Genomic DNA, 56,489 nt, shown 5'->3' on the forward strand with positions numbered 1-56,489 from the left:
GACGGCGTGCCGCGGGTCGTCCTCGAGCACGTCACCCGCACCGACGCCAGCGAGCACGACGACTGGGAGCGTCCGCCGGCCGGCACCGACGGCTGCTACCGGGTGCGGATCACCGGCGAGCCGATGATGCAGGTCGACTTCGTCCACTCCGGCGAGCACGGCGACCACAACGTCAGCGGCATGATCACCACCGCCCAGCGGATCGTGAACGCGCTGCCGGCCGTCGTCGCCGCCGAGCCCGGCATCGTCCGCGCGGTCGACCTCCCGCTGGTCACCGGCCGCGGCCTCGTGACCGGCACCCCCGGGCAGGCCGGCCGATGAGCATCCTCGACCGGTTCACCACCACCGACCAGGTCGCGGTCGTCACCGGCGCCGGCCGCGGGATCGGCGCCGCCACGGCCGTCGCGCTGGCCGAGTCCGGTTCCGACGTGGTCGTCTCCGCGCGCACGGCCGGCCAGCTCGAGCAGGTCGCGGAGCGGATCCGCGCCGTGGGGCGCCGAGCCGTCGTCGTACCGGCCGACCTCAGCGACCTCGACGCGGTCGCCGGCCTCGCGCACGCGGCGTACGACGCCTTCGGCCGGCTCGACACGGTCGTGAACAACGTCGGCGGCACGATCCCCAACGCGTTCCTCGACACGACGCCGGACTACCTGGAGGAGGCGTTCCACTTCAACGTCACCACGGCGCACGCGCTGAGCGTGGCCGCGGTGCCGCTGATGCTGAAGTCGGAACAGTCCGGCGCCGAGGGCCAGAAGTCGATCACCGTGATCAGCTCGATGATGGGGCGCTCCGCGGGCCGGGGCTACCTCGCGTACGGCACCGCCAAGGCCGCCCTCGCGCACTGGGCGCGGCTCGCGGCGACCGACCTCGCGCCGTCGATCCGGGTCAACGGCATCTACGTCGGGTCGGTGATGACGAGCGCGCTGGAGTTCGTGGCCGGCGTGCCGGAGATGATGGGCCAGCTCGAGACCAAGACCCCGCTCGGCCGGGTCGGGGAGGCCGAGGACATCGCGGCGGCGGTGGTCTACCTCAGCTCGCGGGCGGGGCAGTACGTCACCGGCAAGCTGCTCGAGGTCGACGGCGGCATCCAGGCGCCCAACCTGGACCTGGGACTGCCCGACGTGTCGACGTGAGGTTGTCCGTAGGGTCGCCGGCGTGACCACCACGGGACCCGGCACCTCGACCGCGCACGCCGTCTCACCCGACTCCGGCGAGCACTGGACCGCCGAGGGTGCCTGGCAGGTGTCCGACGGGATCTTCCGGATCCCGCTGCCGCTGCCCATGGACGGGCTCAGGGCGATCAACGTCTACGTGCTCGTCGCCGACGACGGGCTGACCCTGGTCGACGGCGGCTGGGCGATCCCGCAGGCGCGCGAGCTGCTCGACCGGTCGCTGCGCGGGATCGGCGCCGGCTTCGGCGACATCCGGCGCTTCCTCGTCACCCACGTGCACCGTGACCACTACACGCTCGCCCGGGTCCTCGGCACCGAGCTCGGCGTCGACGTCGCGCTCGGCCTCGGCGACCGGCCCGCGCTGGCGCTGATGCAGGACGCCGCGTCGATGACGGAGAACCCGTTCGCCGGTGCGCTGCGCACCGCCGGTGCCGCCGAGCTGGCCGAGGAGTGGAACAGCCCCGGCCAGGAAGGTGACGGCGACCAGCTGCCCGACCCCACCCACTGGGCGTTCGCCGACACCTGGCTCGACGGCGACACCTCGCTCACCGTCGGCGCCCGCACCGTCGATGCCGTGCACACCCCGGGCCACACCCCGGGCCACTACGTGTACGCCGAGCGCGACGCCGGCCTGCTGTTCGCCGGCGACCACGTGCTCCCGACGATCACCCCCTCCATCGGCTTCACCATGCCGATGGACGACCAGCCGCTCGGCGACTTCATGGCCTCGCTGACCAAGGTCCGCTCGCTGCCGGACCTCACGATCCTGCCCGCCCACGGCCCGGTGGCCCCGTCCTCCCACGCCCGCGTCGACGAGCTGCTCGCCCACCACGAGACCCGGCTCGCCGACTCGCTCGCCGCACTCGCCTCCGGCCCGCTCACCGCCCACCAGGTCGCCGGCCACCTCGGCTGGACCCGCCACGAGCACCCCTACGACAGCCTCGACGTCTTCAGCCGCGGCATGGCCGCCATGGAGACCAAGGCCCACCTCGAGCTGCTCGTCGCCCGCGGGCAGGCCTCCCGGACCGACTCGTCCGACGGGGTCGTTTTCGCGGCGGTCTGAGGGTGTGGGTGAGCATCCCAAGTTCACTTGGGATGTGCGTGCTCTGCGGCCATTGCAATGGCAGGGAAGCGTCGGCTTCCCAAGATAACCTGGGATGCTGACGACCCCGACAGCCCCAGCAGCCCCAGGAGTCACACCGACAGGCGCATGGGCACGTGCGGGATGCCGTCCTCGACGAACTCCGGGCCGTCGACGACGAAGCCGAAGGTGGCGTACCAGCGGGCAAGGGGCGACTGGGCGTCCAGGACGACGTCACGGCCGCGGCAGACGGACAGCGCGGTGCGCATGACGACGTCGGCGAGGCCCTGCCCGCGGGCGGGGACGTCGAGCAGCACGCGACCGATCCGCCACACGTCGCCGTCGTCGAGGACGCGGGCGTAGCCCAGCAGGGCCGAGCCGGAGGTGTCGTCGAGGAGCAGCACGTGGCGGGTGCCGTCCTCGACGTCGCGGCCGTCGAGGTCGGGGTAGGGGCACTCCTGCTCGACGACGAAGACCTGCTGCCGCAGCCGCGCGACGGCGTACACCGCGTGCGGGTCGAGCCGGTCGAAGGGGACGGCGGTGGCGCGGACGGTCATCGCAGGAACGCCTCGGTACGCCGCCACGCGCGCCGAGCCTCGGGCACGAGCGGCAGCAGCGGGTAGACGTGGAGCAGCCCCGCCTCCTCCACGTAGGTCAGGTCCCACCCGGCCTCGGCGGCCCGCCGGGCCAGCAGCCGGGTGCCAGGTGTCAGCAGGTCACGGGTCCCCTGGAAGACCAGCGCGCGCGGCAGCCCGGTCAGGTCGCCGAGCGCCGGCGAGACCTCGGGGCGGGTGAGGTCGGCCTCCGAGCCGGCCCACCACGCGGCGTACGCCCGGAGCTTCCCGAGGAACAGCCACGGGTCGACCGCGTCGTACTGCTCGGTCTCCGGCGTGCTCGTCGACAGGTCGACCCACGGTGCGTGGAGCAGCAGCCGGTCGGGCTGCGGCAGCCCGCGGTCGCGCAGGGACAGCGCGAGCGCGAGGGCGAGCCCGCCGCCGGCGGAGTCGCCGGCGAGCACGGCGCCACCGGGCGAGCGGGAGACCCAGGAGGCGGTGAGGTCGACGAGGGCGTCGTGGGAGTCGCGCCAGGTGTGCTCGGGCGCCAGCGGGTAGTCCGGCAGCACCACCCGCACGCCGAGCCGGTCGGCCAGCCGCGCGACGTACCGCACGTGGAAGGGGTCGATCCCCGCCGTGTAGCCCCCGCCGTGCAGGTAGACCACGGTCCGCGACGGCGTGGCGCCCCGCGCCGCCAGCACGTACGCCGGGAACGACCCGGCCGCGCCGGCGACCTCCTCGCGGGTCACCACGAAGCGGCGCTCGAACCGCGTCACGGCGTTGGTGGGCAGCGGCTCGCCGGCCGTGGACCGGTGCCAGGCCTCGATCCGCGCGCGCTCGGCTGCCAGCGAGCCAGCACCAGCGGAGTCGAGGTCGCGCGACTTGCGCAGGCGGGGGAGGGCCCAGGCGAGCACCTGGTGGGTCAGCGACGGCACGGGCGCAACTCTCACATGTCACACCCGGGGCCCGGCCGGTGTCTCCAGGGCAGGACCAGCAGACACCCGACCGAAGGAGACCCCCGTGCCCAGCACGTTCCGCATCCCCCGCGCCACCGCCGCCGGCCTCTACGCGAAGGTGATGGAGGCCTATGCCCGCCGCACCTACGGCCAGGTCCCCGACAACGCCTACGTCCTGTGGCACCACCGCAGGGCGCTGCGCGCGGTGCTGTCCTTCGAGTCGAAGGTGGCCCGGTTCGACGCCCTCGACCCGCACCTGAAGTCCTACGCGCTGCTCGCCAGCGCCGGCACGATCGGCTGCAGCTGGTGCCTGGACTTCGGCTACTTCCTCGCCCACGACGAGGGCTTGGACACCGCCAAGGTCCGCGAGGTGCCGCGCTGGCGGGAGTCGGACGTCTTCACCGACCTCGAGCGCGACGTCATGGACTACGCCGAGGCGATGAGCGAGACCCCGCTGCGCGTGACCGACGAGATGGTCGCCGGCCTGGTCGAGCGGCTCGGCGTCCCCGCCATGGTCGAGCTGACGCAGATGGTGGCGCTGGAGAACATGCGCTCCCGGTTCAACTTCGCCGCCGGCCTGGAGAGCCAGGGGTTCTCCGACGTCTGCGAGCTCCCGCTCGCTACGGTCCGCCCGTGACCCACGCCGAGCCCCACGCTGCGGCCTTCGCGGCGTACCGCAACCTCCTCTTCACCGTCGCCTACGAGATGCTCGGATCGGCCGCGGACGCCGAGGACGTCCTGCAGGACGCCTGGCTGCGCTGGGCCGAGGTCGACCTCGCCGAGGTGCGCGACCCGCGCGCCTACCTCGTCCGCGTCGTCACCCGGCAGAGCCTCAACCGGCTGCGCACCCTCGCGCGCCGCAAGGAGTCCTACGTCGGGCCGTGGCTGCCCGAGCCGCTGCTCACCGCACCCGACGTCGCCGACGACGTCGAGCTCGCCGACAGCGTGTCGACCGCGATGCTGCTGGTGCTGGAGACGCTGACGCCGACCGAGCGGGCGGTGTTCGTGCTGCGGGAGGTCTTCGACGTGCCGTACGACGAGATCGCGGCCGCCCTGGACAAGTCGCCGGCCGCGGTGCGCCAGGTCGCGCACCGGGCGCGCGGCCACGTCGCGGCGCGCCGGCCGAGGGTGGGCGTGAGCCGCGCCGAGCAGCGGGTCGTCGTCGACCGGTTCCTCGCCGCGGCGGCGACCGGCGACCTGGCCTCGCTGGTCGAGGCGCTCGCGCCGGACGTCGTGCTCACCAGCGACGGCGGCGGGCTGCGCTCGGCGGCGCTGCGGCCGATCCTCGGGCGCGACAAGGTGCTGCGCTTCCTGCTCGGCGTCATGCCGACCGAGGGCGACCTGCGGATGGACGTGGTCGAGGTCAACGGCGCGCCGGCGCTGCGGTTCGTCGTCGACGGCGTGCTCGACACGGTGGCCACGCTGCTCGTGGAGGAGGGGGTCGTGCGCGGCATCTACCTCGTGCGCAACCCGGAGAAGCTGGCCCGCCTCGGACACCCCGGCGAGCCCGTGGTGCTCGCGCGCTAGGGTCACCAGCACACGACAGGGGAGCACGCGCAGGCGTGCTGAGAGTGCAGAAGAGCTGCAGACCCTCGAACCTGCTCCGGTTAGCACCGGCGAAGGGAGTCACCATGAGATCCGTGCGCGCGCTCGCATCCGTCCTGACGGCGGGGGTCGCCACCACCGCCCTCGCCTCCTGCTCGCTCGTCGGGGGAGGTGAGGAGGAGGACAACGCCAACGGCTCGCCCGGCACGGTCGTGCTGGTCACCCACGAGTCGTTCACGCTGCCCGAGGAGGTGCTGGACACCTTCGAGGAGCGCAGCGGCTTCCGGCTCGAGGTCCGCAGCGCCGGCGACGCGGGTTCCCTGACCAACCGCCTGGTGCTCACGAAGGACCGGCCGATCGGCGACGTCGTGTTCGGCATCGACAACACCTTCGCCTCGCGGGCGCTCGACGAGGGCGTGCTCGCCGACACCGACGTCGAGCGGCCCGCCGGCGCGGCGGCGTACGACCTGGAGGCGAGCGACGACCTGGTGCCGGTCGACACCGGCCACGTGTGCGTGAACGTCGACGACACCTGGTTCGAGCGTGAGGGCGTGGAGCCGCCGCGGACCCTGGCGGACCTGACGAAGCCGGCCTACCGCGACCTCACCGTCGTCCCCGGCGCCACCACGAGCTCGCCGGGCCTGGCGTTCCTGCTCGCGACGATCGCCGAGGAGGGCGACGACTGGCCGGCCTACTGGGAGCGGCTGCTGGGCAACGGCGCGAAGGTCGTCGACGGCTGGTCGGACGCCTACCAGGTGGACTTCACCCAGGGCGGCGGCAAGGGCGACCGGCCGATCGTCGTCTCCTACGACTCCTCGCCCGCCTTCACCCTCGACGGCGAGGGCGGCACGACCACCAGCGCGCTGCTCGACACCTGCGTGCGCCAGGTCGAGTACGCCGGCCTGCTGGAGGGCGCCGCGAACCCCGACGGCGGCACGGCGCTGCTCGAGTTCCTGATGGGCACCGAGGTCCAGGCGGCGCTGCCGGACTCGATGTACGTCTTCCCGGTCCGCGACGACGTCGAGCTCCCCGCCGACTGGGCCCGCTTCGCGCAGCAGCCGGAGACGGCGTACGACGTGGACCCGGCGGAGATCGCCGAGAACCGCGACGACTGGCTCCGCGAGTGGAGCGACGTCACGTCCCGATGAGGCGGACGCTCGCCCTGCTCGGCCTGGCCCTCGGGCCGGTGCTGGTGCTCGGCGTGTTCTTCGTGCTGCCCGTGGCAGGGATGGTCGCGCGCGGCTTCTGGCCCGACGGCGCCTTCGACCCCGGCGGGGTGCTCGAGGTGCTCACCCGCCCGCGGACCGGCCGGGTCGTGTGGTTCACCCTCTGGTCCTCGGCGGTCGCGACCGCGGTCTCGGTGCTGCTGGGACTCCCCGCGGCGTACGCCCTGCACCGGCTGGACCTCCCGCTGCGCCGGGTCGTGCGCGCGGCGCTGCTGGTGCCGTTCGTGCTGCCGACCGTGGTGGTGGGCGTCGCCTTCCGGCAGCTGCTCGGCGAGGCCGGACCGCTGGGCGGCCTCGGCCTCGACGGCACGCCGGTCGCGATCGTCGCCGGCCTGGCGTTCTTCAACGTGGCCGTCGTGATCCGCAGCGTCGGCGCGGCCTGGGAGGGGCTCGACCCCCGCCCCGCCGAGGCGGCCGCCGCGCTCGGGGCGTCGCCGGCGCAGGTGCTGCGCACCGTCACGCTGCCCGCGCTGCGGCCGGCGATCGTGTCGGCCGCGAGCGTGGTGTTCCTCTTCTGCGCCACGTCCTTCGGCGTCGTGCTGACCCTCGGCGGGCTCCGCTACGCCTCGGTCGAGACCGAGATCTACCTGCTCACCACCAACCTGCTCGACCTGCAGGCCGCGGCCGCGCTCTCGGTGGTCCAGCTGGTCGCGATCACGGCGCTGCTCGCGCTCGCCGCCCGGCTGCGGACCGTGCCCGACCCGGCCGTCGACCGGCGGACCGCCCGCCCCCGTGCCGTACGCCGCTCCGACTGGCCGCAGGTCACCGCGACGCTGGCGCTGCTCGCGCTGGTCGCCGCGCCGATCGCCACGCTGGTGGTCGGCTCGCTGCGGGTGGGCGACGAGTGGAGCCTGGGCAACTACCGCGCCCTCCAGACGACGGGCGAGGGGGCGCTGCTCGTGCCGGTGACCGAGGCGCTGGTGACCTCGCTGCGCACGGCCGTCGACGCCACCTGGATGGCGCTGCTGCTCGGCCTGGTCGTCGCCGTCGTCGTCACGCGGCGGTCGCGGACGCCGGGGGAGCGGCGGGTCCGGTCGGTGCTCGACGGGTTCTTCATGCTGCCGCTCGGGGTCTCGGCGGTGACGCTGGGCTTCGGCTTCCTCATCACCCTCGACCGCCCGCCGCTGGACCTGCGCGACTCCGCGCTGCTCGTGCCGGTCGCGCAGGCGCTGGTGGCGCTGCCGCTGGTGGTCCGCACGATCGTGCCGGTCCTCGGCGGCATCGACGACCGGCAGCGGCAGGCCGCCGCGTCGCTGGGTGCCGGGTCGCTGCGCACGCTGGCCACCGTGGACCTGCCAGTGGTCTGGCGGCCGCTGCTCGCCGCGGCCGGCTTCGCGTTCGCCGCCTCGCTCGGGGAGTTCGGCGCGACCGCGTTCCTCGCCCGCGAGGACCGGGCCACCGTCCCGGTCGTCATCTTCCGGCTCATCGGCAGCCCGGGCGCGATGGGCTACGGCATGGCGCTGGCCGCCTCGGTCGTCCTCGCCGCCACCACCGCCGTCGTCATGCTCGCGGTCGAGCGGCTGCGCGTCCCCTCCCTCGGAGCGTTCTAGTTGCTGTCCCTCACCGACGTCTCCGTCGCCTACGACGGCGTCCCCGCCGTCCGCGATGTCACCCTCGACCTGCCCGACGGCCGGGTGCTCGCCGTCCTCGGCCCGTCCGGCTGCGGCAAGTCCACGCTGCTGCGCGCGGTCGCCGGGCTCGAGCCGGCCGGCGGCACGATCGCCTGGGACGGCAACGACGTCGGCCGCACGCCGACCCACAAGCGCGGCTTCGCGCTGATGTTCCAGGACGGGCAGCTCTTCGGGCACCTCACCGTCGCCCGCAACGTCGGCTACGCGTTGAAGCTGCGCCGAGCCCCCGACACAGCCCGCCGCGTCGAGGAGCTGCTCGCGCTCGTCGGCCTCGAGGGTTACGCCGACCGGATGCCCACCACGCTGTCCGGCGGCGAGCGGCAACGGGTCGCGCTCGCCCGCGCGCTCGCGGTGCAGCCGCGGCTGCTGCTGCTCGACGAGCCGCTCTCCGCCCTCGACGCCGGGCTGCGCGAGCGGCTGGCCGTCGACCTGCGGCGGATCCTGCGCGAGGCCGGTACGACCGCGCTGATGGTGACCCACGACCACGAGGAGGCGTTCACCGTGGCCGACCGGCTCGCGGTGATGCGCGGTGGCCGCGTCGTCCAGCAGGGCGCGATCGACGAGGTGTGGCGGGCGCCGGCCGACCGCGATACGGCGCTGTTCCTCGGCTACGCCCGCGTGCTGGAGGGCGCCGCCGCCGAGCTGGTCCTCGGTCGGCCCGCCCCGGCCGTCGCCGTACGCCGCTCGGCGCTCGTGCTCGACGAGGCCGGCCGCCTCGCCGGGACCGTCCGGGCGGCCCGCGCCACCCCGACCCAGGTGCGGCTGGTGGTCGACGTCGCCGGCCTGGGCGAGGTCGACGCCGTGGCGCCGCTGGACCGTCGCCCGGCGCTGGGCGCGGACGTGCGGCTCGCCGTGGACCGCTCCCGGCTGGCCGTCGTGGGGGCGGTCGCGGGCGGCGCGTCCTGAGCCCGTCGCACCCCGGCGCCGCGGCGTACCTAGACTGACCCCCGTGTACCGCCGCGCCTACGCCCTCCTCGTCGCGACGGCGCTCGCGATCGGCGCGTGGGCAGTCATCACCGCCGTCATCATCGACCGCCCGCTGATCGACCCCGAGGGCAGCTTCCTCGGCCCGTCGTGGCTGCGGCTGCCGCTGCTGTGCATCGGTGCGCTGGCGCTGGACCTGGTGCCGCGGGCGCTGTGGCTCTCCCGCGGTCGGGTCAAGGAGATGCCCGACATCGTCCGCGACCGGCTGCGGTCGCACTGGAACCGCGAGCGCGTGCTGCTGGTGATGCTCGGCATCGTCAGCTTCTACGTCATCTACGTCTGCTACCGGAACCTCAAGTCGTTCCTCCCCCTGGTCAGCGGCCGGATGTACGACCGCGAGCTGCACCTGGTCGACCGGATCCTGTTCTTCGGCCACGAGCCGGCCGGAATCATCCACGACGTCCTCGGGCGCACGGTCGTCGCGCACGTCCTCTCGACCTTCTACCTCCTCTTCATCCCGATGGTCGCGATCCTCGTGACCGTCTGGCTGGTGTGGTCGCGCAACCTCTCCTTCGGCTGGTGGTTCGTCACCTCGCAGGGTCTGGCGTGGACCCTCGGGACCATTTCCTACTACGCGCTGCCGACACTCGGCCCGGGCCTGGAGTACCCCCACCTCTACGACCTCGCGCACACCGGCACGACCGACCTGATGAACTCCCTGGTCAACGCGCGGCAGAACGTCCTGTGGAGCGACGGCCAGGCCCAGACCGTCGCCGGCTTCGCCAGCCTGCACACCGCGATCTCGCTGCTGTGGGCGCTGATGGTGCAGTACACCGTCCAGTCCCGCGTGCTGCGCATCCTGTTCTGGGTCAACTTCGGGCTCACCGTCGTCGCGACCCTCTACTTCGGCTGGCACTACGTCGCCGACGACGTCGCGGGCATCTTCATCGCGCTGTTCTCCTTCTACGTCGCCGGCATCGCCACGGGTCAGAAGTTCGACCGGCACGGGCTGGCCTCGCACCCGACGACGACCACCTCCGCCGTCCCGGTCGAGCGCGTCCGGGACTGATCGGCGGCCGGGCCCAGGCGCTCCAGACCGGCGCCGTGACCCGGCTCCCACCCGGGTTGGCCGCCCCGACCCGCGGGTAACGAGAGGGTCATGGCGACCGACACCGTGCCCCCGTCCTCGGCCGAGGACGTCCCCGCCGAGCCCGGCGGCACCCCGCAGACCGACACCGACGCGCAGGTCGAGTCCAAGTCCGGCTACCGCCGGCCCGAGGTCGACGTCCCGGCCCTGACCCGGCTCCTCGACGGCAAGTACGCCGAGGTCCGCAACCTCGTGCGCACCAACCTGGCGGACTACTCCTCGATCCTCGAGGACGCCGAGACCATGTCGATGGCCGACTTCCGCGAGCGGGTCAAGGAGGTCGTCGTCGAGATGGCCGCCACCGGCCAGACTGGCATGGGCTTCCCCGAGGAGTACGGCGGCGGCGGCGACATCGGCGCGTCGATCGCGGCGTTCGAGACCCTGGCGTACGGCGACCTCTCGGTGCTGGTCAAGGTCGGCGTGCAGTTCGGCCTGTTCGGCGGCGCGATCCTCCAGCTCGGCAGCAAGCACCACCACGACGCCTACCTGCCGGACCTCATCACCGGGAAGCTGATGGGCTGCTTCGCGATGACCGAGTCCGGCCACGGCTCGAACGTCCAGGCGCTCGGCACCGTCGCGACCTACGACGTCGCCACCCAGGAGTTCGTCGTCACCACGACGACCGAGGCTGCGCGGAAGGACTACATCGGCAACGCGGCCGCCCACGCCCGCCTCGGCGTCGTCTTCGCGCAGCTCGAGGTCGCCGGCGAGCGGCACGGCGTGCACGCCTTCGTGGTGCCGCTGCGCGACGAGGACGGCGCCGTGCTCGACGGCGTACGCATCGAGGACGACGGCCGCAAGATGGGCCTCAACGGCGTCGACAACGGCCGGATCTGGTTCGACCACGTGCGGATCCCACGGGAGAACCTGCTCAACCGGTTCGCCGACGTGACGGCGGCCGGGGTCTACGAGAGCGACATCGAGAACCCCAACCGTCGCTTCTTCACCATGCTCGGCACCCTCATCCAGGGCCGGGTCTGCGTCGGCGGTGCCGGCATCAACGCCTCGAAGGTCGCGCTGACGCTGGCGGTGAAGTACGCCAACAAGCGCCGCCAGTTCGAGGCCACCAGCGAGGACACCGAGGAGCTGCTCCTCGACTACGGCATGCACCAGCGGCGACTCCTGCCGCTGCTCGCACGGACCTACGCGCTGCACTTCGCCCAGGAGGAGCTCGCCTCCCAGCTCCACGACGTGCTGTCGGGTGTGGTGGAGGACGAGCACACCCAGCGCGAGCTCGAGGCGCGCGCCGCTGGCACCAAGGCGCTCGGCACCTGGCACGCGACGCGGACCATCCAGGAGTGCCGCGAGGCGTGCGGCGGGGCCGGCTACCTCTCGGTCAACCGGTTCGACGCGCTCAAGGCCGACACCGACGTGTTCACCACCTTCGAAGGCGACAACACCGTCCTTCTGCAGCTGGTGGCCAAGGGCCTGCTGACCGACTACGCCAGCGAGTTCAGCGACATGGACCAGCTCGGCATGGTCCGATTCGTCACGGGCCTGGCCGTCGAGACCGTCATCGAGCGGACCGCGGTCAACAAGCTGCTCGAGCGGATCCGCGACGTGCTGCCCGGCGGCGACGAGTGGGACCAGGAAGCCGGCCTGCTCGACCCCGACTACCAGCTGGCGATGCTCCGCTTCCGCGAGGAGCACATCGTCTCCGGCGTCGCCCGCCGCCTCAAGCGCGGCATCGACCGCGGGATGAACCCCGGCGAGGTGTTCTCCCGGGTCCAGGACCACGTCATCGCCGGCGGTCGCGCGCACGTCGAGCGGCTGGTGCTCGAGGCGTTCGTCGCCAAGACCGCCGCGCTGCCCGACGGCGACCTGAAGGTCGCGCTGAACCTGCTCTGCGACCTCTTCGCGCTCAGCACGATCGAGGCCGACCGCGCCTGGTTCATGGAGCACGGCCGACTCTCGGTCGCCCGCTCCAAGTCGATCAGCCGCGAGATCGGCAGCCTGTGCCGCAAGATCCGCCCGCTCGCGGAGAAGCTCGTCGACGCCTTCGCCGTCCCGCGGGAGATGCTCCGCTCGCCCGACCTGCTGGACTGGCCGCCGGCCTGACGGCATACCCCTCCAACACGCACGAGCGCCCGGCCCCTCGCAGGGGACCGGGCGCTCGTCGTGTGGTGCGCGGGGCTCAGTAGTGCCCGCCGTTGTCCTTGAAGCGGGCGAAGGAGGCGTGGACCTCGGCCTCGGCCTCGGCGCGGCCGACCCACTCGGCACCCTCGACGGACTTGCCGGGCTCGAGATCCTTGTAGACCTCAAAAAAGTGCTGGATCTCGAGACGGTCGAACTTCGAGACGTGGCTGATGTCGCGCAGGTGCTCCAGGCGCGGGTCGGTCGACGGGACGCAGAGGACCTTGTCGTCGCCGCCGGCCTCGTCGGTCATCCGGAACATGCCGATCGCGCGGCACTTGATCAGGCAGCCGGGGAACGTCGGCTCCTGGAGGATGACCAGCGCGTCGAGCGGGTCGCCGTCCATGCCGAGGGTGTCCTCGATGTAGCCGTAGTCGGCCGGGTACTGCGTCGAGGTGAACAGGGTCCGGTCCAGGCGAAGACGCCCGGACTCGTGGTCGACCTCGTACTTGTTGCGCTGACCCTTCGGGATCTCGACCAGGACGTCGAACTCGAGCACGTGTTTCCTCCGCTGGCTCCGGGGGCGTTCAGGACGGCCCGGGACGGGCCAGGGGCACAGTGTCCCGCAGAATGGGCTCCAACGCTCATCCGGAGGGAGGAATCGTGGCGCGACGTGACGCACGCCACGGTCCTCCGCGCGCGCGCCTCCGCCCGCTTCTGCTGCTCCTCGTGCTCGCGGTGGTGGCCGCGGCGACCTGGCGGTACGACGTCCTCGACCGCTGGCTGGAGCCCGGCCGGCCCGCGGACCCGGCCGCCGTCGCGCCCCCGTCGGAGCTCGACCTGCCGGCGGTCGTCGCCGCGCCCGCCGTCGCCGAGGAGGCGGTCGGCGCCGGTCCGGTCGCCGCGGCGGCCGTGCGGCGTGCGATCCGCCCGAACCTGGCCGACGGAGACCTCGGCCGCCACGTGCTCGCCGCGGTCGGCCCGCTCGACGGCGCCGGCGTGCTGGTGCGCTCCGGCTCGGGCGCCTCGCTCGCGATCCCGGCGTCGACCACGAAAATCGTCACCTCCGTGGCCGCCCTGCTCGCGATGGACCCCGCCACCCGGTTCACGACGCGCGTCGTCGACGCCGGCCCGCGCGGGATCGTGCTCGTCGGCGGTGGCGACCCGTTCCTGGCGAGCGAGCCGGTGGACCCCGACGGCGGGCCCGCCTGGCCCGAGCGGGCCGACGTCACGACCCTGGCCCGGGCGACCGCCGACGCGCTGGTCGCCGCCGGGCGCACCCGTGTGCGGGTCGGCTACGACACCTCCCTGTTCAGCGGACCGGAGGTCAGTCCGCGGTGGCGCGCCGACTACGTCCCCGACGGGGTCGTCTCGCCGATCACCGCGCTGTGGGTCGACGAGGGCCGCCCCGCCGAAGGGTTCGGCCGGGTGGAGGACCCCGCGCTGACCGCGGCGACCGTCTTCGCCGGCGTGCTGTCCCGCCGCGGGGTCGAGGTCGTCGGCGTCCCCCGCGAGCAGGTCGCTCCCGACGGAGCGGCCGAGCTGGCCTCGGTGACCAGCGCGCCGCTGTCGCAGGTCGTCGAGCAGGTGCTCGTGGTGAGCGACAACGAGGCCGCCGAGGTGCTGCTGCGCCACGTGGGGCTGGCCACCGAGGGCACCGGCTCCTTCGCGGCCGGCCGGCGCGGCGTCGTACGGCTGCTGGGGGAGGCGGGCGTCGACCTCGGCCGCAGCGTCTTCTGGGACGGCAGCGGGCTGTCGCGGGAGAACCGGGTCGAGCCGGCCGCGCTCCTCGACCTGCTGCGGCTCGCCGCGTCCGACGACCACCCCGAGCTGCGGCCGGTGCTGACCGGGCTGCCGGTGGCGGGGTTCACCGGGTCGCTGACCGACCGGTTCGACACCGGGGCGCGCGAGGGGCGCGGCCGGGTGCGCGCCAAGACCGGCACGCTCACCGGTGTCACCTCGCTGGCCGGCATCGCGACCGACCGCGACGGCCGGTCGATGGTCTTCGCGATGCTCGCCGACCGGGTACGCGTCGAGGACACCCTCGAGGCCCGCGACGCCATGGACGCGGCCGCCGCGGCGCTCGGCGCTTGTCGCTGCGGATAGTTTCGGCGTCATGAGCGAGCGCGTCGAGGCCATGATCGACTGGGACCTCGCGGTCTCGCTGGGGACCCGGATCGCCGGCGAGGGTCCCGAGGTGACCCGCGACCAGGCCGCCGCCGCGGTCGCGGAGCTGCGGGCGGACGCCGACCGGTCGACCGGACTGGTGCGGGAGTTCACCGGGCTCGTGGCGCAGGAGCGCACCGCGCCGGTGCTCGTGGTGGACCGGGCTGGCTGGGTCCAGGCCAACGCCGACGGCTTCAAGACCGTGCTCGCCCCCGTCGTCGACCAGCTGACCGGCAAGAAGGCGCCGGGGCCGCTGGCGACGGCGGTGGGCTCGAAGGTCACCGGCGCCGAGGTCGGCGGGCTGCTCGGCTTCCTCGCCGGCAAGGTGCTGGGCCAGTTCGACCCGTTCCACGACCCGCACGGCCGGCTGCTGCTCGTCGCGCCGAACATCGTCCACGTCGAGCGCGAGCTCGGCGCCGACCCCACCGACTTCCGGCTGTGGGTGTGCCTGCACGAGGAGACCCACCGCGTGCAGTTCACCGCGGTGCCGTGGATGCGCGACCACCTGTTCGCGCAGATCGAGGCGCTCGCCGCGACGATGCAGCCCGACGCGCTCCTCGACGACGGCCTCAAGCGGGCCCTGGAGTCGCTCCGGCAGGGCGTCGGCGGCGGCAGCCTCCTCGACGTCGTCGGGTCGCCGGAGCAGAAGGAGATCCTCGACCGGGTCACCGCCGTCATGTCGCTGCTCGAGGGACACGCCGACGTGGTCATGGACGGCGTCGGCCCGACCGTCATCCCCAGCGTCGCGAAGATCCGCGCCAGCTTCGACGAGCGCCGCAAGGGCGTCGGCACCCTCGACCGGATCCTGCGCCGGCTGCTCGGCCTCGACGCGAAGATGGCGCAGTACCGCGACGGCGCCCGCTTCGTCCGCGGCGTCGTCGACAAGGTCGGCATGGCCGAGTTCAACGCCGTCTGGGAGCGCCCCGAGAACCTCCCCACCCGCGACGAGGTCGCCGACCCCGAGCTGTGGGTCTCGCGGGTCCTGTGAGCCGCTGATGGCGCTCCACCCCGCGGTCGCGGCGGTACGCCGCGGCGTCCGCGCCGCCCTCGCGCCGCTCCCGCCCGGCGTACCCGTCGTCGTCGCGTGCTCCGGCGGGGCCGACTCCCTGGCTTTGCTCGCCGCCACCGTCTTCGAGGGCCACAAGGCCGGCCTCCGTGTGGTCGGCGCGGTCGTCGACCACGGCCTCCAGGAGGGATCGGTCGACCACACCGCGCGGGTCGTCGACCAGATGGCCGGCCTCGGCGCGGACGAGACGCTGTCCGCCCGCGTGCAGGTCGACCCCGCCGGCCTCGGCGTCGAGGCGGCCGCCCGACGCGCGAGGTACGCCGTGCTGGAGCAGGTCGCTGCCCACTTCGCCACCGCCGACGGCCCGACCCCCGTCCCTGCCACGGTCCTGCTCGGCCACACTCGCGACGACCAGGCGGAGACCGTCCTGCTCGGGCTGGCCCGCGGCTCCGGCGGCCGCTCGCTCGCCGGTATGCGCCGCGCGTTCGGCCCGTTCGTGCGACCGCTGCTCGACGTCACCCGCGACGACACCGTCACCGCCTGCCAGGTCGAGGGCATCCCGTTCTGGGACGACCCGCACAACGCCGATCCCGGCTACGCCCGCGTCCGCGTGCGTCGCACCGTCCTGCCGGTCCTCGAGGAGCAGCTCGGCCCCGGCGTCGCCGCCACCCTCGCCCGCACCGCCGACCAGGTCCGCCACGACGTCGACCACCTCGACGACCTCGCCGAGGCCCGCCACGCCGCCCTCGCCGCGAACACCCCCGACGGCTCGCTCCCCGTCGCCGCCCTGCTCGAGGACCACCCGGCCATCCGCCACCGCGTCCTCCGCCTGGCGGCCCTCGCCGCCGGCGCCCCCGCCTCCGAGCTCTTCTCCGAGCACGTCCTCGCCGTCGACGCCCTCCTCACCGACTGGCACGGCCAGAAGTGGGTCGACCTCCCCGGCCACCTCCGCGCCCGCCGCGTCGACGGCCGCATCGTGGTCGTCCACGCCTGAGTGGTTCGTCCTGACCGCCCGGCGCGGCCGTATGGCGCGAACGGGTCATCCGGGCCCATTCCGGTCCCCGGGGCGGCCGCGCAGACCTACTGTCGACGAGTGCTCTCGAACCGTCTGCTCACCCTTGCCGCCTCGACCGGTCTGCTTCTCGGCTCCCTCGGCCTGTCCGGCCTGACCGGAGCGCGCGCGCACGTCGCGCCCGCCCCGACGTCGACCTGGAGTGCGACGAACCCTCTGCGACCCACGCCCCCCGCAGGCTCCGGCTGGATCCAAGGCTGGGCGGTCGACCGCGCCGGCAAGCCCCACCTGGACGTCGTGGTGGAGGCCTACCGGCCGGGCGACCTACGGGATCCGGTCGCCACCGCCCTCTCCTACGCGGGGTCGAACGTCCACGGCGACGAGGTCGACGGCTTCTTCCGGCTCCAGGTCCCCGAGGGCCGGTTCGTCCTCAAGCTCGCCAGCATGCCTGGTGCCACGGACCCGTTCCGGACGCTGTGGTTCGGGCGCAAGGTCCCCGTGCGGATGGCTGGCGGAGTCGCGGAGGTGGGCGACATCGCCCTCACCCGTGTTCGCAAGGTGAAGCCGCGCACCGTCGTGACCCTCGACCGGACGAGGATCAAGCAGCGCCAGCGCGGCGTCGTGCGCGTCACGGTCACGCATCCGGAGGTCGTGCCGGTGACCGGCAAGGTCAGGGTCACGGCCGATCGCAAGGCTCTGACCACGCTCGAGCTGCGCAACGGAGCGTCGTACCTCGAGCTCCCCAGGCTGGGGCTGGGCACGCACCGCGTGTCGGTGCAGTTTCTCGGCAACGAGGCGGTGCTCCCGGGCTCGACCGCCTCGACGGTGCTGAGCGTCGTGCGGCGCTGACGTCGCTCGCTGGTCGCCGGGTCGTCGCCACCCGAGCCCGACGGCCCACCCGACCCAGCCGGATCGCGCCCGGGAGACCTCGCCTACGCTGCTCGCATGGACGCTGCTGACGTGTCGGACGACCTGCTTCACGTGCTCTACACCGAGGCCCAGATCCAGGACCGGATCAAGGAGATGGCCGCCGACATCGAGCGCGACTACGAGGGCAAGGAGCTGCTGATCGTCGGCATCCTGCGCGGCGCGGTGATGGTGATGGCCGACATGGCCCGCAGCTTCCACCGCCACGTGGAGATGGACTGGATGGCGGTGTCGTCGTACGGCTCGGGCACCAAGTCCAGCGGTGTGGTCCGCATCCTCAAGGACCTCGACACCGACATCAGCGGCCGGCACGTGGTGATCGTCGACGAGATCATCGACACCGGCCTGACCCTGTCGTGGCTGACGTCGAACCTGAGCAGCCGCAACCCCGCCAGCGTCGAGATCGCGACGCTGCTGCGCAAGCCCGAGGCGCTGCAGATGCCGGTCGACGTGAAGTACGTCGGGTGGGACATCCCGAACGAGTTCGTCGTCGGCTACGGCCTGGACTACCGCGAGCGCTACCGCAACCTGCGCGACATCGGCACCCTCGCGCCGCACGTCTACTCCTGATCGCCACCCGCCCGGACATATCGGGGTAGTCCTGCACATACCGGGGCAGATCTGCCCCGGTATGTGCAGGGGTCACCGGTGAACCGGGGACCCTTGCGCCGGCCCGGACCGGTCCTGCTCCCCGTTGCCGCGGACCTGTACCGTCAGGGATTCAAGACGAGCGTCGGAAGAAGCCTGTGAAGCGGATATTCAAGGGTCCTTGGATCTGGATCGTGGTCGCCGTGGTCGGCGTCCTGCTGGCCCTGCAGTACCTCGCGCCCAACGGCGGGTACGACGAGATCGACACCTCCCAGATGGAGGAGTACATCGCCAACGGCGACGTCTCGGAGATCACCTTCATCGACGGTGACCAGAAGATCGAGGCGACCCTCGACGACGGCGTCCGCGAGGACGGCGAGAAGGTCATGACCCACTACGTGCTGGGTCAGCAGATCGACATCATCGACGCCGTCGACGAGCAGCGCGCCGAGGGCACGATCGAGAAGTCCAACTCGGAGAACCCGCAGCCCAGCCTGCTCGGCTCGATCCTCGCGACGCTGCTCCCGTTCGCGCTCATCATCCTGCTGTTCCTCTTCCTCATGAACCAGGTGCAGGGCGGCGGCGGCCGCGGCGTCATGCAGTTCGCCAAGAGCCGCGCCAAGCTGATCACCAAGGACATGCCGAAGACGACGTTCTCCGACGTCGCCGGCGCCGAGGAGGCCATCGAGGAGCTCGGCGAGATCAAGGAGTTCCTCCAGGAGCCGGCGAAGTTCCAGGCCGTCGGCGCGAAGATCCCCAAGGGCGTGCTGCTCTACGGCCCACCCGGCACCGGCAAGACGCTGCTGGCCCGCGCCGTCGCGGGCGAGGCCGGCGTGCCGTTCTACTCGATCTCCGGCTCCGACTTCGTCGAGATGTTCGTCGGCGTCGGCGCGAGCCGCGTGCGCGACCTGTTCGAGCAGGCCAAGGAGAACGCCCCGGCGATCGTCTTCATCGACGAGATCGACGCCGTCGGTCGGCACCGCGGCGCCGGCATGGGCGGCGGCCACGACGAGCGCGAGCAGACCCTCAACCAGCTGCTCGTCGAGATGGACGGCTTCGACGTCCGCGGCGGCGTCATCCTCATCGCCGCGACCAACCGTCCCGACGTGCTCGACCCGGCGCTGCTGCGCCCGGGCCGCTTCGACCGCCAGATCCAGGTCGACGCCCCCGACCTCGCCGGCCGCCACCAGATCCTCCAGGTGCACAGCCGCGGCAAGCCGATGTCGCCGGACATCGACCTGCTGTCGGTCGCACGGCGTACGCCGGGCTTCACCGGCGCCGACCTTGCCAACGTCCTCAACGAGGCCGCCCTGCTGACGGCCCGCAGCAGCCAGAAGCTGATCACCGACCAGGCCCTCGACGAGGCCATCGACCGCGTGATCGCCGGCCCGCAGCGCCGCACCCGCCTGATGAGCGAGAAGGAGAAGCTCATCACCGCCTACCACGAGGGCGGCCACGCCCTCGTCGCCGCGGCGCTCCCGGGCACCGACCCGGTCCACAAGATCACGATCCTCCCGCGGGGCCGGGCGCTCGGCTACACGATGGTCCTGCCCGACGAGGACAAGTACTCCCAGACCCGCTCGGAGATGCTCGACAAGCTCGCCTACATGCTGGGCGGCCGCGCGGCCGAGGAGATGGTCTTCCACGACCCGACCACCGGCGCCGGCAACGACATCGAGAAGGCGACCTCGCTCGCCCGCGCGATGGTCACGCAGTACGGCATGACCGAGCGGCTCGGCGCGATCAAGCTCGGCGAGACCCAGGGCGAGCCGTTCCTGGGCCGCGACATGGGCCACTCGCGCAACTACTCCGAGGACGTCGCCGCGATCGTCGACGAGGAGACCAAGAAGTTCCTCGCCGCCGCGCACCAGGAGGCCTTCGACATCCTCGAGGAGAACCGCGACGTCCTCGACGCGCTGGTCCTCGCGCTGCTCGACAAGGAGACGCTCGACAAGGCCGAGGTCGCCCGGATCTTCGAGCCGCTGCGCCGCCGCTCGGCGCGCCCGGCGTGGACCGGCTCGCCGGACCGCAACCCCTCGGCGATCCCCCCGATCGAGATCCCGCAGGAGATCCGCGACCGGGCCAAGGCCAACGCCACGGTCGCCCCGAACGGCGAGGGTGGCTCCATCGTCACCCCGCCGGGCCCCGGCGGCGACGTGCACGGCGGCCCGGGTGCCGGTCCGATCGGGCCGGTGGACCCGCCGGCGCCGCCGACCCCGGGGCCCTACCCCGGCGGGACCGCATGACCGACCGCGTGAGCCAGGTCGAGCGCGACCCGGCCGAGGTGCCGCCGTTCGACCAGGCGCGCGCCGAGGCCGCGGTCCGCGAGCTGCTCATCGCCATCGGGGAGGACCCCGACCGCGAGGGCCTGCTCGACACCCCGGCCCGCGTGGCCCGGGCGTACGCCGAGGTGACGGCCGGGCTGCGGATGCGGCCCGAGGACGTCCTGTCCACGACGTTCGACATCGGCCACGAGGAGATGGTGCTGGTCCGCGACATCGAGCTGTGGTCGATGTGCGAGCACCACCTGGTCCCGTTCACCGGCGTCGCGCACGTCGGCTACATCCCGGCGGAGTCCGGCAAGATCACCGGCCTGTCCAAGCTGGCCCGGCTGGTCGACGTCTACGCCCGCCGCCCGCAGGTCCAGGAGCGGCTGACCACCCAGGTCGCCGACGCGCTGGTGCGGCTGCTCGAGGCGCGCGGCGTCATCGTCGTCATCGAGGCCGAGCACCTGTGCATGACCATGCGCGGCGTCCGCAAGGCGGGCGCGCGCACCATCACGTCCGCGGTGCGCGGCAGCTTCCTCACCGAGCCCGCGACGCGCGCCGAGGCGATGGCGCTGATCCGCGGCACCCACTGACGGCTGCCGTGGCGACGCTCCAGCCGGGTCAGCACCACGACGCCACGCCGGCGTCGGCGGTGGGTGGGCTGTTCCTCCCGATCGGCCGCCCCCGGGTGATGGGCATCGTCAACGTCACGCCCGACTCGTTCTCCGACGGCGGCCGGTACGTCGAGCCGGACGCCGCCGTCGCCCACGGCCGCAGCCTGTTGGCCGACGGGGCCGACGTGCTCGACATCGGCGGCGAGTCGACCCGTCCGGGCGCGACCCGGCCGCTGGTCTCCGAGGAGCTCGACCGGGTCGTGCCGGTGATCCGCGACCTCTCACGCGACGGCGTCGTGTCGGTGGACACCATGCGCGCCGAGGTCGCCGAGGCCGCGCTCGAGGCCGGCGCCACGATCGTCAACGACGTCTCCGGCGGCCTGGCCGACCCGCGGATCCTCGAGGTCGCCGCGGCGGCCGGCGCGGTGTACGTCGCCATGCACTGGCGCGCCCACAGCACCCGGATGGCCGACTTCGCGACGTACGACGGACCCGGTGGCGTCGTGGGCACGGTCGCGGCCGAGCTGTCCGAGAGGCTGGAGGCGGTCCTGGCCGCGGGCGTTGACCCGGCCCGCGTGGTGCTCGACCCGGGGCTCGGCTTCGCCAAGCGCGGCGAGCACAACTGGGAGCTGCTGCGCGACCTCGACCCGATCACGGCGCTCGGCCAGCCGGTGCTGGTGGGGGCGAGCCGCAAGTCGTTCCTCGGCCGGCTGCTCGCGGCCGACGACGGCTCGCCGCGGCCGGTCGAGCAGCGCGAGCACGCCCACGCCGCGGTGGTCGCCCACCTGGCCCGACAGGGCGTCTGGGGCGTGCGCGTCCACGACGTGCGCGCCACACGTGACGCCCTCGCCGTCGTCGCCGCGCTGGACGAGCCGGCGGCCGCCGCGCCCGTCGCCGCCCCCGTCCAGGGAGGACGCCCATGACCGACGAGATCTCCGTCACCGGCATCGAGTGCTGGGGCCACCACGGCGTCTTCGACTTCGAGCGGAGGGAAGGGCAGACGTTCGTCATCGACCTCACGCTCGGTGTCGACACCGCCCCTGCGGCGGCGAGTGACGACTTGCACGACACCGTGGACTACGGAAGTCTCGTGGCGGCGGTGAAGGCCGCCGTGGAGAAAGACCCGGTCGACCTGATCGAGACCCTGGCCCAGCGCATCGCGGACGTCTGCCTGGCGGACGCCAAGGTCGCCTGGGCGCGGGTCACGGTCCACAAGCCGGACGCACCCGTCGATGCGACGTTCGCCGACGTCGCACTCACCATCACCCGGAGGGCCCACCGTGACTGAGACCCCCAATCCGCACATCATCGACGCCGACACCCTCACCGGGGAGATGCGTCCGATCCGTCGTGCGGTCCTGGCCCTGGGGTCCAACCTCGGTGAGCGGATGGCGAGCCTGCAGGGCGCGGTCAACGCCATCGCCGACACCCCCGACGTGTGGGTGACCGCCGCGTCGCCGGTCTACGAGACCGACCCGGTCGACTCCCCGGCGGACGCGAAGACCTACCTCAACGCCGTCGTCCTCATCGACACCACGCTCGCCGCGAGCCGCCTGATGGACCGCGCGCTGGCGATCGAGGACGCCTTCGAGCGCGAGCGCGGCGAGGTCCCCAACGCCCCGCGCACCCTCGACGTCGACCTGATCGTCGTCGGCGACCGCCGCAGTGACGAGCCGAGCCTGCGCCTGCCGCACCCCCGCGCCCACGAGCGCGCGTTCGTCCTCAAGCCGTGGTTCGACCTCGAGCCCGACGCCGAGCTGCCGGGCCACGGCCCGATCAGCGAGCTGCTGGCCGGGATCGGCACCGACGGGCTGACCCTGCGTGAGGACCTGACGCTCGAGGTCGGGTGAGCGACCCGCTCGGCACCCCCGGCCCGCCGGAGGAGCCGGGCGGCAGCCTCCGGCCCACCTCGCCGGCGGCCCTGACCGCCTGGGCCGTCGTCGGCCTGGTCGGCGGGTGGCTGGTGCACCCGGTCGCGGACCGGTGGGGCACCCCGCCCCTCGTCACCTGGGCGCAGCCGCTGGCCCTGCTGCTGGTGGTCGCGATCCTCGGCGCGACCGCCTGGATCACCTTCCGGCAGGTGCACGTGCGCCGGGAGCGGCTCGACCCGCAGCAGGCGGTCAACCGGCTGGTGCTCGCGCGCGCGTGCGCGTACGTCGGCGCGCTGGCCGCCGGCGGCTACCTCGGGTACGCCGTGTCCTGGCTCGGGGTGCCCGCCGAGCTGGCCGAGCAGCGCGCCTGGCGCTCGGCCGCCGCCGCGTTGGCCGGGGCCGGTGTGGCGGTGACCGCGTTGCTGCTCGAGCGCGCGTGTCGCGTCCGGTCCGACGACGCGGCGCCCTAACCTGCTGGACATGGCAACCTCAGCGGCACCATCGGTCACTCCTGCCTCGCGTCGCCGGCAGCGCTCGACGCGGCTGACCGTGGCCGTCGGGCTGCTCGTGGTGGGCGCGGTCGCCGTCGCGGCGGCCATCGCCACCGGCTCGTGGGGCTTGACCGCCGGCGCCGCCGTGCTGGCCGTGGTGCTCGGCGCGGCCGCCACGCGGATCACCTCGGCCGAGCTGGCCCAGTCCCGCCGCGACGCCGCGCGCGACCGAGCCGAGCAGGCGCAGGCCTACCGCCGGATGGCCGAGGAGCGTGCCGCCGAGCACGCGACGTACGTCGAGACCGTCGAGCGCCGCATCGCCGACCGCGAGGCGAGCATCGCCGACCTCGAGCAGGGGCTGACCGCCGCGCAGCAGCGCGTCGCCGACGCCACCCTCAAGCTGGGCACCGAGGCGCGCCGGGCCGACGCCGCCGACCGGGCCCGCGCCGAGCTCTCCGCGGACCTCGACGCGGCCGAGGAGCGCGCCGCCGAGGCGATCGTCCGGATGGCCGAGCTGGAGCAGGAGGTCGACGTCCTGCGCGCCGAGCTCGAGGTCGTCACGGCCGCCTGGCAGACCGCCGAGGCGACCCGCAAGCGCGCCTGAGCCGGTCGCCACGCGTACCCCGCGGGGGTTTGCCGAACCGACCACCGGGGAGACTTGTCCTTCGTGATCCCTGAGGACTCCCGGTTCGAGAACGACCCCGAGGAGCTCGTGGCCGAGGCGCCCGGGCTGCCGAGCGGGTGGGAGGTCGGGACACCGGACCCGGCCGACCGGTTCGACGTCGCCCGGCTGACGCACCTGCTGCGCGCCCACGAGCGGCACGGCCGCGGCTGGGCCGGCGCGGGCGTCGACGACGTCCTCGTCGAGGTCTCCGAGCACGGCCTGCGGATGCGGCAGAACGTCGTCGTCCGCGACGCCGAGGGCGAGATCCGCGGCTGGGCCAGCGCGCACGACCGCGCCGCCGGCCGGATGCTCTTCGTCCACGTCGTCGAGCGCGACCTGCCCGAGCGGATCGCCAAGGCCTGCTCCGACGTGCTCTTCGAGTGGGGCGTCGGCCAGGCCAAGGTGCTCGGCGCCGCGCGCGGGCTGGAGACCCAGCAGATCGACACCGGCGCCTTCGCCGACGACGAGCGGCAGCACAAGTGGCTCGCCGATGCCGGCTTCGAGCGGGTGCGCACCTGGTGGCAGATGAGCCGGCCCGTGACCGCCGACGAGGCGCGGCTGGTGCCCTCGCCGGCCCGGTGGGAGGGCAAGGGTGTCGTCTTCCGGCGCGTGCGCCGCGGCGAGGACGGCATGCCGGACACCGAGGACCTGCGCAAGGTCCACGACGTGCTCGAGGGCGCCTTCGTCGACCACTTCAACCACCACGAGGAGACCTTCGAGGAGTTCGTCCACCGGCTCCGCGAGGACCCCGGCCACCGCTGGGACCACTGGTGGCTCGCCGAGCTCGTCGAGGACGGCGGCCGCACCGCTGTCGGCACCCTCGTCGGCGCTGTCTCCGAGAGCTCCGGCGGCGGCCCGGACGGGTCGTACGTCGAGTACCTCGGCGTGCTCGAGGCCGCCCGCGGCCGCGGCGTCGCCAAGGGCCTGCTGCGCACGATCATCGCCGACGCCGCCGACCGCGGCCGCGACCGCGTGGGCCTCGAGGTCGACGCCGACTCCTCCACCGGCGCCGACGGGCTCTACACCTCCATGGGCTGGGCCACGAAGTACGTCACCGAGTCCTGGCACCGCGACGTCCCTGTCGCCTGACCGGCAGGCGCGGGCCGTCCACAACCGCGCAATTGTGCGGTTGTGGACGTGCGGAAGCGCTTCCACCGGTCGACTTCCGCGCAATTGAACGACCGTCGACCGCCCGGCCCCGAGCCCGGCCCCGGACCCGACCTCGACTCACGGACCGGGCCGGGCCTGCCGGGTCAGCCGGCGAGGGAGGCGCGCAGCGCGCGGTGGACGCCGGCGGGGGTGAGGACGCCGAGGAAGACCGGGCCGCGCCTGACGCCGACCATCCCGTGGTCGCTGCGCAGGATGGCGGCGAGGGCCTCCTCGAGAGTGGCGCCGACCTCGACCGCGGCGCCGAGGTCGCCGAGGCGTACGCCGTCGAGCGGCTCGAGGTGCGCCGGGTCGACCGTGGTGACCGAGAGCCGGCGCAGTCCCCGCTCGGAGCCGACGAAGTCCGCGACGAAGTCGTCGGCGGGCCGGGCGAGCAGCTCGGCCGGCGTCGCATGCTGCGCGAGCCGGCCGCCGGCGGCGAAGACCGCGACGCGGTCGCCCATCCGCACCGCCTCGTCGATGTCGTGGGTGACCAGCACGACGGTCTTGCCGAGGTCGCGCTGAAGCCGGAGGAACTCGTCCTGCAGCCGCACCCGCACCACCGGGTCGACCGCGCCGAACGGCTCGTCCATGAGCAGCACCGGCGGGTTCGCGGCGAGCGCACGGGCCACGCCGACGCGCTGCCGCTGGCCGCCGGAGAGCTGGTGGGGGTAGCGGTCGGCGTACGTCCCCGGGTCGAGCCCGACGAGCTCCATCAGCTCGGTGGCGCGGGCGCGGGCGGTCGCCTTCGACTCGCCGTACAGCAGCGGCACGGTCATCACGTTGGTGACGATCTTCTGGTGCGGGAAGAGCCCGACCTGCTGGATGACGTAGCCGATGCTGCGCCGCAGCCGCACCGGGTCCTCGCCGGTGACGTCGCGCCCGTCGATCTCGATCCGGCCGGTGCTGGGCTCGATGAGCCGGTTGATCATCTTCAGCGTCGTCGACTTGCCGCAGCCCGAGGGCCCGACGAGGCACAGCAGCTCCCCGGCGGCGACCTCGAGGTCGAGCGCCTGCACGGCGACCGTCCCGTCGTCGTACGTCTTGCCGACACCCGAGAGCCGGATCATCGCGGTCCCGCCCGCAGGGCCGGTAGCGTCCATGCGCGTGACAGTACTGGCGGCGGCCGCGGCTCCGCCCGCAGCCGAGCCGAGCTGCTACAGCTCCGTGCGCAACGAGTGGTGGTGCTGGCAGTACGTCGTCGACCGACGTGAGGAGATCACCGAGGCCGGTGTCCAGCACGTCGGGATCACGCTCGCCGCCATCGTGCTGGCCGTGGCCCTCGCCTTCCCGCTGGCCCTGCTCGCCCGGCGGACACGGCGCCTGGAGTCCACGGTGCTGGCCGTCAGCACCGGCCTCTACACCATCCCCTCGCTGGCGCTGTTCCCGTTGTTCCTGCCCTTCACGGGCCTGAGCGCGGCCACCGTCGTCCTCGCCCTCGCCCTCTACGCGCTGACGGTGCTCGTCCGCTCGCTGCTCGACGGGCTGCGGGCCGTGCCCGAGGAGGTCCGTGAGTCCGCGATCGGCCAGGGCGTGGGTCCGACCCGCCTGCTGCTGCGCGTCGAGCTCCCGCTCGCGCTGCCGGTCTTCCTCGGGGGGCTGCGGGTGGCAGCGGTGTCGACCGTCGCCCTGACCACGGTCGGGGCTCTCGTGTCGTACGGCGGGCTGGGCAACCTCATCCAGCACGGCGTCGCCCGCAACTTCCGGGCGGAGCTGCTCACCGCCTCGGTGCTGTGCGTGCTCCTCGCCCTCGTGCTCGACGCCGTCATCGTGCTGCTGCAGCGCCTGCTGACCCCCTGGACGCGCGGGAGCACCGTGTGAACGTCCTCGCCGACACCTGGGACCACCTCCTCGACCCGACCAGCTGGCGAGGCGGCGGCGGCATGCTGGCGCTCCTGGTCGAGCAGCTGCTGCTGACCGTCACGGCCCTGGCGGCGGCCACGGTCGTGGGGCTGCCGATCGCCCTCGCGCTGGGGCACCGGGGACGCGGAGGGTTCCTGGCGATCAACGTGTCCAACATCGGCCGGGCCGTCCCGACCTTCGCGCTGCTGGCGGTCCTGGTCGCGGCGGACTGGCCGGGCACGGCGCAGCTGGGGCCCTACGGACGGGCCGGCCTGGCGACGCTCATCGCGCTCACGCTCTTCGGCCTGCCGCCGATCATCACCGCGGCGTACGTCGCCGTCAGGGAGGTCCCACGGGAGGTGACCGAGGCCGCGCGCGGCATGGGCATGACCGGGTGGCAGGTGTTCCGCAGGGCCGAGCTGCCGCTGGCCCTGCCGCTGGTCGTGTCCGGCCTCCGGCTGGCGCTGGTGCAGGTGTGGGCGACGGCCACGATCGCGGCCCTCGTCGCCGGGCCGGGGCTCGGTCGCGTCATCACCGACGGGTTCGCGGCCAACGACTACGGCAAGGGCATCGCGGGAGCCGTCGTCGTCGCGGTCGTGGCGCTGTGCCTCGAGACCGGCTCGGCCCTGGTCCAGCGCGCCGTCGACCCCCAGCGCCGGGCACGCAGCCGCACCGTTGGCGAGGACGTCCCCCCTACAGTGACGGAGGCGCCGGGGACGACCGGACGTCGAGCGACGGGGGACACCGCCGCACCGGACACGCGCGGCTCGGCCGCGGGACACAGAAGGTGAACACATGCAGCTACGACGAGCAGTCCTCTCCCTCGCCGCGGTGGGGGTCCTCTCGCTCGGCTCGGCCTGTGCCGGCGACGACCTCTCCGAGGAGTCCGGGGACGGCGCGACGCCCGCCGGCTCCGGCGGCGAGGTGACGCTGGCGACGCAGAGCTTCGACGAGGCCGCCCTGGTCGGTGCGATGTACGCCGCCGTCCTCGAGGACGCCGGCTACGACGTGACGACCAAGGAGGTCGGCCGTCGCGACATCTACGTGCAGCAGATGCCCGGCCAGGTCGACGTCGCGCCCGAGTACGTCGGCGGCATCGCCGACTTCATGAACACCACGGTCAACGGGCCGGACGCCGAGCCGATCACGACCACCGACACCCAGGAGACGGTCGACGCCGTCACCCCGCTGCTCGAGGAGAAGGGGCTCACCCTCCTGGCGCCGTCGGAGGCCACCTCCCAGAACGCCTACTTCGTCACCCAGGAGTTCTCTGAGGCAGAGGGCGTCACGACGCTCTCCGACCTCGAGGGCACGTCGGTCGTCCTGGCTGCCAACGAGGACTGCCCGGGTCGCGCGGACTGCGAGGCCGGTCTCGAGGACGTCTACGGCATCGACGTCACCGAGGTCCTGCCGCTCGGCTTCGCCTCCCCACAGACCTACGCCGCCGTGCTGGACGGTGAGGCGCAGGTCGGCCAGACCGGCACGCTCGACGGCACGCTCGAGGACCAGGGCCTGGTCCTGCTCGAGGACGACCAACAGATCCAGCCGGCGCAGAACCTCGTCCCGCTGGTCTCGCAGGAGTTCCTCGACGAGCACCCCGACGCCCAGCAACCGCTCGAGGACCTGATGGGCGCCCTCGACAACGAGACCCTCGGCTCGCTCATCGCCCGGGTGACCGTCGACCGCGAGACCCCGCAGGACGTCGCCCGCGACTTCCTCGAGGAGGAGGGCCTGCTCTGACCAGGCCCTAGGCCTCGTGCGGTCGCAGCTCCAGGGCCGCGGGTGCGACGGTGTCCGGGTCTATGACCGGCACGTCGATCCGCGGCCCTGCTGCTGTCCGCACGCGGGGAAGCGGACCGCCGATCGAGCGCACGTGCTCGACGACCGCGGCCGCGTCCTCGCGGCGGCCCTGCTCCACCAGCCACCCCACGAGGCGGTACGCCGGCGTCAGGCCCGAGTGCGTGAGCGACCGGTCGCCCCACAGCTCCACGACGCCGGCGTGCAGCAGCTCCCACCAGTCGTCGGGGCACCCGGGCAGCTCGTCGAAGTAGCGGTGCAGGTCCCCGGCCAGGACCCGGTCGCGGAAGACCCGGGTGACCTCGCCCGAGCCGTGCCGCTCGACGCTGGCCAGCGCCATCCGCTTGGTGGCCCACCGGTCGCGCAGGTCCGTCAGCGACGAGCGCTGCTGGGTGATCGAGCTGCCGTCGTGGCGGATCCGCCAGTGGTAGACCACGTCCGGCACGACCGCGAACCGCCGCGCCCGCAGGAACGCCTCCGTCGTCGTCGGCTGGTCCTCGTAGCGCACGCCCTCCGGCCACGACAGCCCCGCGGACTCCCAGAAGTCGCGGCGGTAGAGCTTGTTCCACGCGAACACGTCGCCCAGGAGCTCGGGGTGCTCCTCGACGGTCGACGCGCCGGCCTGCGCATGCAGCCGGCGCATCCACGGCGGCTCGGCCAGCCCGCCGTCCTCCCACCGCGCGACCGAGCCGGTCACCAGGTCGCTGCCCGTGCGCTCGAGAGCCTGCAGCAGCACGGCGTACGCGCCGGGCGGCACGACGTCGTCGGAGTCGGCAAACGCCAGGACCTCCCCGGTGACGTGCCGCAGCCCCTCGTTGCGGGCCGCGCCCAGGCCGCGGTTCTCGGTGTGGACGACCCGCACCCGCGGGTCGCGGGCGGCGTACTCGTCCGCGATCGCGCCCGAGCCGTCCGGCGAGCCGTCGTCGACGACGACCACCTCGAGGTCGACCCGGCGAGAGGCCTGGGCGAGCACGCTGTCGAGGCACGCGGACAGGTAGCGCTCCACGTCGTAGACCGGCACCACGACGCTCACCCGGGTCTGGCGCCGGGCCCACGGTCGCAGCTGCATGGGCCGACAGTAGTGAGCGATAGGCTCCCTGGTCGTGAGTGCCCCCGACGCCGTCCCCTCCGCGCAGCAGCCTGCGGACCCGTCCGCCGTCGACCCCGCCGACTACCCCCGCAAGGTGCTGTTCGTCGCCGGTGCCGGGCGCAGCGGCACCAGCACGATGGCCGGGCTGATGCAGATCCTCGGCCTGCACGTGCCGCAGCCGGAGGTGGTCGCCGACGAGACCAACCCCAAGGGCTTCGGCGAGCCGGCCTGGGCCGTCGAGCACCACGACCGCCTGCTGAAGGAGGCCGGGGTCCAGGTCAGCGACTCGCGGCCCGACGCGTGGTTCGAGACCGGCCGGGTCTCCACCCGCGAGAAGGAGCGGATCACCACCGCCGCGTGGCTCGAGTCGCACTTCGCGGTCAGCAGCGAGCTGGTCGTCAAGGACCCCCGCCTGGCGTGGTTCCTCTCCCTGTGGCGCGTCGCGGCCGTCCGCACCGGCGCCACCCCCGTCTTCGCGACGATGCTGCGGCCGCCGGCCGAGGTCGTCGGCAGCAAGCAGACCTACTACAAGAACCGGCTCGGCTCGGCCCACCTGGCAGCCTCCTGGCTCAACATGCTGCTCCACACCGAGCGCGCCACCCGTGGCTCGATCGAGGGCGGCGACGGCAGTGCGCGGGTCTTCGTGCGGTACGCCGACCTGCTCGATGACTGGACCAAGACCTGCATGCACGCCGGCGAGACGCTCGGCCTGCAGCACGTCCTGCACGCGCGGTCCGAGCAGATCCGCGACGGCCACCGCTTCGTCGACCCCTCCCTGCGCCGCGTCACCCAGTCGCTGGAGGACCTCGGCCTGCCGAAGCGGCTGCACGACCTCACCGCCGACACCTGGGCCGAGCTCAACAAGCTCGCCGACCCCGGCGGCGACACCCCCGACGTGCACCACAACCTCGACCAGCTGCGCGAGGCCTACGTCGAGCTCTACGAGGAGTCCGAGGCGATCTCGCGGTCCTCGGTGGTCGCCGCCGAGCAGGCCGTACGCCGCGAGCTCAAGGGCCGCCCGAACGCCGGTCGCCCCGGCGGTGGCTCGGCCGCGGCTGCTCCCGCTGCGCCGGTCGGTGACCTCGCCGACCGCATCCCGCACGGCCTGCGCGCCGCCATCCCGCCGTCGGTCCGCCGCGGCCTGCGCAAGGCCGTCGGCAAGACGCGCTCGTGACCGCGCACCTCGGCCGCACCGGCCTGACCAACCTCGAGGGCCACACCGACTACGACATCACCTGGCCCTGGGCCCGGCCCGAGGGCCTGCGCCCGGGCACCACCGCCGTGCTGCGGGTCAAGGACGAGGCGCCGTCGCTGCCGTTCGTCCTGCCGCCGCTGCTGCGCGCCTGCGACCACGTGCTCGTCGTCGACAACGGCTCCACCGACGGCACGCCCGAGGTCGTGCGCGAGACCGCCGAGCGGCACGGACGCGGGGACAAGCTCACGCTCACGTCGTACCCCTTCGCCGTCGCGCGCGCCGGCGCCGAGCACCTCGCCGTGCACGAGCTGTCGGTGCACTCGCTGTCGTACTTCTACAACTGGTGCTTCGCGCAGGTCGGCACCCGCTACTCGTGGAAGTGGGACGGCGACATGGTGCTGACCACCGAGGGCGAGGTCTCCATCGCCGACCTCGGCTGGCAGGTCGGCGAGGTGCAGACGATCGTGCGGGTGCCGCGGCACCCGCTGTTCCTCGCCTCCGACTCCCTCGGCTACCTCGACCTCGGCCTGCGCAACGCCGAGGAGTGGGGCTTCCCGATCGGCCCGGACTTCGTCTACACCAAGGCCTTCGAGTGGGAGATCCGCACGACGCCGGAGGACGTCCGGTCGATCGGGCTGCCGTTCGGGCTGTGCGTGGAGCTGAAGTACCTCGACGGTGACGAGTTCGCCCACTGGACCGACCCGGCGTCGTTCGCCACCTCCTGGCGCAACAAGCGCAAGCGGCGCGAGTGGGAGGTCTTCAACGCCCTGCGCGAGGGCACCGTCCCCGCCGGGGTCGTCCGGATCGAGGCCCCCGCAGGGCAGCACATCGTCGACCACGTCACCCACGAGTGGCTCCCGCGGGCCCCCCGCCCCCTCGACGTCGGCCCCCAGCGCCGCTGACGCGTATCCGGCTGCGGCGGGCTGGTTGTTCCCGAAGCGAAGTCGGCCGACCGGGTGGCCGTCTCGTGGTTTGCCGTCGACTCCGAGCCCCATCAACCCCGCCAGCCCCGCGACCGAGGCGACCCCTGCACATATCGGGGCAGATCTGCCCCGATATGTGCAGGGGTCACCGGTTAACCGGTGACCCCAACGCCCGGCCGCACCCCGGTGAGGCCCAGGTCACGTCGCCGAAGCGTTCTCCGGGAGGACGGGACCGGCGTACCGTTGCAGGCGCTGGACCTGCCCGATCGGGGGTACAGCACGGCACCACTCCATCGAGGACACGAGCACACCGTCCGGTACCCACACCGGCCCACGGACCCGAGAACCGGGCGAGCGGGTGGTCGGAGGGACTGGAACGAAAGGTTCGAACCATGACGCACCGACCCCTCGGGGTGGGCGTCGTCGGCGCTGGTCGCGTCGGCGCCGTCCTCGCCGCCGCCCTGGGCGCTGCCGGCCACACCGTGGTCGCCGCCGCCGGCGAGTCGGACGCCTCCCGCGCGCGGATCACCGCGCTGCTGCCGGGCGTGCCGAACGAGAAGCCGACCGCCGTCGCCCGCGCGTGCGACGTGCTGCTGCTGACCGTGCCGGACGACATGCTCGGCAACGTCGTCTCGATGCTGGCCGCGAGCGGTGCGCTGCGCGAGGGCCAGTACGTCGTGCACACCTCCGGCCGCCACGGACTCGCCGTGCTGGAGCCGGCGCGCGAGGTGGGCGCCCGGGTGGTCGCGATGCACCCGGCGATGACCTTCACCGGCACCGAGGTCGACCTCGACCGGCTGCGCGGCTGCGTCTTCGGCCTGACCGCGGGAACCGACGAGCGGGCGACCGCGGAGGCGCTCGTCGCCGACCTCGGCGGCCGCCCGATGTGGGTGCCCGAGGAGATGCGCACGCTCTACCACGCCGGCCTCGCGCACGGCGCGAACCACCTGGTCACACTGGTGACCGAGGCGATGGAGATGCTCGCCGCGGCCGGCGCCGACGACCCGTCGGGCACGCTGCGCCCGCTGCTGACGGCGGCGCTCGACAACGCGCTCGCGCACGGCGACGCCGCGCTGACCGGCCCGATCGTCCGCGGCGACGCGGGCACGGTCGAGGCGCACCTCGACGACCTGCTCGCCAACGCGCCGCAGACGCTGCCGTCGTACGTCGCCATGGCGCGCGCCACGCTCGACCGCGCCGTCACCGACGGCCGCCTGCTGCCGATCCGCGCGCTGAAGATCCACGACCTGCTCGCCCGGGCGAGCGTGGCCGCCGCGACCGCGGCCGGGCCGACCACGACGCGGGCGACCTACCTGTCATGACCGACCGCCCCGTCCTCGCGCCGACGCGTGGGGAGCTCGCAGCCCTGCTCGCAGACGCCCGACGCGCCGGCCGCCCGGTCGGCCTGGTGCCGACCATGGGCGCGCTCCACGAGGGCCACGCCAGCCTCGTGCGCGAGGCCCGCGCGCGGGTCGGCGACGGCCCGGTGGTGGTGTCGGTCTTCGTCAACCCGCTCCAGTTCGGCGAGGGCGAGGACCTCGACCGCTACCCGCGCACCCTCGACGCCGACCTCGACGTGTGTGCGCGCGAGGGCGTGGACGTCGTCTTCGCGCCGAGCGTCGAGGAGGTCTACCCCGGAGGGGTCCCGGCGGGCTCGACCAGCGGCATGGTCACCGTCGAGCCCGGCCCGCTGGGGTCCGTGCTCGAGGGGCGCAGCCGCCCCGGACACTTCGCCGGCGTGCTGACCGTGGTCGCGAAGCTCTTCGGCCTGGTCCGTCCCGACGTGGCGGTCTTCGGTCAGAAGGACTACCAGCAGCTGGCGCTCATCCGGCGGATGGCCGCCGACCTGTGCCTCGGGGTCGACGTGGTCGGCGCCGAGACCGTCCGGGAGGCCGACGGACTGGCGCTGTCCAGCCGCAACCGGTACCTCGACGACGAGCAGCGCACCGAGGCGCTCGCCCTCAGTCGCGCGCTGCACGCCGCGCAGGAGGCGGCGGCGTACGGCCTCGCGCCCGCGCTCGACGCCGCCCGGGCCGAGCTCCGCGCCGCGAAGGCCGTCGACCTCGACTACCTCGAGGTGACCACGCCCGGCCTGGACTCGTTGCCCGACCCCGTGCCGCCCGGCACCGAGGCGCGCGTGCTCGTCGCCGCCCGGGTCGGCACCACGCGCCTCATCGACAACATGCCGCTCCGCATCGGAGCAGCACCCCACGACCAGACCCCAGATCAGCAGGGAGATCACTGAAGTGCTGCGCACGATGATGAAGAGCAAGATCCACCGGGCGACCGTGACCCAGGCCGACCTGCACTACGTGGGGTCGGTGACGGTCGACGAGGACCTCCTCGACGCGGCCGACCTGCTGCCCGGCGAGCTGGTGCACATCGTCGACATCACCAACGGCGCGCGGCTGGAGACCTACACGATCGCCGGCGAGCGCGGCTCGGGCGTGATCGGCATCAACGGTGCCGCGGCGCGCCTGGTGCACCCGGGCGACCTGGTGATCCTCATCGGCTACGGCCAGATGGAGACCGCGGAGGCCAAGGAGCTGCAGCCGAGCGTGGTGTTCGTCGACGCCGACAACAAGATCCTGGCCACGGGGCTCGACCCGGCCGAGACCTTCGGCGGCGCCGGTCTGGTCCGCGGCGACGTCACCGCGGCTCGCTAGCCTGCGCCTCATGGCCGGCCCCGTCACCCCTCCGCCGGCACGCCGCCTCCCGGGGCGGCTGACCGCTCCCGAGCCGGGGTGGACGACCCGTGCCGACGTCGTGGTCATCGGTTCCGGCATCGCCGGGTTGACCGCGGCGCTGCGGCTGCGCGAGCACGTCGAGAAGGTCCTCGTCGTCACCAAGGACGTGCTGGCGGCCGGATCGACGCAGTGGGCGCAGGGCGGGATCGCGGCCGCGCTCGGGGAGGGCGACACCCCCGACCAGCACGAGGTCGACACGCTCGTGGCGGGCGCCGGGGCCTGCGACCTCGACGCCGTCCGGGTGCTGGTGGGGGAGGGGCCGGCTGCGGTCCACGAGCTGATCGCGCTCGGCGCGCGCTTCGACGTCGACGCCGCCGGCCTGCTGTCGTTGACCCGCGAGGGCGGGCACCTGCGCGACCGGATCGCCCACGCCGGCGGCGACGCCACCGGCGCGGAGATCCAGCGGGCGCTCATCGCGGCGGTCGCGGCGGCGACCGACATCGAGGTCGTCCAGCACGCGCTCGCCGTCGACCTGCTGCTCTCCGAGGAGAGCGACGGGCCCGACGGCGCGGCCGGCGTCGCCGGCGTGACGCTGCACGTCATGGGCGAGGGCGAGCGCGACGGGATCGGCGCGGTCCGGTGCCGCGCGGTCGTGCTGGCCAGCGGCGGGCTGGGCCAGGTGTTCTCCCAGACCACGAACCCGGAGGTGGCCACCGGCGACGGCATGGCGCTCGCGCTGCGGGCCGGCGCGACGCTGCGCGACCTGGAGTTCGTCCAGTTCCACCCCACCGTCATGTACCTCGGGCCGGACTCCCGCGGGCAGCAGCCGCTCATCTCCGAGGCGGTCCGCGGCGAGGGCGCCGTGCTCGTCGACCACGACGGCGAGCGGATCATGGCGGGCGTCCACGAGCTCGGCGACCTCGCCCCGCGCGACGTGGTGGCCAAGGCGATCACCCGGCGGATGCACGAGACCGGCACGCCGCACATGTGGCTCGACGCCCGCCACCTCGGCGCGGACTTCTGGGAGCGCCGCTTCCCGACGATCCTCGCGACCGCCCGCAGCCACGGCGTCGACCCGGTGACCCAGCCGATCCCCGTCGCGCCGGCCTGCCACTACGCCTCCGGCGGGGTCCGCACCGACCTGTGGGGCCGCACCGACGTCCCCGGGCTGTACGCCACCGGCGAGGTCGCCTGCTCCGGGGTCCACGGCGCCAACCGGCTGGCCTCCAACTCGCTCCTCGAGGGCCTCGTCTTCTCCCGGCGCATCGCCACCGTCCTTCCCGCCGAGCTCCGACCCTGGGCCGAGCCCGCGGAGGACGTCCGCCCGGCCGGCCTCGTCGCCCGGTCGGTCCGCCAGGACCTCCAGGAGGTGATGACCGGTCGGGTCGGCGTGCTCCGCAGCGCCGGCGGCCTCGCCGAGGCCGCCGCCGTCCTCGACGGGCTCGCCGGCAAGGCGGCCGACGTCGTCGACCTCGACGCCTGGGAGACCACCAACCTCCTCACCATCGCCGCCGCCCTCACCGACGCGGCCGCGCTGCGCGAGGAGACCCGCGGCTCCCACTGGCGCGAGGACCACCCCGAGCGCGACGACGCCCGCTGGGCCGGTCACTTCGACGTCCGCCTCGACCCCGCGACGGCGACCACCACGCTCGCCTTCGACCCCGCCCCCGCGACCGATGGAGGCCTCGGCCGATGATCACCCCCACCTCGTACGACGCACTCCCAGCGGACCTGCTCGCCGAGCTCGAGGCCGGCGGTCTCGACCCGCGCGCCGTCCACGCGCACGTGCTGGAGGCGCTGGCCGAGGACGTCCCGACCGAGGACGTCACCAGCGTCGCGACCATCGCCGCCGACGCCCGCGCGGTCGGCGACTTCGGCGCCCGCGAGGCCGGGACCGTCGCGGGGCTCGGGATCGCGGCACTCGTCTTCCACGTCGTGCTCGGCGACGGCGTCGAGGTCACCGACCGCCTCCCCGACGGCACCCGGGTGCGGCCCGGCGACGTCGTCATGCGCGTCGCCGGCCCGGCCCGCGGCCTGCTGACCGCCGAGCGCACCGCGCTCAACTACGCCAGCCACCTCTCCGGCGTCGCCACCGCGACCGCCGCCTGGGTCGACGCCCTCGAGGGCACCGGCGCGCGGGTGCTCGACACCCGCAAGACCCTGCCGACCTACCGCGCGCTGCAGAAGTACGCCGTGCGGTGCGGCGGCGGGCAGAACCACCGCACCAGCCTGTCCGACCGCGCCATGGTCAAGGACAACCACGTGGTGGCCGCCGGCGGCGTCGTGCCCGCCTACCGCGCCGTCCGCGCGGCGTACCCGCAGCTCCGCGTCGAGGTCGAGGTCACCGACCTCGACCAGCTGCGCGAGCTGCTCGCCGCGGGCTGCGAGGAGGTCCTGCTCGACAACATGCCGACCGAGGTGATGGCCGAGGCGGTGCGGATCAATGCGGGCCGGGCCCGGCTCGAGGCGTCGGGCGGGCTGACCTTCGACCGCGCCCGCGAGGTCGCGGCCACCGGCGTCGACTACATCTCGGTCGGCGCGCTCACCCACTCCGTCGACGTCTTCGACCTCGGCCTGGACCTCCACGAGGAGTGAGGGACGTGCCGCTCCTCGCCGCCGACATCGGCAACAGCCACACCCAGCTGGGCCTGGTCCAGGACGGGGAGGTCGCCGCGCACTGGCGGGTCGGCACCGACGAGCGCCGCACCGCCGACGAGTGGTCGGTGCTCATCCGCGGCCTCCTCGGGCGCGACGCGGACACGATCCACGGCGTGAGCGTCTGCTCGACGGTCCCTGCGGTGCTGCACGAGTGGCGCGACATGCTGGCCCGCCACTTCGCCGACCTGCCCTGCCTGGTCGTCGAGCCCGGCGTGCGCACCGGCGTGCCGATCCTCATGGACAACCCGCGCGAGGTCGGCTCCGACCGGATCCTCAACGCGCTCGCCGCGGCCACGCTGCACGGCGGCCCCGCGATCGTCGTCGACTTCGGCGGCACCGCAACGACGTTCGACGTGGTCAGCGCGCAGGGGCAGTACGTCGGCGGCGCGATCGCGCCCGGCATCGAGATCTCGCTGGAGGCGCTCGGCCGGCGCGGCGCCCAGCTGCGCAAGGTCGAGCTCGCGCGGCCCCGCACCGTGATCGCGAAGAACACCGTCGAGGCGCTCCAGTCGGGCATGGTCTTCGGCGTCGCCGCCCAGGTCGAGGGGATCGTCGCGCGGATGACCGCGGAGCTCCGCGCCGACCCCGCCGACGTCCGGGTGGTCGCCACCGGGCACCTCGCGCCGCTGGTGCTCGAGGAGTGCTCGGCATTCACCGCGCATTCCCCGTGGTTGACGCTCCAGGGCCTGGAGCTGGTATTCCGCCGCAACATCCGCGAATGACGGGCGCCCGAACAATTCATCCCCGGTCCCGGGTAAAGAATCGCGACCTGCACATTAGCGGAATTGTTTCCGGCGCATTCCTTCTGGCACGATGAAACCTGCCGGAAATCCCATGCCGGTTTCCCTTTCCGCTATTTGCAGGAGTCAGCGACCCATGGCCCAGAAGATCCACATCGTGCTGGAGGACGACCTCGACGGCAGCGAGGCGACCGAGACCGTCTCCTTCGGCCTCGACGGCACGTCGTACGAGATCGACCTGAACGACCAGAACGCCGCCGCCCTCCGCGAGTCGCTGGCGACGTACGTCGGCCACGCGCGGAAGGTCAGCGGCGCCCGTCGCGGCGGCGGCCGTCGCTCCGGTGGTTCCTCCTCCTCGAGCGCCAACGGCTCCGGCGGCCCGACCGCCAAGGAGGTCCGTGAGTGGGCCCGCGAGAACGGGTACGAGGTCCCCGACCGAGGCCGCGTGTCGGCCGAGGTCCGTGAGGCGTACGACGCCGCGCACTGACCGCCGCTCTCCCGCAGCACCGCACGTCCCACCCGGGGCATCCGCCGAGCGTGTTCGCTCACAGCGGATGCCCCGGGTGCGTTGTGCGGGAACGCGTAGGCTGTCAGCGGGGTTGAGCCTCATGTCCCGTCCACCCCGGATGTGGTGGACGGTCCCCCAGATCTTGAGGAGCGTTGCATGTTCGAGCGGTTCACTGACCGAGCCCGCCGGGTGGTCGTGCTGGCCCAGGAAGAGGCCCGCATGCTCTCCCACAACTACATCGGGACCGAGCACATCCTGCTCGGGCTCATCCACGAGGGCGAGGGCGTGGCCGCAAAGGCCCTCGAGAGCCTCGACATCTCCCTCGAGGCCGTCCGCGCCCAGGTCGAGGAGATCATCGGCCAGGGCCAGCAGGCGCCCAGCGGCCACATCCCCTTCACGCCGCGCGCCAAGAAGGTCCTCGAGCTGTCCCTGCGCGAGGCGCTGCAGCTCGGCCACTCCTACATCGGCACCGAGCACATCCTGCTCGGCTTGATCCGCGAGGGCGAGGGCGTCGCCGCCCAGGTGCTCCAGAAGCTCGGCGCCGACCTCAACCGGGTCCGCCAGCAGGTCATCCAGCTGCTCAGCGGCTTCCAGGGCAAGGAGTCCTCGCAGTCCGCGGCCGCCGCGACCGGCGCGAGCGGCGACGCCCCGTCGTCCTCGCTGGTCCTCGACCAGTTCGGCCGCAACCTGACCCAGGACGCCCGCGAGGGCAAGCTCGACCCGGTCATCGGGCGCGAGCAGGAGATCGAGCGGGTCATGCAGATCCTCTCGCGGCGCACGAAGAACAACCCCGTCCTCATCGGCGAGCCCGGCGTCGGCAAGACGACGGTCGTCGAGGGCCTCGCCCAGGACATCGTCAAGGGCAACGTGCCCGAGACGCTCAAGGACAAGCAGATCTACACCCTCGACCTCGGCGCGCTCGTGGCCGGCTCCCGCTACCGCGGTGACTTCGAGGAGCGCCTGAAGAAGGTGCTCAAGGAGATCCGCACCCGCGGCGACATCGTGCTGTTCATCGACGAGATCCACACCCTCGTCGGCGCCGGCGCGGCCGAGGGCGCGATCGACGCCGCCAGCATCCTCAAGCCGATGCTGGCCCGCGGCGAGCTGCAGACCATCGGCGCGACCACGCTCGACGAGTACCGCAAGTACCTCGAGAAGGACGCCGCGCTCGAGCGCCGCTTCCAGCCCATCCAGGTCGCCGAGCCCTCGATCGCGCACACGATCGAGATGCTCAAGGGCCTGCGCGACCGCTACGAGGCGCACCACCGGGTCACCATCACCGACGAGGCGCTGGTCTCGGCGGCGACGCTGGCCGACCGCTACATCTCCGACCGCTTCCTGCCCGACAAGGCCATCGACCTCATCGACGAGGCCGGCTCGCGGCTGCGCATCCGCCGGATGACCGCCCCCGCCGACCTGCGCGAGTTCGACGACAAGATCGCCGAGGTCCGCCAGCGCAAGGAGGCGGCCATCGACGGGCAGGACTTCGAGGCCGCCGCGCGCCTGCGCGACGAGGAGAAGCAGCTCATCCTCACCAAGTCCGAGCGCGAGAAGCAGTGGCGCGCCGGCGACATGGACGAGGTCGCCGAGGTCGACGAGGAGCTGATCGCCGAGGTGCTCGCCGTGGCGACCGGCATCCCGATCGTCAAGCTCTCCGAGGAGGAGTCGACCCGGCTGCTCAAGATGGAGGACGAGCTCCACAAGCGCGTCATCGGCCAGGACGAGGCCGTCAAGGCGCTCAGCCGCGCCATCCGGCGTACCCGTGCCGGCCTGAAGGACCCCAAGCGTCCCGGCGGGTCGTTCATCTTCGCGGGCCCCTCGGGCGTCGGCAAGACGTGGCTGTCCAAGACGCTCGCGGAGTTCCTCTTCGGCGACGAGGACGCGCTCATCCAGCTCGACATGTCGGAGTTCGGCGAGAAGCACACCGTCTCGCGGCTCTTCGGCTCGCCCCCGGGCTACGTCGGCTACGAAGAGGGCGGCCAGCTCACCGAGAAGGTGCGCCGCAAGCCGTTCTCCGTCGTCCTCTTCGACGAGGTCGAGAAGGCCCACCCCGACATCTTCAACAGCCTGCTGCAGATCCTCGAGGAAGGTCGCCTGACCGACTCGCAGGGCCGGGTCGTGGACTTCAAGAACACCGTCATCATCATGACCACCAACCTCGGCACCCGGGACATCGCCAAGGGCATGAACCTCGGCTTCGCCGGTGCCGCCGGTGGTCCCGGCGACTACGACCGGATGAAGAACAAGGTCTCGGAGGAGCTCAAGCAGCACTTCCGCCCCGAGTTCCTCAACCGCGTCGACGAGGTCATCGTGTTCCCGCCGCTGTCGCAGGAGCAGATCGTCGCGATGGTCGACAACATGGTCGCCTCCGTCGAGGTCCGCCTCCGCGACCGCGACATGAAGCTGGAGCTGACGCAGAACGCCAAGAACCTCCTGGCCCAGCGCGGCTTCGACCCGGTCCTCGGTGCCCGTCCGCTGCGCCGCACGGTGCAGCGCGAGATCGAGGACGTCCTCGCCGAGAAGATGCTCTTCGGCGAGGTCGGCCCCGGGATGATCGTGCTGGTCGACGTCGAGGGCGAGGGTCCGACCGCGACCTTCACCTTCGAGGGCCAGAAGGTCGGCGCGCTGCCCGACATGCCGCCGTTCGAGACCGCCGGCGTCGAGACCAGCATCGAGGGCACGCCGGTCGAGGGCGAGGGCCCGAACGACGACGCCTCGGGCACCGACGTCCCGCGCTCGGGCACGGACGACTGAGCCGAGGCTCCTCCGCAGCGACCTGCACCACCCGCCACGGGCGGCACCCCTCCGGGGTGCCGCCCGTGCGGCGTTCCGGGCGGGTCGCCGGTGCGCCTAGGGTGGCGGCGTGCTCTTCACCGCCAGCACCGTCAAGGACACCCTGCCCAACATCGAGCGGTTCGTGACCGGCAACCTCGCCGGCGGCGTCGACCACATGATCGTCTTCCTCGACGCCGGCGACCCCGAGGTGCGGGCCTGGCTCGACGAGCACCCGCACGTCACCTGCGTCCGCACCGACGCCTCCTGGTGGAACGGCGAGCGGCCGGCCGAGCTCAACGTGCGCCAGCGGATCAACGCCAACGTCGCGAAGGCGCTGCTCAGCCTGGTCGAGGGTGCGGAGTGGGTCTTCCACGTCGACGCGGACGAGGTCGTGCAGGTCGACCGTGCGGTGCTGGCCGCCGTGCCGGAGGAGACCCGGGTGGTGAAGCTGGCGCCGCTCGAGGCGGTCAGCCGCAAGCACTGGGACGGCGACCCCACCTGGTTCAAGCGGCTGCTCGGCAAGCCCGACCTCACGCTGCTCCAGACGCTCGGCGTGATCGACCGGCCCTCGAACGGCGCGTACTTCCACGGCCACGTCGACGGGAAGTCCGGCGTGCGGCCGGCCACCGACGTCTGGCTGACCCTCCACCACGGCGTGGACGCCGCCAAGGCCGAGCTGCCGGCGTACGCCGACGCCGACCGGCTGCGGCTCCTGCACTACGAGTCCTACTCCGGCGAGGACTTCGTCCGGAAGTGGACCTCGATCCTGGCCGCCGGCCCGATGGCCAACTTTCGCCCGGCCCGCGAGCCCACCGCGGTCGCCCTGCGCGCGCTCATCGACAAGGGGCTCAGCGAGGAGCAGGCCGCGCCGTACCTCATGCGGATCTTCGAGCGCACCACCGAGGACGACTTCGACACCCTCCGCGACCTCCGCCTGCTCGTCGAGGTCGACCCGCGGCAGGGGACGCACGTGCCGGCGACGGCGACCGACGGCGACCTCGAGCACCTGCACGCGCTGCTGGACGGCGTGCGCGGCGAGCCGAAGCGGTCCTTCCACCCGGGCGAGCCGGCCGCGGCCGCCGAGGAGGTCCTCACCCGGGTCGCGGGCGGCAGCCGGTACGCCGCTAGGGGAGCGCGTAGGTTCCTGCGTCGGTCCTGACCGCCAGGCCGTCCTCGACCAGCCCGGCCAGCGAGCGCACCCGCTGGGCATCGTCCGCCCAGACCGCGTCGAGCCGGCTGAGGTGCACGGGCCCGTCCGCGTCGCGCAGCACGGCCAGCAGCCGGCCGCGGCACTGCCGGTCCGTCCCGGCCCAGGTCTGCACCTTCCGCGGTGGCCCGTCGTACGCCGGGTGGCCGGCCGCGCGCCAGGCGCACAAGGAGGCCACGGGGCACTCGGTGCACCGCGGGCGGGCGGCGGTGCAGACCAGCGCGCCGAGCTCCATGACCGCCACGGACCAGGTCGCCGCGGTCGCCTCGTCGTCGGGCAGCAGCTCGCGGGCCGTCTCCCGCTCGGCCTTCGTCACGTGCTGGGCCGGCAGCTCGACACCGCCGACCGTGCGGGCGAGGACGCGGCGCACGTTGGTGTCGAGCACGACGTGGCGCTGGCCGAAGGCGAAGCTGGCGACCGCGGCCGCGGTGTACTCGCCGACGCCGGGCAGCGCGAGCAGCGCGGCGTGGTCGTCGGGCACCTCGCCGCCGTGCCGCTCGACGATGGCCTGCGCAGCCGCGTGCAGCCGCAGCGCCCGGCGCGGGTAGCCGAGCCGGCCCCACATGCGCACCGCCTCGCCGGTCGGCTCCGCGGCCAGGTCCGCCGGCGTCGGCCAGCGGTCGAGCCACTGCTCGTGGACCGGAAGCACGCGCGCCACGGGGGTCTGCTGGAGCATCAGCTCGGAGACGAGCACCGACCACGGGGAGGCCTCGGGGCGGCGCCACGGGAGGTCGCGCTGGGAGGTGTCGTACCACCGCAGGACCGGCTCGTGCAGGGCGCTCACCGCGACATCCTCCCCGACCTCCCGGCACGCGCGGTGTGGCACCCCGGATCGGCCGCCGCGGCTGGCTAGCCTGCGGCCATGACGACGCTGACCCGGGGACCGCTGCCGCCCGCGGTGTACTGGCGGCGCCGCCTCGTCGTGCTCACCATCGGCCTCGTGCTGGTCCTCGGGCTCGGCCGGCTGCTCGGCGGCGGGAGCGACGGGTCCGACCCCGACCGGGCGGCGCCCGCCGCGGCCGACGCCAGCCCCAGCCAGACCGTCACGGTGACCCCCTCTGCCGACCTGACAGCTGCGGCCACGCCGGGCACGACGGCGACCGCCGGGCCGGGCTCGGGCGAGGGCCGGAGCGACGGCGAGGGCGGCAAGGGCAAGGCGAAGGGCACGGGGAAGCCGGGCTCGTCCGCGTCGAGCGAGCCGGTGCTCGCCCCGCCGGTGGGCCGCTGCGAGGGCACCGACGTCGCGGTGACGCCGGAGGTCTCGAAGGCGGTCGCCGGCCGCGACGTGACGGTCGTGCTGAACCTCCGCACCGTCAGCACCCCGGCCTGCACCTGGCGGGTCAGCCGGGCCAACGTCGACCTCTCGATCACCTCGGGCCGCGACGGCATCTGGTCCACCCGCCAGTGCGGCAAGGCCCTGCCCGGCGAGGACGTCGTCGTCCGCAACAACGTCACCACGGCGGTGCCGATCACCTGGAACGCCGCCCGGATGGACGACTCCTGCTCCCGGATCACCGAGTGGGCTCTCCCCGGCTACTACCACGCCACCGCGGCCGCCCTCGGCGGCGAGCCGAGCGACGTCCAGTTCGAGCTGGAGGCGCCCGTCGCCGCCACCGTCACCAAGACCGCGGAGCCCAAGCGCCGCTGAGCAGCGGGGCAGGGCGCAACGGTCAGACGTACCGCTCGAGGATCGTCGACTCGGCGAGCCGGGAGAGGCCCTCGCGGACGGAGCGGGCGCGGAGCTCACCGACGCCGTCGACGGCCTGGAGGTCGTCGATGCCGGCGGACAGGAGCTTCTGCAGGGTGCCGAAGTGCTCCACCAGCCGGTCGACGACCGTCGCGGGCAGGCGGGGGACCTTCGCGAGCAGGCGGTAGCCGCGGGGCGCTACGGCGCCGTCGAGGTGCTCGGCGGTGCCGAGACCGAGCACGCGGGCGGTGGAGGCGGGGTCGACGAGCTCGGTCGGCGTGAGGGCCTCGAGCTTGGCGATGACGTCCTCGGGGCTCTTGCTGCGCTTGCCCGCGGGGAGGTAGTCGCGGATGACCAGCTCGCGCTCGGCGTCGACGCCGGTGACCAGCTCCTCGAGCTGGAGGCTGAGCAGGCGGCCGTCGGTGCCGAGCTCGAGCACGTAGTCCTCGATCTCTCGGGCGATCCGGATGACCATCTCCAGCCGCTGCGCGACGACGGCGACGTCGCGGACGGTCACCAGGTCCTCGATCTCCAGCGCGGAGAGCGTGGAGGCGACCTCGTCGAGGCGCAGCTTGTACCGCTCGAGGGTGGCCAGCGCCTGGTTCGCGCGGGACAGGATCTGCCCGGAGTCCTCGAGCACGTGCCGGGTCTCGCCGACGTACGCCGCGATGATCTGCATCGACTGGGACACCGAGATCACCGGGAAGCCGGTCTGGCGGGCGACCCGGTCGGCGGTGCGGTGCCGGGTGCCGGTCTCCTCGGAGTGGATCGTGTGGTCCGGCATCAGGTGGACGGCGGCGCGGAGGATCCGGGTGAGGTTCTCGTCGACGATGATGCCGCCGTCCATCTTGGCCAGCTCGCGCAGGCCGGTGGCGGTGAAGGGCACGTCGAGGACGAAGCCGCCGGTCGAGATCGACTCCACGACCTTGTCGTTGCCGAGCACGATCAGTGCGCCGGTGCGGCCGCGCAGGATCCGCTCGAGCCCGTCACGCATGGCGGTGCCCGGCGCGATCGAGGCGAGGGTGGCGCGCAGGCGGAGGAGGTCGTCGGAGCGGTCGTTGGCCACCACGCGTGTCCTCCTGTCCTGGTCGCCGGCTGGTGCAGCCTAAGCGACGAACGCCCTCAGTCGCCCAGCGGCAGGCGGCGCGCCTGTCGGGCGGTCAGGCCGAGGTAGTGCAGCGCCGCCGCGACCGAGGGCACCTCGACGACCCGCATCCCCTCGACGGTCCTCGGCTGCTCGGCGCGCGGATCGACCGGCGCGCCGGCCGGGCGGGGGACCAGGGCGGTCTTGAAGCCCAGCCGGGCGGCCTCCGCCAGGCGCACCTCGAGGTCCCGCACCCGGCGCAGCTCGCCGGACAGGCCGATCTCGCCCATGGTGACCACGCCGGGCGGGGGCGGCGTCGCGAGGGTGGCCGAGGCCAGGGCGACGGCGACCGCGAGGTCGGCCGAGGGCTCGTGCAGCCGGGCGCCCCCGACGGTCGAGGCAAACACGTCGTGGTTGACCAGCTTGAGCCCCACGTGCTGCTGGAGCACGGCGAGGACCATCGCGAGCCGGGAGGAGTCCAGGCCCGACGTCGTACGCCGTGGCCGCTCCTGCGCCGAGAGGGTGGCGAGCGCCTGCACCTCGGCGAGCAGGGGGCGGCGACCCTCCATGGTGACCGCGACGCAGGTGCCCGCGACGCCCGCGTGGTGGTGCTCGACGAAGAGGCCGGTGGGGTCGGAGACAGCGGTGATGCCGTCCGGGCCGAGGTCGAAGCAGCCGACCTCGTCGACGGGGCCGAACCGGTTCTTCATCGCCCGCACCATCCGGAACCGGGAGTCGCGGTCGCCCTCGAAGTGCAGCACCACGTCGACGAGGTGCTCGAGCACCCGGGGGCCCGCGATCGAGCCCTCCTTGGTGACGTGGCCGACCAGCACGGTGGTGATCCCGCGCGTCTTGGCCATCCGCACGAGCGCTGCGGAGACCTCCTTGACCTGGGTGACCCCGCCGGGCACGCCCTCGACGCCCGTGGCCCCGATGGTCTGCACGGAGTCGACCACGAGCAGCGTCGGGCGGACCTGCTCGACGTGGGTGAGCACCGCGCCGAGGTCGGTCTCGGCGGCGAGGTAGAGCTGGTCGTGCACGCCGCCGGTGCGGTCGGCCCGCAGCCGCACCTGGGAGGCGGACTCCTCGCCGGTGACGTAGAGCGTGCGGTGCTGGTAGCGCGCGGTCTGGGCGGCGACCTCGAGCAGCAGCGTGCTCTTGCCGACGCCGGGCTCGCCGGCCAGCAGGATGGCCGCGCCGGGCACCAGGCCGCCGCCGAGCACCCGGTCGAGCTCCGGCACGCCGCTCGAGCGGTGCGCGGCGTCCTCGACCGCGACCTGGCCGATCGGCACCGCCGCGGTCGTCACGGGGGTCGCCGCCTGCCGGGCCGCAGGCGCGGTCGCGGCCTCGGCGACCGACCCCCAGGCCTGGCACTCGCCGCAGCGGCCGACCCACTTCACGGTCTCCCAGCCGCACTCGGTGCAGCGGTAGGTCGGACGCGGTGGCTTCGGCATGGCCCGAACGCTAGGCGAGACCGCCGACATCGCCGGTTATATTGCTTTGGAACGTTCCAGACGACACGACGGGCGGAGGTCGAGGTGGCGCGGATCCCCGGGCGGCTGCCCACGGCGCCACCGACCCTCGCCGACGTCGCCGAGCGCGCCGGCGTCTCGCGGCAGACGGTCTCGAACGCCGTCAACAACCCCGACCTGCTGCGCTCCGACACGCTGCTGCGCGTGCAGGAGGCGATCGAGGACCTCGGCTACCTGCCCAACCGGGCGGCCCGCAACCTGCGCACCCGCGCCTCGCACCTGGTCGGGCTGCGGATCAACCCGGTCCAGGAGGGCACGGCCAGCGCGATCATGGACCGGTTCGTCCACTCGCTCGTCGAGACCTCCCGCGAGGCCGGCAAGCACGTGCTGCTCTTCGCCGGCGACCCGCTCGACCCGCTGGCCGGGTACGACGACCTGCTGCGCTCCACGGCCGTGGACGCCTTCGTCGTCACCGACACCTACCTCGGCAACCCGCAGGCGACGTGGCTCGGCGCCCGCCGTGCGCCGTTCGTCGCGTTCGGCCGGCCCTGGGACAACCCGTCGGCCACCCACCCCTGGGTCGACGTCGACGGCGCGGCGGGCTGCGCCCTGGCCACCACCCACCTGCTCGACCAGGGCCACGAGCGGGTCGCCTGGATCGGGTGGCGCAAGGACTCCTGGATCGGGGAGGACCGCCGCTCGGGCTGGACCCGTGCCATGCACGAGCGCGGCCTGCCCACGACCGGCCTCGCGTCACGCGTGGAGGACACGGTCGCCTCGGGCAGGGGTGCGAGCGCCGTGCTGCTCGACGAGGCCCGTCCCACGGCGTTCGTCTGCGCCTCCGACACGCTGGCGATGGGCGTCCTGCACACCCTGGCCGAGCGCGGGCTGGCCGCCGGGCGCGACGTGGCCGTGGTCGGCTTCGACGACTCCCAGGTCGCGCAGGTGGTGCCGCCGGGCCTCACCTCGGTGCGCCAGCCGCTCGAGGAGGTCGCGGTCGAGGTCGTCAAGGCGCTCGAGGGGCTCCTGGCCCACCCGCCGGCCGTCGGTCCGGGCGTCCTGCTCACCCCGACCCTGGCCGTGCGCGGCTCGTCGTCGGCGGTCGGCTTCGGTAGCTGACCGGCTGGGCCTCCGCGACCACAGTCGCGCAATTGCGCGATTGTCGACGCGCGGTCCTCCGCGACCACGATCGCGCAATTGAACGGTTGTGTCGGGTTTTCGAGCCCGGAGCCCGCTACAACCGCGCAATTGAACGATCGTTGACCCGAGGACCGAGCCGAGGCCTCAGAAGGTCCGCCACCACAGGTTGACCGCGTAGTCGACGCCGGTGCCCTCGTGCTCGGCGAGCACCTGCTCGGCCACGGTCGTCGGCAGCTCGATCCGCACGACCGCCTCGAGGTCCTCCCGCGACGAGAACGACCAACCCACGTCGAGCGGCACGCGCGTCCACCCCTGCTGCGCCCAGAACCGCTCGACCACCTCGGGCGCGGGCAGGTGTGGGAAGCCGCGGCGGAACCAGCGGCCGAACGTCGAGCGCGACGCGTCGTTGTCGACCACGAACGCGGTGCCCCCACGGCGTACGACGCGGGCCACCTCCGCCAGGCCCGGCTCGCAGCCCGGCCCGAAGAAGTAGGCCCACCGCGCGTGCACCACGTCGACCGACGAGTCCGGCAGCGGGACCGACTGCGCGGTGCCCCGGAGCACCTCCACCCCCGCCAGCCGACGCGTACGCCGCCGCGCCAGCGTGACGAGGTCCGGGTGCGGCTCCACGCCGACGACGCGGGCGGCCGTCGCGGCGAACCGCGGCAGGTGGAAGCCCGTGCCGCAGCCGAGGTCGAGGACGGTCCGCCCGTCCCACGCTGCGACCTCGGCCATCGCGGCCTCGATCCGGCCGTCGGGGTCGACGGCCCGGTTCTCGATCTCGTAGGTCGCGGTGTGGTGCCAGATGTTCGGGCTCGGGACGGCGCCCGGCGCGACCCCCGGGACGGTCAGAGGCGGACCAGGCCGTTGGGCGTGTTGACCTGCGCGGCGATGATGCCCGGGGTGCCGTGCGGGGCGACCCACTCGACCTTCACGTCCTCCAGCGGCGCCTCGACGGTCTCGCCGAGCCACTCGCTCACCCGCTGCGGGTCGCCGGCGATCTCCAGGCAGGCCAGCGACCAGTCGGGCGACGCGCCCGATGACGGACGGAGCTCCGCGGGGCTCTCCCACTCGATGAAGAACGGCAGCTGCGGGTCGGCGATGAGGCCGTTGACGCCGATCTGCTTCCAGCGCAGCTCGGTGCCGTCGGGGCGGTGCCGGTTGCCCTGCGCGGCCTGGCGGCCCAGCCGGGCCTCCACGGGGCCGATGTCGGGGACGGCCACGACCCAGCCGAGCCAGCCGCCACCGAGGGCGGAGCGGGCGCGCACGGCCTGGCCGAACGGGGCCTTGTCCGAGGCCGGGTGGTCCAGCACCTCGACGATCTCGAGGTAGGTGCCGCCGCCGAGCGCGAGCGTCATGTTGCGGGTGCCGAAGCGTGGGTGCACGCCTCCGTCACTGAACTCCCGGCCGAGCAGGCCCCCGATGCGCTGGGCGGTGCTGGCCAGGCCATCGGGTCCTGCGGCGTACGAGAGATGGTCCAGGCGCATGTCGGCATTGTGCGCGAGAGGCGCAGATCACTCGGACACTGGGGTGGGGATGTCTTGACGTCGAGAGGTTCCGTGTGTCCCTCAGGACGGCCGGGGGCTGGCGGGGTGCAGGGCGAGGGCGGAGCGGGAGCGGAGGTGGGCCTCGCAGCGGCGCGCCAGCTCGTCGTACGCCGCCTGGCCGACCAGCGCGACGAGCTCGGCGGCGGAGGTGAGGTAGAGGGGCTCGACGGCGACGTGGGCCTCGGTGTTGCCGGTGCAGTACCAGTCCAGGTCGTGGCCGCCGGGGCCCCAGCCGCGGCGGTCGTACTCACCGATCGAGACCTCGGTGTACGACGTGCCGTCGGGGCGCTCGACGTCGCGAAAGGTGCGGCGGATCGGCAGCTGCCAGCACACGTCCGGCTTGGTCTCCAGCGGGTTGCGGCCGAGCACGTAGGCGAGCGCGTGCAGGGCGCAGCCGGCGCCGCCGCTGCCCGGGCCGCCGGAGGCGGGGGCGAAGTCGGGGCGGTTGTGGAAGACGCAGGCCTGCTGGTCGTCGACCACGACGGTCAGCGTCTTGCGCTCGCCCTCGTCGTCCACCTCGACCCAGTCCGAGCGCTCGACGGGACGCCCGGCCGGCTTGAGCTGCCAGAGGTCCTCGTCGAGCATCTCGACGAACTCCGCGACCCGCTCCTCGTCGGCCTCGTCGGCGAAGTGCGCGCCGAGCGTGCAGCAGCCCACGTCGGGGGCGTCGGCGTAGATGCCGGCGCAGCCGCGGCCGAAGATGCAGGTGTAGGCCGAGGTCAGCCAGGTCAGGTCGGCGCGGACGACCTCCGAGGAGTCGTCGGGGTTGACGAACTCCACCCACGCCCGGGGAAAGTCGAGGTCCACTTCCGGCACGCCGCCAGGGTACGGCGCCCGCGTCCCACCCCAGGTGTCCGGCGCTAGGTTGAGCGCCATGCGCCTGGGCGTCCTGGACATCGGGTCCAACACCGGTCACCTGCTGGTGGTCGACGCCCACGGCGGCGCGGCGCCGCTGCCGGCGTCGTCGTTCAAGCGGCCGCTCCGCCTGGCCGAGCACCTCGACGCCGCCGGCGCGGTCACCCCGGCCGGCATCGACGCGCTGACGGCGTTCACCGCCGCCGCGCTCGTGGTGGCCGAGGAGAAGGGGTGCGAGGACCTGCTGCCCTTCGCCACCTCGGCGGTGCGGGACGCGAGCAACTCCGACGCGGTCCTCGAGCACGTGCGCGAGCGCACCGGCGTCGCCATCGGCGTGCTGTCGGGAGAGGCCGAGGCGCGGCTGACCTTCCTGGCGGTGCGCCGCTGGTTCGGCTGGTCGGCCGGGCGGCTCGCGGTCTTCGACATCGGCGGCGGCTCCCTGGAGATCGCGGCCGGCGCCGACGAGGCGCCGGACGTCGCCTGGTCGCTGCCGCTGGGCGCGGCCCGGCTGGCGCGCACCTCCCTGCCCCGCGGCCCGGTGGACGACGCCACGCTGCGGGTGCTGCGCAAGCAGGTCCGCGCCGACATCGCGCGCGACGCCGGCCAGCTGCTGCGGACCGGACGGCCGGACCGGGCCGCGGCCACCTCGAAGACCTTCCGCTCCCTGGCCCGCATCTGCGGCGCCGCACCGTCGGCCGAGGGCCCGCTCGTCCCGCGCGCCCTCCCGCTCGATACGCTGCGCTCCTGGCTGCCGAAGCTCGCCGCGATGGACCTGGCCGCGCTCGCCGCCCTGCCCGGCGTCTCCACCGACCGCGCCCACCAGGTCGTCGCCGGCGCGCTCGTCGCGGAGGCCTGCATGGACATCTTCGAGCTGCCCGCGCTGGAGATCTGCCCCTGGGCGCTGCGCGAGGGCGTGATCCTCGAGCGCCTGGACCGGATGAGCGTCCTGGACGGCTCGTGACGATCCCGCGGATCGGCCTGTCCACCTCCTCGGTCTTCCCCGAGTCGGTCGCGCACGCCTTCGGGTGGGCCTCGAGCCTGGGGTACGACGCCGTCGAGGTGATGGTCGCGCTCGACAAGGTCAGCCAGCAGCCGGGGATGGTCCGGCGGCTCTCCGAGCACCACGGCGTACCCGTCTCCGCGATCCACGCCCCGACGCTGCTCTTCACCCAGCGCGTGTGGGGCACCGAGCCGTGGGCGAAGCTGCAGCGCTCGGCCGACATGGCCCACGAGGTCGGCGCCGAGGTCGTCGTGGTCCACCCGCCGTTCCGCTGGCAGAAGGAGTACGCCGCCGGCTTCGTCGACGGCATCGCGGCGCTGGAGGAGTCCACGGGCATCGCCTTCGCGGTCGAGAACATGTACCCCTGGCGGGCCCGCCAGCGCCGCGGCGTCGAGATGTACCTGCCCGGCTGGGACCCCTCCGACGAGCCCTACGCGAACACCGTCATCGACCTCTCCCACGCCGCGATCGCGCACGACGACCCGGTGGCGATGGCCGAGCGGCTCGGTCCGCGGCTGCGCCACGTCCACCTCACCGACGGCACCGGCTCGGCCAAGGACGAGCACCTCGTGCCGGGCCGCGGCTCGATCGACGCGGCCGGCTTCCTGCACCACCTGGCGCGCACCGGCTTCGCAGGCGAGGTGGTGCTCGAGATCAACACCCGGCGCTGCACCACGCGCGCGGAGCGGGAGGCCGACCTGCGCGAGTCGCTGGAGTTCGCGCGTCTGCACCTGGCGGGGGACCCGACGTAACCTCACGGGCATGTCCCTGCTCCGCCAGCCGCTCCTCGCGCTCTCCCGCAGCGCAGCCGTCCGCGAGCTCGTCAGCACCCTGCCCGTCTCGAGCGGGATCGTGCGCAGCTACGTGCCCGGCGAGACGACGGAGGCGGCCGTCGCGGCGGCGACCGGGCTGGTCGACGAGGGGCTGCGGGTCACCCTGGACTTCCTCGGCGAGGACACCACCGACCACGCCCAGGCCGAGGCGACGGTGCGGGCGTACGTCGAGCTGCTCGGCCAGCTCTCGGCGCGCGGGCTCGCGCGCCACGCCGAGGTGTCGGTGAAGCTGACGGCGATCGGGCTCGCGCTGCCGACGGCGGAGCAGGGCACCGGCTTCCAGGTCGCGCTGGAGAACGCCCGAGCGATCTGCCGGGCCGCCCGCAACGCCGGCACCACGGTCACCCTGGACGCCGAGGACCACACCACCACCGACGCGACGCTGGCCGTCCTGCGCGACCTGCGCAAGGACTTCCCCGAGACCGGCGCCGTCCTCCAGGCCTACCTCCACCGCACCGAGGCCGACTGCCGCGAGCTCGCCCACGAGGGCTCCCGGGTCCGGCTCTGCAAGGGCGCGTACGACGAGCCGGAGGAGGTCGCCTACCAGTCGCGGCTCGACGTCGACACCGCCTACGTCCGGTGCCTGAAGATCCTCATGGCGGGCCAGGGCTACCCGATGGTCGCCACCCACGACCCGCGGATGGTCGAGATCGCCTCGTCGCTGGCCAACCGCCACGGCCGCGAGCAGGGCACCTACGAGTTCCAGATGCTCTACGGCATCCGCCCCGAGGAGCAGCGCCGACTGGCCGCGAGCGGCGAGACGGTCCGGGTCTACCTGCCCTACGGCGGCGAGTGGTACGGCTACCTGGTCCGCCGCCTCGCGGAGCGTCCGCAGAACCTGACATTCTTCCTGCGTTCGTTGATCTCCAAGAAGTAGCGCAAGGGGGCTCCGCCCCCTTGGACCCCCGAAAGCAGGCGCAACGCATGACCCAGACAGCGATCCTCGGTGCCGGCGTCATGGGGGAGACCCTCCTCTCCGGCCTGGTCCGTGCCGGCCGGCGCGTCGACGACCTGCTGGTCGGCGAGAAGCGCGCCGAGCGTGCCCGGGAGCTCGAGGAGCGGTACGGCGTCGCCGTCGTGCCCAACGTCGACGCGGCCGCCAAGGCCGACACGGTCGTGCTCGTCGTCAAGCCGCAGGACATGGGCGACGTGCTGGCCGAGGTCGCCCCCGTGCTGCGGGCCGGCCAGCTCGTGGTCTCGCTGGCCGCCGGCATCACCACGGCGTACATCGAGGCGCGCGTTCCCGAGGGCGTCGCCGTCGTGCGGGTCATGCCGAACACCCCGGCGCTGGTCGACGAGGGGATGGCGGCGATCTCCCCGGGGTCGCACTGCTCCGAGGCCGACCTGGCCGAGGTCGAGTCGCTCATGGGATCGGTCGGCCGCGTGCTGCGCATCCCCGAGCGCCAGCAGGACGCCGTGACCGCGATCAGCGGCTCCGGGCCGGCGTACCTCTTCTTCGTCGTCGAGTCGATGATCGAGGCCGGCGTGCACCTCGGCCTGCCTCGCGCGACCGCCACCGACCTGACCATCCAGACCCTCGTCGGCTCGGGGAAGATGCTGCGCGAGACCGGCACCCACCCCGCCGTCCTGCGCGAGCAGGTCACCTCGCCGGCCGGCACCACCGCCGCCGCGCTGCGCGAGCTCGAGGTGCACAAGGTCCGCGCCGCCTTCCTCGCCGCGATGGAGGCCGCCCGCGACCGGTCGCGCGAGCTGGCCGAGGGCTCCTGACGGGGCGCTCCTGGCAGACTCGGAGCATGACCGCCGACGTCCGGTTCTGGTTCGACCCCGTCTGCCCGTTCGCCTGGCTGACCAGCGAGTGGGTCCGAGAGGTGCAGCGGCAGCGCGAGCTGTCGGTCGAGTGGCGCTTCATCTCCCTGCGCCTGCTCAACAAGGACGTCGACTACGACGCGCAGTTCCCTCCGGACTACGAGGCCGGCCACACCGCCGGCCTGCGGCTGCTCCGGGTCTGCTCGCAGGTGCGCGACGACCACGGCCCCGAGGCCGTGGCGCGGCTCTACGAGGTCCTCGGCCACCGCATCCACGACGCCGAGCAGGCCGCCCGCGAGGTCCGCGGCACCGCGGAGTTCCTTGCCCCCGCGCTCGAGGAGGCCGGCCTGCCGGCCGACCTCGTGTCGGCGCTCGACGACACCGCGCACGATGCCCGGGTGCAGGCCGAGACCGACGAGGCGCTCGCGCTCACCGGCAAGGACGTCGGGACGCCGATCATCGCCGTGGCCGACGGGCCGGGGTTCTTCGGGCCGGTCATCAGCCGGCTGCCCGCGCCCGAGGACGCCGTGCGCCTGTGGGACCACGTCGTGGGGCTCGCGTCGTTCCCCGGCTTCGCCGAGCTCAAGCGCAGCCTGCGCGAGCGGCCGCAGCTGCGCTCCTTCGGCGTCGACCCGGACGCGGCGGGGGCCGAGGAGGACTGGCACGGCGGCAGCAGGCGGCAGCACCGCTGAGCCAGGACTCACCCCACCCCGGATCAACCCAGTCCCAGGGCGCTCTCCACTGCGGCCAGCACCGGCGCGGTGACCTCGCGGCAGCGCGCCTCCCCCGCGGCGTACACCGCGTCGACGTGTGCCGGGTCGCCGGTCAGCTCGGCGTACCTGCGCTGCACCGGCTCCAGCGTCGCGACGACCGCGTCGGTGACCGCCGCCTTGAGCGCGCCGTAGGTGGCGATCCCGTCCGCGGACCCGCCGCAGGCGACGAGCACCTCGAGCAGGTTGGTGACGCCCGGCTTGGTCGACCGGTCGGCGCGGACCGCGTCCGGGGCGGTGTCGCCGTCCGTGACGGCCCGGGCGATCTTGCGGCGCACGACGTCCGGCCCGTCGAGCACGTGGACGACGCCGGCGGTCCCGGAGCGCGCGTCGGTGCCCGACTTGCCCATCTTCGCGGTCGGGTCCTGGAGGTCCATCACCCGCGCGGCCGCCGGTGGCGTCGCCATCTCGGGCACCACCAGGACCGGCCCGTACGCCGCGTTGAACCGCGTCGCGAGGTCGCGGGCGAGCTCGACGTGCTGGCGCTGGTCGTCGCCGACGGGGACCCGCACCGGCCGGTGCAGCAGGATGTCGGCCGCCATCAGCACCGGGTAGGTGTAGAGCGACGCCCGGCTGCCGGGGCGGCCCTTCTCCTTGAACTGGATCATCCGCGACAGCTCGCCGGTGGTGGCGACGCACTCGAGCAGGTAGGCGAGCTCGCGGTGCGCGGGGACCCGGGACTGGACGAAGAGCGTCGACCGGTCGAGCCCGACGGCGAGCAGCAGCGTCGCGACCTCCCGCGATCGCAACCGCAGCTCGGTCGGGTCGTGCGGCACGGTCAGCGCGTGCAGGTCGGCGACGCCGTAGAAGCAGTCGGCCGGGTCGTCGGCCGCGTCCTGGGCGGCGGCCATCGGCCGCAGGGCGCCGAGGAGGTTGCCGAGGGTCGGCGACCCGGTGGGCTTGACGAGGGACAGCGAGGTGGCGGGCACGGGGGCTCCTTCGTGGACGGGCCCGCGGGGCGACCGGTGCTGCTCACCCGTCCGGGCCGAGGCCCGGGACGTGACGAGGCCGCCTCGAGGGCGGCCTGGTGGGTGGTCGTGCTGGAGGTGGGCCGCCTACGGGGCGGGCCACCACGAGGACGTGACGGACGTCGGACGCTCGGACAGCACGAGGCGAGCATGCCACGGCCGAGTAGCGTCGCGCCCATGTCGACATGCGGGGGACCCTCGACCGTCGTCTTCGACCAGACGCTGGCGGAGTACGACTTCGGTCCCCACCACCCCATGTCCCCGTTGCGGGTCGACCTGACGATGCGGCTGGCGACCGAGCTCGGCGTGGTCGGGCCGGACGCGCTCAGCGGCCTGCGGGTCTCCGCTGCGCCGATGGCCTCCGACGACCTGATCGCGACCGTGCACGACCCGCGGCTGATCGAGGCCGTCGAGCGGGCCGGACGCACCGTCGAGCCCGACGAGCTGCACGGCCTCGGCAGCGAGGACAACCCGGTCTTCCGCGACATGCACCGCGCCGCCGCGCACGTCGTCGGCGCCAGCGTCGAGGCGTTCCGCCAGGTGTGGGCGGGGGAGGTGCTGCACGCCGCGAACATCACCGGCGGCCTGCACCACGCGATGCCCGACCGGGCGAGCGGTTTCTGCATCTACAACGACATCGCGATCGGCATCCAGCACCTGCTCGACAACGGCGCGGAGCGGGTGGCGTACGTCGACGTCGACGTCCACCACGGCGACGGCGTCGAGCGGATCTTCTGGAACGACCCGCGGGTGCTCACGATCTCCCTGCACGAGACCGGGCAGATGCTCTTCCCCGGCACCGGCTTCGCCGAGGACGTCGGTGGCCCCGACGCCACCGGGTCGGCGGTCAACGTCGCGCTGCCGCCCGGCACGTCGGACGCCG

Annotated in this window: 57 protein-coding genes and 1 riboswitch (2 of these 58 cut by a window edge); of the genes, 45 read left to right on the plus strand and 12 right to left on the minus strand. The window is 73.6% G+C overall.

The genetic code is table 11. The features are described 5' to 3' along the window. The 3 genes in view from H7344_RS14275 to H7344_RS14285 are tightly spaced (at most 22 nt apart) and all read left to right on the plus strand, a layout consistent with a single transcriptional unit that may run on beyond the window. Positions 1–321, plus strand: partial view of an NAD(P)H-dependent amine dehydrogenase family protein gene (locus tag H7344_RS14275; RefSeq protein WP_186346685.1) — the 3' portion only. Its footprint begins 801 nt before the window's first position; the window shows 321 of its 1,122 coding nt (coding positions 802–1,122); its start codon lies beyond the left edge, outside the window; it ends in the stop codon at positions 319–321. Beyond that, complete coding sequence (locus H7344_RS14280) at positions 318–1,133, plus strand: SDR family oxidoreductase (protein WP_186346686.1); 816 nt, start codon at positions 318–320, stop codon at positions 1,131–1,133. Before H7344_RS14275 ends, H7344_RS14280 begins: the two co-directional genes overlap by 4 nt. Positions 1,134–1,155: 22 nt before the next feature. Beyond that, the gene (locus tag H7344_RS14285; RefSeq protein ID WP_186346687.1) at positions 1,156–2,235 is read left to right on the plus strand and encodes an MBL fold metallo-hydrolase; all 1,080 of its coding nucleotides are present in this window, start codon (positions 1,156–1,158) and stop codon (positions 2,233–2,235) included. A 131-nt stretch (positions 2,236–2,366) separates the two neighbouring features. On the opposite strand, the gene H7344_RS14290 is transcribed toward H7344_RS14285, so the two are convergent. Then, entirely contained in the window at positions 2,367–2,810 is a 444-nt protein-coding gene (locus tag H7344_RS14290; protein ID WP_186346688.1) for a GNAT family N-acetyltransferase, read from the minus strand. Further along, positions 2,807–3,742: an alpha/beta hydrolase gene (locus H7344_RS14295; RefSeq protein ID WP_186346689.1), complete on the minus strand. Its 936-nt coding sequence runs from the start codon at positions 3,740–3,742 to the stop codon at positions 2,807–2,809. Before H7344_RS14295 ends, H7344_RS14290 begins: the two co-directional genes overlap by 4 nt. 85 nt (positions 3,743–3,827) lie before the next feature. Between H7344_RS14295 and H7344_RS20275 the strand changes: the two genes are divergently transcribed. From H7344_RS20275 to H7344_RS14325, 7 genes are all read left to right on the plus strand, one after another. Continuing rightward, on the plus strand, positions 3,828–4,400 hold the full coding sequence (locus H7344_RS20275) for a carboxymuconolactone decarboxylase family protein (protein ID WP_229707186.1): 573 nt from the start codon (positions 3,828–3,830) through the stop codon (positions 4,398–4,400). A 68-nt stretch (positions 4,401–4,468) separates the two neighbouring features. Continuing rightward, the gene (locus H7344_RS20280) at positions 4,469–5,290 is read left to right on the plus strand and encodes an RNA polymerase sigma-70 factor (RefSeq protein ID WP_229707200.1); all 822 of its coding nucleotides are present in this window, start codon (positions 4,469–4,471) and stop codon (positions 5,288–5,290) included. 7 nt (positions 5,291–5,297) lie between these two features. Then, positions 5,298–5,405: riboswitch (TPP riboswitch) on the plus strand. Continuing rightward, positions 5,395–6,456 carry a thiamine ABC transporter substrate-binding protein gene (locus tag H7344_RS14305; RefSeq protein ID WP_186346691.1) on the plus strand — a complete coding sequence of 354 codons (1,062 nt, stop codon included), beginning with the start codon at positions 5,395–5,397 and terminating at the stop codon, positions 6,454–6,456. Its footprint overlaps the riboswitch before it by 11 nt. Continuing rightward, positions 6,453–8,084, plus strand: a complete 1,632-nt coding sequence (locus tag H7344_RS14310; RefSeq protein WP_186346692.1) for an ABC transporter permease — start codon at positions 6,453–6,455, stop codon at positions 8,082–8,084. The genes H7344_RS14305 and H7344_RS14310 overlap by 4 nt, the downstream gene beginning before the upstream one ends. After that, on the plus strand, positions 8,085–9,071 hold the full coding sequence (locus H7344_RS14315) for an ABC transporter ATP-binding protein (RefSeq protein WP_186346693.1): 987 nt from the start codon (positions 8,085–8,087) through the stop codon (positions 9,069–9,071). Positions 9,072–9,114: 43 nt separating this feature from the next. Further along, positions 9,115–10,158 carry a phosphatase PAP2 family protein gene (locus H7344_RS14320; RefSeq protein WP_229707184.1) on the plus strand — a complete coding sequence of 348 codons (1,044 nt, stop codon included), beginning with the start codon at positions 9,115–9,117 and terminating at the stop codon, positions 10,156–10,158. Between the two features lie 90 nt (positions 10,159–10,248). Continuing rightward, the gene (locus tag H7344_RS14325; RefSeq protein WP_186346694.1) at positions 10,249–12,294 is read left to right on the plus strand and encodes an acyl-CoA dehydrogenase family protein; all 2,046 of its coding nucleotides are present in this window, start codon (positions 10,249–10,251) and stop codon (positions 12,292–12,294) included. 76 nt (positions 12,295–12,370) lie between these two features. On the opposite strand, the gene H7344_RS14330 is transcribed toward H7344_RS14325, so the two are convergent. Then, on the minus strand, positions 12,371–12,928 hold the full coding sequence (locus H7344_RS14330; RefSeq protein WP_444544117.1) for an inorganic diphosphatase: 558 nt from the start codon (positions 12,926–12,928) through the stop codon (positions 12,371–12,373). 110 nt (positions 12,929–13,038) lie between these two features. Between H7344_RS14330 and dacB the strand changes: the two genes are divergently transcribed. The 13 genes from dacB (at position 13,039) to H7344_RS21250 (ending at position 25,004) form a co-directional block, all read left to right on the plus strand. After that, entirely contained in the window at positions 13,039–14,415 is a 1,377-nt protein-coding gene (gene dacB / locus H7344_RS14335) for a D-alanyl-D-alanine carboxypeptidase/D-alanyl-D-alanine endopeptidase (protein WP_186346696.1), read from the plus strand. 10 nt (positions 14,416–14,425) lie between these two features. Further along, on the plus strand, positions 14,426–15,463 hold the full coding sequence (locus tag H7344_RS14340; RefSeq protein ID WP_229707183.1) for a zinc-dependent metalloprotease: 1,038 nt from the start codon (positions 14,426–14,428) through the stop codon (positions 15,461–15,463). A gap of 7 nt (positions 15,464–15,470) precedes the next feature. After that, a complete protein-coding gene (gene tilS, locus H7344_RS14345; RefSeq protein ID WP_186346697.1) occupies positions 15,471–16,475 on the plus strand; it encodes a tRNA lysidine(34) synthetase TilS in 1,005 nt (334 codons plus the stop codon). Between the two features lie 99 nt (positions 16,476–16,574). Further along, positions 16,575–17,342, plus strand: coding sequence for an Ig-like domain-containing protein (locus H7344_RS14350; RefSeq protein ID WP_186346698.1), 768 nt, complete (start codon positions 16,575–16,577; stop codon positions 17,340–17,342). 96 nt (positions 17,343–17,438) lie between these two features. Continuing rightward, complete coding sequence (gene hpt / locus H7344_RS14355) at positions 17,439–17,990, plus strand: hypoxanthine phosphoribosyltransferase (RefSeq protein ID WP_166195514.1); 552 nt, start codon at positions 17,439–17,441, stop codon at positions 17,988–17,990. A 176-nt stretch (positions 17,991–18,166) separates the two neighbouring features. Then, entirely contained in the window at positions 18,167–20,254 is a 2,088-nt protein-coding gene (ftsH, locus tag H7344_RS14360; RefSeq protein ID WP_186346699.1) for an ATP-dependent zinc metalloprotease FtsH, read from the plus strand. Beyond that, a complete protein-coding gene (gene folE / locus H7344_RS14365) occupies positions 20,251–20,868 on the plus strand; it encodes a GTP cyclohydrolase I FolE (RefSeq protein WP_186346700.1) in 618 nt (205 codons plus the stop codon). The genes ftsH and folE overlap by 4 nt, the downstream gene beginning before the upstream one ends. 98 nt (positions 20,869–20,966) lie before the next feature. After that, the gene (gene folP / locus H7344_RS14370; protein ID WP_186346792.1) at positions 20,967–21,812 is read left to right on the plus strand and encodes a dihydropteroate synthase; all 846 of its coding nucleotides are present in this window, start codon (positions 20,967–20,969) and stop codon (positions 21,810–21,812) included. Continuing rightward, a complete protein-coding gene (gene folB, locus H7344_RS14375; RefSeq protein WP_186346701.1) occupies positions 21,809–22,177 on the plus strand; it encodes a dihydroneopterin aldolase in 369 nt (122 codons plus the stop codon). The genes folP and folB overlap by 4 nt, the downstream gene beginning before the upstream one ends. Next, on the plus strand, positions 22,170–22,739 hold the full coding sequence (gene folK, locus H7344_RS14380) for a 2-amino-4-hydroxy-6-hydroxymethyldihydropteridine diphosphokinase (RefSeq protein ID WP_186346702.1): 570 nt from the start codon (positions 22,170–22,172) through the stop codon (positions 22,737–22,739). Before folB ends, folK begins: the two co-directional genes overlap by 8 nt. Then, positions 22,736–23,230 (plus strand): DUF3180 domain-containing protein, encoded by a 495-nt coding sequence (locus H7344_RS14385; RefSeq protein WP_186346703.1) that lies wholly within the window; start codon positions 22,736–22,738, stop codon positions 23,228–23,230. The genes folK and H7344_RS14385 overlap by 4 nt, the downstream gene beginning before the upstream one ends. 10 nt (positions 23,231–23,240) lie before the next feature. Next, positions 23,241–23,855 carry a hypothetical protein gene (locus H7344_RS14390; RefSeq protein WP_186346704.1) on the plus strand — a complete coding sequence of 205 codons (615 nt, stop codon included), beginning with the start codon at positions 23,241–23,243 and terminating at the stop codon, positions 23,853–23,855. A gap of 63 nt (positions 23,856–23,918) precedes the next feature. Then, on the plus strand, positions 23,919–25,004 hold the full coding sequence (locus tag H7344_RS21250) for a GNAT family N-acetyltransferase (protein WP_222130680.1): 1,086 nt from the start codon (positions 23,919–23,921) through the stop codon (positions 25,002–25,004). A gap of 164 nt (positions 25,005–25,168) precedes the next feature. Here H7344_RS21250 and H7344_RS14400 read toward each other — a convergent pair whose 3' ends face one another. Then, positions 25,169–26,164, minus strand: coding sequence for an ABC transporter ATP-binding protein (locus tag H7344_RS14400; RefSeq protein WP_373286527.1), 996 nt, complete (start codon positions 26,162–26,164; stop codon positions 25,169–25,171). 4 nt (positions 26,165–26,168) lie between these two features. On the opposite strand from H7344_RS14400, the gene H7344_RS14405 reads away from it, so the two are divergent. From H7344_RS14405 to H7344_RS14415, 3 genes are read left to right on the plus strand one after another with little or no spacing between them, the layout of a single operon-like run. Next, the gene (locus H7344_RS14405) at positions 26,169–26,882 is read left to right on the plus strand and encodes an ABC transporter permease (protein ID WP_229707182.1); all 714 of its coding nucleotides are present in this window, start codon (positions 26,169–26,171) and stop codon (positions 26,880–26,882) included. Further along, positions 26,879–27,694: an ABC transporter permease gene (locus tag H7344_RS14410; RefSeq protein WP_229707181.1), complete on the plus strand. Its 816-nt coding sequence runs from the start codon at positions 26,879–26,881 to the stop codon at positions 27,692–27,694. The genes H7344_RS14405 and H7344_RS14410 overlap by 4 nt, the downstream gene beginning before the upstream one ends. A 4-nt stretch (positions 27,695–27,698) precedes the next feature. Beyond that, positions 27,699–28,643: an ABC transporter substrate-binding protein gene (locus tag H7344_RS14415; protein WP_186346706.1), complete on the plus strand. Its 945-nt coding sequence runs from the start codon at positions 27,699–27,701 to the stop codon at positions 28,641–28,643. Between the two features lie 7 nt (positions 28,644–28,650). Here the strand turns inward: H7344_RS14415 and H7344_RS14420 are convergent, their stop codons facing one another. Next, the gene (locus tag H7344_RS14420; RefSeq protein ID WP_186346707.1) at positions 28,651–29,769 is read right to left on the minus strand and encodes a glycosyltransferase family 2 protein; all 1,119 of its coding nucleotides are present in this window, start codon (positions 29,767–29,769) and stop codon (positions 28,651–28,653) included. Positions 29,770–29,803: 34 nt separating this feature from the next. Between H7344_RS14420 and H7344_RS14425 the strand changes: the two genes are divergently transcribed. The 11 genes from H7344_RS14425 to H7344_RS14475 all read left to right on the plus strand — a co-directional run bounded on the left by H7344_RS14425 (position 29,804) and on the right by H7344_RS14475 (position 42,435). Continuing rightward, positions 29,804–30,964: a sulfotransferase family protein gene (locus tag H7344_RS14425; protein ID WP_229707180.1), complete on the plus strand. Its 1,161-nt coding sequence runs from the start codon at positions 29,804–29,806 to the stop codon at positions 30,962–30,964. After that, positions 30,961–31,887: a glycosyltransferase family A protein gene (locus H7344_RS14430; protein ID WP_186346708.1), complete on the plus strand. Its 927-nt coding sequence runs from the start codon at positions 30,961–30,963 to the stop codon at positions 31,885–31,887. The genes H7344_RS14425 and H7344_RS14430 overlap by 4 nt, the downstream gene beginning before the upstream one ends. A 413-nt stretch (positions 31,888–32,300) precedes the next feature. After that, complete coding sequence (locus H7344_RS14435) at positions 32,301–33,230, plus strand: Rossmann-like and DUF2520 domain-containing protein (RefSeq protein WP_186346709.1); 930 nt, start codon at positions 32,301–32,303, stop codon at positions 33,228–33,230. Further along, positions 33,227–34,153, plus strand: coding sequence for a pantoate--beta-alanine ligase (gene panC, locus H7344_RS14440; protein ID WP_186346710.1), 927 nt, complete (start codon positions 33,227–33,229; stop codon positions 34,151–34,153). Before H7344_RS14435 ends, panC begins: the two co-directional genes overlap by 4 nt. A 1-nt stretch (position 34,154) precedes the next feature. Beyond that, entirely contained in the window at positions 34,155–34,574 is a 420-nt protein-coding gene (gene panD / locus H7344_RS14445) for an aspartate 1-decarboxylase (RefSeq protein WP_186346711.1), read from the plus strand. 10 nt (positions 34,575–34,584) lie between these two features. Continuing rightward, positions 34,585–36,291: an L-aspartate oxidase gene (locus H7344_RS14450; protein ID WP_186346712.1), complete on the plus strand. Its 1,707-nt coding sequence runs from the start codon at positions 34,585–34,587 to the stop codon at positions 36,289–36,291. Continuing rightward, positions 36,288–37,190: a carboxylating nicotinate-nucleotide diphosphorylase gene (gene nadC / locus H7344_RS14455; RefSeq protein WP_186346713.1), complete on the plus strand. Its 903-nt coding sequence runs from the start codon at positions 36,288–36,290 to the stop codon at positions 37,188–37,190. The genes H7344_RS14450 and nadC overlap by 4 nt, the downstream gene beginning before the upstream one ends. 5 nt (positions 37,191–37,195) lie before the next feature. Further along, the gene (locus tag H7344_RS14460) at positions 37,196–37,975 is read left to right on the plus strand and encodes a type III pantothenate kinase (protein ID WP_186346714.1); all 780 of its coding nucleotides are present in this window, start codon (positions 37,196–37,198) and stop codon (positions 37,973–37,975) included. 154 nt (positions 37,976–38,129) lie between these two features. Then, entirely contained in the window at positions 38,130–38,480 is a 351-nt protein-coding gene (locus H7344_RS14465) for a histone-like nucleoid-structuring protein Lsr2 (RefSeq protein ID WP_186346715.1), read from the plus strand. A gap of 177 nt (positions 38,481–38,657) precedes the next feature. Beyond that, on the plus strand, positions 38,658–41,255 hold the full coding sequence (locus H7344_RS14470) for an ATP-dependent Clp protease ATP-binding subunit (protein WP_186346716.1): 2,598 nt from the start codon (positions 38,658–38,660) through the stop codon (positions 41,253–41,255). 109 nt (positions 41,256–41,364) lie between these two features. Then, entirely contained in the window at positions 41,365–42,435 is a 1,071-nt protein-coding gene (locus tag H7344_RS14475) for a glycosyltransferase family 2 protein (RefSeq protein ID WP_186346717.1), read from the plus strand. Here H7344_RS14475 and H7344_RS14480 read toward each other — a convergent pair. Further along, a complete protein-coding gene (locus H7344_RS14480; protein WP_229707179.1) occupies positions 42,401–43,267 on the minus strand; it encodes an HhH-GPD family protein in 867 nt (288 codons plus the stop codon). The two genes, H7344_RS14475 and H7344_RS14480, sit on opposite strands and share 35 nt — an antisense overlap. 78 nt (positions 43,268–43,345) lie before the next feature. Here H7344_RS14480 and H7344_RS14485 point away from each other — a divergent pair, with 78 nt between their 5' ends. Further along, positions 43,346–44,131, plus strand: coding sequence for a hypothetical protein (locus H7344_RS14485; protein ID WP_186346718.1), 786 nt, complete (start codon positions 43,346–43,348; stop codon positions 44,129–44,131). A 22-nt stretch (positions 44,132–44,153) separates the two neighbouring features. Here H7344_RS14485 and disA read toward each other — a convergent pair whose 3' ends face one another. Together disA and radA are read right to left on the minus strand one after the other, a co-directional pair. Then, on the minus strand, positions 44,154–45,236 hold the full coding sequence (disA, locus tag H7344_RS14490; protein ID WP_229707199.1) for a DNA integrity scanning diadenylate cyclase DisA: 1,083 nt from the start codon (positions 45,234–45,236) through the stop codon (positions 44,154–44,156). 56 nt (positions 45,237–45,292) lie between these two features. Next, on the minus strand, positions 45,293–46,708 hold the full coding sequence (radA, locus tag H7344_RS14495; RefSeq protein ID WP_186346719.1) for a DNA repair protein RadA: 1,416 nt from the start codon (positions 46,706–46,708) through the stop codon (positions 45,293–45,295). A gap of 84 nt (positions 46,709–46,792) precedes the next feature. On the opposite strand from radA, the gene H7344_RS14500 reads away from it, so the two are divergent. After that, a complete protein-coding gene (locus H7344_RS14500) occupies positions 46,793–47,845 on the plus strand; it encodes a LacI family DNA-binding transcriptional regulator (RefSeq protein WP_186346720.1) in 1,053 nt (350 codons plus the stop codon). Between the two features lie 165 nt (positions 47,846–48,010). Here H7344_RS14500 and H7344_RS14505 read toward each other — a convergent pair whose 3' ends face one another. The 3 genes from H7344_RS14505 to H7344_RS14515 all read right to left on the minus strand — a co-directional run bounded on the left by H7344_RS14505 (position 48,011) and on the right by H7344_RS14515 (position 50,229). After that, positions 48,011–48,601 carry a class I SAM-dependent methyltransferase gene (locus tag H7344_RS14505; RefSeq protein ID WP_229707178.1) on the minus strand — a complete coding sequence of 197 codons (591 nt, stop codon included), beginning with the start codon at positions 48,599–48,601 and terminating at the stop codon, positions 48,011–48,013. 113 nt (positions 48,602–48,714) lie between these two features. Continuing rightward, positions 48,715–49,353, minus strand: a complete 639-nt coding sequence (locus tag H7344_RS14510; protein WP_166195951.1) for a VOC family protein — start codon at positions 49,351–49,353, stop codon at positions 48,715–48,717. 81 nt (positions 49,354–49,434) lie between these two features. Then, a complete protein-coding gene (locus H7344_RS14515) occupies positions 49,435–50,229 on the minus strand; it encodes a hypothetical protein (RefSeq protein ID WP_186346721.1) in 795 nt (264 codons plus the stop codon). A gap of 58 nt (positions 50,230–50,287) precedes the next feature. On the opposite strand from H7344_RS14515, the gene H7344_RS14520 reads away from it, so the two are divergent. Genes H7344_RS14520 through H7344_RS14540 form a run of 5 tightly spaced genes read left to right on the plus strand, consistent with a single transcriptional unit; the run spans position 50,288 to position 54,560 of the window. After that, positions 50,288–51,229: a Ppx/GppA phosphatase family protein gene (locus H7344_RS14520; protein WP_186346722.1), complete on the plus strand. Its 942-nt coding sequence runs from the start codon at positions 50,288–50,290 to the stop codon at positions 51,227–51,229. A 2-nt stretch (positions 51,230–51,231) separates the two neighbouring features. Continuing rightward, entirely contained in the window at positions 51,232–52,020 is a 789-nt protein-coding gene (locus H7344_RS14525) for a sugar phosphate isomerase/epimerase family protein (protein ID WP_186346800.1), read from the plus strand. Between the two features lie 10 nt (positions 52,021–52,030). Continuing rightward, complete coding sequence (locus H7344_RS14530) at positions 52,031–52,978, plus strand: proline dehydrogenase family protein (protein WP_222130682.1); 948 nt, start codon at positions 52,031–52,033, stop codon at positions 52,976–52,978. Between the two features lie 47 nt (positions 52,979–53,025). Continuing rightward, entirely contained in the window at positions 53,026–53,829 is an 804-nt protein-coding gene (gene proC / locus H7344_RS14535; protein ID WP_186346723.1) for a pyrroline-5-carboxylate reductase, read from the plus strand. A gap of 26 nt (positions 53,830–53,855) precedes the next feature. Further along, positions 53,856–54,560 (plus strand): mycothiol-dependent nitroreductase Rv2466c family protein, encoded by a 705-nt coding sequence (locus H7344_RS14540; RefSeq protein ID WP_186346724.1) that lies wholly within the window; start codon positions 53,856–53,858, stop codon positions 54,558–54,560. 23 nt (positions 54,561–54,583) lie between these two features. On the opposite strand, the gene trpS is transcribed toward H7344_RS14540, so the two are convergent. Continuing rightward, complete coding sequence (trpS, locus tag H7344_RS14545; protein ID WP_186346725.1) at positions 54,584–55,567, minus strand: tryptophan--tRNA ligase; 984 nt, start codon at positions 55,565–55,567, stop codon at positions 54,584–54,586. Between the two features lie 216 nt (positions 55,568–55,783). Here trpS and H7344_RS14550 point away from each other — a divergent pair, with 216 nt between their 5' ends. Continuing rightward, positions 55,784–56,489 carry the 5' portion of an acetoin utilization protein AcuC gene (locus H7344_RS14550; RefSeq protein ID WP_186346726.1) on the plus strand. It continues 491 nt past the right edge of the window, so 706 of the gene's 1,197 nt are visible here — the first part of the coding sequence; it begins with the start codon at positions 55,784–55,786; its stop codon lies beyond the right edge, outside the window.

The organism is Nocardioides deserti (assembly GCF_014266025.1).
GTDB classification, from domain to species: Bacteria; Actinomycetota; Actinomycetes; order Propionibacteriales; family Nocardioidaceae; genus Nocardioides; species Nocardioides deserti.

Excerpts from the sequence above, each read along its gene's own strand:
- H7344_RS14280 (WP_186346686.1), top strand. The coding sequence starts at position 318 with ATGAGCATCCTCGACCGGTTCACCACCACCGACCAGGTCGCGGTCGTC.
- H7344_RS14420 (WP_186346707.1), bottom strand. The coding sequence starts at position 29,769 with ATGCAGCTGCGACCGTGGGCCCGGCGCCAGACCCGGGTGAGCGTCGTG.
- H7344_RS14540 (WP_186346724.1), top strand. The coding sequence starts at position 53,856 with ATGACCGCCGACGTCCGGTTCTGGTTCGACCCCGTCTGCCCGTTCGCC.
- H7344_RS14435 (WP_186346709.1), top strand. The coding sequence starts at position 32,301 with ATGACGCACCGACCCCTCGGGGTGGGCGTCGTCGGCGCTGGTCGCGTC.
- H7344_RS14310 (WP_186346692.1), top strand. The coding sequence starts at position 6,453 with ATGAGGCGGACGCTCGCCCTGCTCGGCCTGGCCCTCGGGCCGGTGCTG.
- H7344_RS14325 (WP_186346694.1), top strand. The coding sequence starts at position 10,249 with ATGGCGACCGACACCGTGCCCCCGTCCTCGGCCGAGGACGTCCCCGCC.
- H7344_RS14530 (WP_222130682.1), top strand. The coding sequence starts at position 52,031 with ATGTCCCTGCTCCGCCAGCCGCTCCTCGCGCTCTCCCGCAGCGCAGCC.
- H7344_RS14305 (WP_186346691.1), top strand. The coding sequence starts at position 5,395 with ATGAGATCCGTGCGCGCGCTCGCATCCGTCCTGACGGCGGGGGTCGCC.
- H7344_RS14470 (WP_186346716.1), top strand. The coding sequence starts at position 38,658 with ATGTTCGAGCGGTTCACTGACCGAGCCCGCCGGGTGGTCGTGCTGGCC.
- H7344_RS14510 (WP_166195951.1), bottom strand. The coding sequence starts at position 49,353 with ATGCGCCTGGACCATCTCTCGTACGCCGCAGGACCCGATGGCCTGGCC.
- hpt (WP_166195514.1), top strand. The coding sequence starts at position 17,439 with ATGGACGCTGCTGACGTGTCGGACGACCTGCTTCACGTGCTCTACACC.
- proC (WP_186346723.1), top strand. The coding sequence starts at position 53,026 with ATGACCCAGACAGCGATCCTCGGTGCCGGCGTCATGGGGGAGACCCTC.
- H7344_RS14450 (WP_186346712.1), top strand. The coding sequence starts at position 34,585 with ATGGCCGGCCCCGTCACCCCTCCGCCGGCACGCCGCCTCCCGGGGCGG.
- panC (WP_186346710.1), top strand. The coding sequence starts at position 33,227 with ATGACCGACCGCCCCGTCCTCGCGCCGACGCGTGGGGAGCTCGCAGCC.
- folP (WP_186346792.1), top strand. The coding sequence starts at position 20,967 with ATGGGCATCGTCAACGTCACGCCCGACTCGTTCTCCGACGGCGGCCGG.
- H7344_RS14400 (WP_373286527.1), bottom strand. The coding sequence starts at position 26,164 with ATGGACGCTACCGGCCCTGCGGGCGGGACCGCGATGATCCGGCTCTCG.
- H7344_RS14505 (WP_229707178.1), bottom strand. The coding sequence starts at position 48,601 with ATGGCCGAGGTCGCAGCGTGGGACGGGCGGACCGTCCTCGACCTCGGC.
- H7344_RS14520 (WP_186346722.1), top strand. The coding sequence starts at position 50,288 with ATGCGCCTGGGCGTCCTGGACATCGGGTCCAACACCGGTCACCTGCTG.
- radA (WP_186346719.1), bottom strand. The coding sequence starts at position 46,708 with ATGCCGAAGCCACCGCGTCCGACCTACCGCTGCACCGAGTGCGGCTGG.
- nadC (WP_186346713.1), top strand. The coding sequence starts at position 36,288 with ATGATCACCCCCACCTCGTACGACGCACTCCCAGCGGACCTGCTCGCC.
- tilS (WP_186346697.1), top strand. The coding sequence starts at position 15,471 with ATGGCGCTCCACCCCGCGGTCGCGGCGGTACGCCGCGGCGTCCGCGCC.
- H7344_RS14415 (WP_186346706.1), top strand. The coding sequence starts at position 27,699 with ATGCAGCTACGACGAGCAGTCCTCTCCCTCGCCGCGGTGGGGGTCCTC.
- H7344_RS14390 (WP_186346704.1), top strand. The coding sequence starts at position 23,241 with ATGGCAACCTCAGCGGCACCATCGGTCACTCCTGCCTCGCGTCGCCGG.
- H7344_RS14485 (WP_186346718.1), top strand. The coding sequence starts at position 43,346 with ATGACGACGCTGACCCGGGGACCGCTGCCGCCCGCGGTGTACTGGCGG.
- folB (WP_186346701.1), top strand. The coding sequence starts at position 21,809 with ATGACCGACGAGATCTCCGTCACCGGCATCGAGTGCTGGGGCCACCAC.
- H7344_RS20280 (WP_229707200.1), top strand. The coding sequence starts at position 4,469 with ATGCTCGGATCGGCCGCGGACGCCGAGGACGTCCTGCAGGACGCCTGG.
- folE (WP_186346700.1), top strand. The coding sequence starts at position 20,251 with ATGACCGACCGCGTGAGCCAGGTCGAGCGCGACCCGGCCGAGGTGCCG.
- H7344_RS14340 (WP_229707183.1), top strand. The coding sequence starts at position 14,426 with ATGAGCGAGCGCGTCGAGGCCATGATCGACTGGGACCTCGCGGTCTCG.
- H7344_RS14290 (WP_186346688.1), bottom strand. The coding sequence starts at position 2,810 with ATGACCGTCCGCGCCACCGCCGTCCCCTTCGACCGGCTCGACCCGCAC.
- H7344_RS14465 (WP_186346715.1), top strand. The coding sequence starts at position 38,130 with ATGGCCCAGAAGATCCACATCGTGCTGGAGGACGACCTCGACGGCAGC.